Origin of the sequence: Celeribacter persicus (genome assembly GCF_003050785.1) — a bacterium.
Lineage (GTDB): Bacteria > Pseudomonadota > Alphaproteobacteria > Rhodobacterales > Rhodobacteraceae > Celeribacter > Celeribacter persicus.
Window position 1 is genome coordinate 57,672 of sequence record NZ_QAOH01000002.1, and the last position, 55,401, is coordinate 113,072.

The window sequence follows — 55,401 nt, forward strand, 5'->3', positions numbered from 1 at the left end:
AAACGCCAGCGTGAGGTGCTCGAATGGATCAGTGACGGCAAGACCGTCGCCGATACGGCCCAAATTCTGGGCCTCAACAAAGCCACAGTCGAAAAGCATCTTCGGCTCGCCCGCGAGGCTCTGGGCGTCGAAACCACAACCCAGGCAGTGCTAAAGGCTTCTTTGCATAATCAAATTTTCACCTTCTGAGCACTTTCCCAAAACTCTGCGGAAAATCAATCAAAAGGTATGGAATTGCGTACTTTCGTTCTGGTCCCAGACCAAACAAAATATGGGTGTTCCGGCTTTCAAGGCTTAGCCTTTGGGACGGGGGGTGCGGGATCGCCAGGGTCATTCGGCTTACCATGCTTCCGCGAAGGACCGCAGGTCTATACTCGACCACGCGGTCCTTTTTGTTTGGTTTGTATGAGTACGGGACGCCCCTCATCCAAAGTGTGTCCCATCGGGGGCGGTTCTGAAAGCGGACTGCCCCCGTTTCTTTTGTCGCCTTCAGCATATGAAAAGGGCCGCCCCCAAAGGAGACGGCCCAGACAAAAACTCCGAAGATCGGATCAGCCTTGCATCGCTTTCGCAACTTCGGCGGCGAAATCTTCTTCGGCTTTCTCGATGCCTTCACCGACTTCAAGACGCACGAAACCGGTGATCTCGGCACCTGCTTCTTTCGCGGCTTTCTCGACGGTAAGGTCCGGGTTCACCACGAAGGCCTGACCGAGCAAAGTGGATTCGGCGATGAATTTCGCCATCCGGCCTTTGATCATGTTCTCGATGATGTTTTCCGGCTTACCGGATTCGCGGGCGATCTCGATCTGGATCTGACGCTCTTTTTCCACCATCGCCGGGTCCAGATCGGCTTCGCCGAGGCCCTGCGGGTTGGCGGCAGCAATGTGCATTGCAACCTGTTTGCCGAAAGCTTCGTTGCCGCCTTTCAGACCGACGAGCACACCGATTTTGCCCATGCCGTCCGCCGCCGCGTTGTGCACGTAGGTCACAACGGTATCAGATTCGAGCTTGGCCATGCGGCGCAGACCCATGTTCTCGCCGATCTTGGCGATCTTGTCGGTGATCAGTTCGGAGACCGGCTTGCCAGCCACATCGGCGGAAGCCAGTTCTTCGACATTGGAAACACCCAGAGCGGCGGTGGCGATGTCTTTCACCATGGTCTGGAATTCAGCGTTTTTCGCAACGAAGTCGGTCTCGGAGTTCACCTCAACGGCAACGCCCACACCGCCGTTCACGGCGACGGCTACGAGGCCCTCGGCAGCGGTACGACCGGATTTTTTCGCGGCTTTCGCCAGACCTTTGGTGCGTAGCCAGTCGATTGCGGCTTCCATGTCGCCATCGGTTTCGACCAGCGCTTTTTTCGCGTCCATCATGCCCGCGCCAGTGGTTTCGCGCAGTTCTTTCACCTGAGCAGCAGTGATTGCCATATCGGCTCTCCTCGAATTCTGGGATGTGCTTGCGGGGGCGGGATTACCCTGCCCCCGTATCAATTTTGTAACGACCGGCCCCATATTCAGGCCCGGTTGCGAAGATTACTCTTCGGCGGCCTCGGCCACGACTTCTTCGACCGGCAGCTCTTCGAAAGCACCGACGTCAACGCCGGCGGCGTCCATCTGAGCGGTCATGCCGTCAAGCGCCGCGCGGGCCACGAGATCGGTGTAGAGCGAGATCGCACGAGCAGCGTCGTCGTTGCCCGGGATGATGTAATCCACACCTTCCGGCGAGCAGTTGGTGTCGACGACGGCCACGACCGGGATGCCCAGTTTCTTGGCTTCGAGGATCGCGAGGTCTTCTTTCTTCACGTCGATGACGAAGAGAAGATCCGGCAGGCCGCCCATTTCACGGATGCCGCCGAGGGAGGCCTGAAGTTTGGCCTGATCGCGTTCCATGTTCAGGCGCTCTTTCTTGGTGAGGCCTTCGGCGCCCGAGGAGAGCGTTTCGTCGATGGCTGCCAGACGCTGGATCGACTGGGACACGGTTTTCCAGTTGGTGAGCGTGCCGCCCAGCCAGCGGTGGTTCATGTAGTATTGCGCGCATTTCTCGGCGGCTTCGGCAACCGGGCCAGCGGCCTGACGTTTGGTGCCGACGAAGAGAATGCGACCACCTTTAGCGGCGGTGTCGCGCACGGCCTGCAGAGCCTGGTCCAGCATCGGGACGGTCTGGGTCAGGTCGAAGATGTGAATGCCGTTGCGCTCACCGTAGATGAACTCCGCCATACGCGGGTTCCAACGCTGAGTCTGGTGGCCAAAGTGAACGCCAGCTTCCAAGAGCTGACGCATGGAGAAATCGGGAAGCGCCATGTTCGTTCCTTTCCGGTTTAACGCCTTGGCGGAGGTTTCGAAGCATCTGCTCCAACCGGTGGACCGTTCAGGGATGTCTCCCCCGAGAGCCCGCCTCCGCCTGTGAAGTGCTCGCGCATATAGAGAGGAATTCGGGGATTGGCAACCCCTGCCCTGTTTTTGAGTATTTTCCGCACAAAGGAGACAGGGAGCGGTACCGGGGCTGCACGCCATCTCTTGCCATCCGGTCAAAATCCGGCGCAAGTGGGGTTATGGACAAGACACATGACATTCTGTGCATCGGTTCGGTGCTTTGGGACGTGATCGGGCGGACGGATCGTTCGATGCGCGTCGGATCGGATGTGCCGGGGCGCATCGTGCGCGTGCCGGGCGGTGTGGCAATGAATATCGCCATGGCGCTTGCCCGCCTCGGCATGAAGCCCGACCTTCTGACCGCCATTGGACGCGATCCGGCGGGGGCCGAGTTGATGGAGGCGGCGAAAGTGCGCGGCATCGGTACGGATCACGTCTATCTCTCCGAGGACCTGCCGACCGACAGCTATATGGCGGTCGAAGGCGCCAACGGTCTGATTGCCGCCATTGCGGACGCACATTCGCTGGAGCGCGCGGGCGACAAGGTCCTGCGCCCTTTGGCGGATGGGCGTCTGGGGACGGTGAATGCCCCCTATGCGGGGCCTGTCGCGCTCGACGGCAACCTGACCACAGCGCTGTTGCGCGAGATTGCTCATTCGCCGCTCTTTGCCAAGGCCGATCTGCGCATCGCCCCCGCGTCCCCCGGCAAGGCCGAGCGCCTTCTGCCGCTTCTGGATCACCCGCGCGCCACGTTCTACGTTAATCTCGAAGAGGCGGGACTATTGGCGCAAACCGTTTTCGACAGTTCTGCCGAGGCCGCAAGAGCGCTTGTCGACAAGGGCGCGCATCGGGTTCTGGTGACCAATGGCGGCAAGGGCGCGTCCCTTGCACAATCCGGTTCCCATGAGACCGATGTTCTCACCCAAACCCCGCCCGAAGTGCTGGTCGCCCGTGTGACCGGTGCGGGCGATACGTTCATGGCGGCGCATATTGCCGCTGAGATGCGCGGAGCCGATGCCGCCAGCGCCCTTACCGCCGCCCTCGAAGCCGCCGCCCTCTATGTTTCCGGAGATACCCCCCTATGACCGACCTGCCGATGATGTATGCCCCCGAAGTCGCCGATGCGCTGAAGGCGGGCCGTCCCGTTGTTGCGCTCGAATCGACGATCATCACCCATGGCATGCCCTGGCCGCAAAATGTCGAAACCGCACGGATGGTCGAGGGCGACGTGCGCGCAAGCGGCGCTACGCCCGCAACCATCGCCGTGCTCGATGGCGTCTTGCATATCGGGTTGACCGAGACCCAGCTCACCGCGCTCGGGCAGGCCACAGGCGTGATGAAAGTGTCGCGCGCCGATATGCCCGTCTGCATCGCCCGTGGTGCGACCGGGGCGACCACGGTGGCCGCCACGATGATCGGCGCGGCGCTTGCCGGCATCCGGGTCTTTGCCACCGGCGGCATCGGGGGCGTGCATCGCGGCGCCGAAGAGAGTTTCGATATTTCCGCCGATCTTCTGGAACTGGGCGAAACCGCCGTGACCGTGGTGGCTGCGGGGCCAAAAGCCATTCTCGACATTCCGAAAACGCTTGAGGTGCTGGAAACTCATGGTGTGCCGGTCATCGCCTATGGTCAGGACGAAATCCCGGCCTTCTGGTCGCGATCTTCCGGTCTCGATGCGCCCCTGCGCATGGACAGTGCCGCCGAGATCGCCCGCGCCATGGAGATGCGCGCCGCGATGGGGATCAAGGGCGGGCAGCTCATCGCCAACCCGATCCCCGAAGCGGATGAAATTCCCCGCGACGTGATCATGCCTTTCGTCGAGACCGCTCTGAAGGAGGCCGACGAGAAAAGCATCCACGCCAAGGACGTCACCCCCTTCCTGTTGCAGCGGATTTTCGAACTGACCGGGGGGGCGTCTCTTACCGCCAATATCGCACTGGTACGCAACAATGCGCGCCTGGCGGCGGAGATCGCCAAAGCCCTCACGACATAAGATAAGAGCCGAGCAAATAAGCGTCAGAGCCGTGGCGGATCGACCATTGTGAAAAATAAACGCGGAAGCGGCCCGAAACCTGCGGGCTGCTGACTTGTCTCTTAACCTGTGCACGCCTAAGTTCACCGCAAACAGGGCGCTTTTGCCCGCAAGCACACGGTCCGCACCTCCATGAACAACCCGTTCGAAGACGAAACCCACCCACCGAAACCACGCCGCCCCGGGCTTTTCGCGCATTTGCGTGCGGCGTTCCTGACGGGGCTGGTGGTGGTCGCGCCGATCGGGCTCACGGCCTATGTGATCTGGACCGTGATAGGCTGGGTCGATGGCTGGGTGCTGACCTTCGTGCCCATGAGTTACCACCCGGACGCGCTGATCAATCGTTTCCTCGGCTACACTGACCCGGCGGATCAGATTCACATCAACCTGCGCGGCGCGGGCGTGATCATTTTCCTGATCTTCACCGTGGTTGTGGGCTGGATTGCCAAGGGGCTGGTCGGGCGTTCTCTCATCCGTTGGGCCGAAAGTCTTGTCGACCGCACCCCCATCGTGCGTTCGATTTACAACGGCGTGAAACAGATCGCGGAGACGATTTTCTCACAAGCGGAAACCTCTTTCGATCGGGCCTGTCTGGTGGAATATCCGCGGCACGGTATCTGGGCGATCGGCTTCGTCTCCACCAACGCCAAGGGCGAGGTGGCCCGCCGCACGCCGCAGGACGTGAAATACCTCTCCGTTTTTGTGCCGACGACACCAAACCCGACCTCGGGCTTTCTGCTGTTCTTTCCGGAGCAGGACGTGATCCTGCTGGATATGACGGTCGAGGATGCCGCGAAACTGGTGATCTCCGCTGGCCTCGTCTATCCGAATGCCAAGGACCCGACGCAGCCGCCGAAGCCGGAGAAAACACTGTCCTGACGCCGTTTCGGCACGCGTCTCCCCATATCTGATGCTCAAGGGAAGGGATTGGTGACTTCCCCACGCAGTTTTTTAAAAGCCGCCTGTATCCGGGCGGCTTTTCCTCAGGCAAACATCGCCTTGAGATCGACGCTTGCGCGCTTTCCCAGATCGTCGAAATGCGCTTCAAGGAACCGGTCGCAAGCCGCCCTGCCCGCCTCTTTCATCCGCGACAGCAACAAGGGCGAGGGCACCAGTTTCGTGCGTGCAGACAAATCCTGCATCAGATCGTCATCGGCGATCATATGGATCAGTACATCCTTCATCGACCCGGCAGGCAGACGTTTTTCGGCAATCAGATTGCGCACGAACTGGATCGCCCGCAATTCCCGCAACATGGAGGAATTGAACGAAATCTCGTTGATCCGGTTCTGGATTTCTTCCGGTGTCTTCGGCGTGCCAGGGCGTTCCAGCGGGTTGATGTTGACGATCACCACATCCTGCGGAAATTCCGGCTCAAAAAGGGGGAACAGCGCCGGGTTGCCGGTATAGCCACCGTCCCAGTAGGGATCGGTCACACCGGTCACCGGGTCCTCGATCTCCACCGCCTGAAACAGTTCCGGCAGACAGGCGGAGGCCAGAATGACATCGGTCGTCACCTCAGCGCCGGAGAACACCCGGATCTTGCCCGTGCGCACATTCGTCGTCGAGATGAACAGCGCCGGACCCTTCTTGGAGGCAATATCGGGACAATTCAGCGCCTCCACCACGTCGCTCAGCGGGTTCTCATAGAACGCGCCATAGACATAGGGGCTGGTGAAGGTGGCAATCGAATCGAGGAAGGCGAAGGGAACACTCGCCTGAAGCATTCGGGTGACCATCTCGGTGGTCGGCCCGAATTGCGACAGCCAGGCATCGAGCCGGACGTCGGAGACCGCTCCCATCTCTTCCCACAGGCCGTCGAGCGCCTCCTTCGCCCCCGCGCGCCCATTGCGCACCAGCCCGGATTTGAGCGCCGCGCCGTTCAGAGCCCCCGCAGAGGTGCCCGAGATTGCGGCGATCTCCACTTCCTCATGCTCCAGCAGACGGTCCAGCACGCCCCAGGTGAAGGCGCCATGTGCGCCCCCGCCCTGAAGCGCCAGATTGATCCGCTTCGCTTTTTTACGGCCCATCAGAGCGCGGTCCAGCCACCATCGACGGAAATCGTCGTACCGGTGATCTGCGCAGCCGCCTCCGAACACAGGAACACCGCCGTGCCGCCGATCTGTTCGACCGTGGCGAATTGTTTCGACGGCTGGCGTTCAAGGATCACCTTCTCAATGGCTTCCTGTTCGCTCATGCCGTATTTCTTCGCCGTATCCGGGATTTGCGCATCGACCAGCGGCGTGTGCACGTAACCCGGACAGATCGCATTGGCGGTGATCGCCTCTTTCGCCGTTTCCAAAGCCACAACCTTGGTCATCCCCACGACGCCATGCTTGGCACTGACATAAGCGGATTTGAACGGCGAGGCGGTCAGGCCATGGGCGGAGGCGATATTGATCACCCGACCCCAACCCGCCTTGCGCATCATCGGCAATGCGGCGGCCGTGGTATGAAAGGCCGAATTCATGTTGATCGCGATGATAGCGTCCCATTTCTCGATGGGGAATTCATCGATCGGCGCAACGTGTTGAATGCCCGCATTGTTCACGAGAATGTCGCAGACGCCAGCCTGCTCAATCAGCGCACGGCATTCTGCGCCCTTTGACATATCCGCTTTGACATACCGCGCTTTGACACCGAATTCCTTACCAATCTCTTCGGCCAGAGCGTGATCCTCATCGCCGTCGGTGAAGGAATTGAGCACCACATCGGCCCCCGCCTTCGCCAGTTCGCGCGCCACCCCAAGCCCGATCCCTGAGTTCGATCCGGTGATCACGGCGGTTTTACCTTTGAGCGTCATGATGTCCTCCTGAATTGCATGTGTTGGCAATGACATTAGAGCGCGCGTCTGCAATTCAAAGGGGAGAATCGGCCGTGCTCTCAGAGAATCGCCCGAAGGTGTTCCGAATGTGAGCCGGAGGGGGCGTTTGCCCTGCCTTTCGGGACGGCGGTTTCGCTCAAGCCTGCTTGGAAAAAAGGCATTTTACGAACCAAAAAAAACGCCCGCACAAGGCGGGCGCTGAGTTATTGAGGCAGGTTTCATACAGGCAAGAAACCTATCGAGCAGTGAGTTCTTTATACGCGGTTCTACGCCGCTCTCCAAGCTAAAAGTTTGAAAACGCTTTCCGCAGCGCGTAAGTTTACGGCAATAACAAAGACAAATCGGTCCGGGCGGAGGCAGCGTTTACAGCATGGCACAAAACTATTTCTCGCGCGTCAAAAATACCGTGAAAATATCGGCTGCAACACTGGCGCTGCTGGCTTTCGCACCCACCATGGCGCTGGCGGAACCGACCTATGGTCTGGCGATGTATGGCGAACCCGAACTGCCTGCCGATTTCACCGCCCTGCCCTATGTCCGCGCCGACGCGCCCAAGGGCGGCAGGATCGTCTCCGGCGAAGGCGGCACTTTCGATAGTCTCAACCCCTATATCCAGAAAGGCAACGCACCCTGGCAGTTGCGCTATCTCATGGCCGAGAGCCTGATGGCGCAGGCCTTTTCCGAGCCTTTCACGCTCTACTGCCTGCTCTGCGAAACGGTCGAGACCGACGAGGACCGCACATGGGTCGAGTTCACCCTGCGTCCCGAGGCCCGGTTCTCCGACGGCAGTCCGGTGACGGTCGAGGATGTGATGTGGTCTTTCGAGACGCTTGGCACCGAGGGTCATGGCCGCTACGCCTCGCTCTGGGGTCAGATCGAAAGCATGGAGCAGACCGGCGAGAACAAGGTGAAATTCACCTTCAACGTGGAAAACCGCGAATTGCCGCTTCTGGTTGCCACGCGCCCGATCCTGAAGAAAGCCTATTGGGACGGCAAGGATTTCACCCAGTCCGGCATGGACAACATTCCCGTCACCTCTGCGCCCTACACCGTCACGAAAGCCGAGCCCGGCATGTATGTCGAACTGACCCGCAACCCGGACTATTGGGCAAAGGATCTCCCGGTCATGACCGGACAGGCGAATTTCGACACCATCCGCTTCGAGTTCTTCGCCGATCCCTCTCTGGTGATCGAGGCCTTCAAGGCGGGCGAGTTGAACGTGCATCGCGAATTCAACGTCCAGACCTGGGAAGAGCAATACGATTTCCCGGCGGTCACGCGTGGCGATGTGGTGAAATCCGTGATCGCGCATCAGCGTCCGACCGGCATGACCGGTTTCGCCATGAATACCCGGCTGCCGCAGTTTGCCGACTGGCGCGTGCGCCAGGCGATGATCGAGGCGTTCAATTTCGATTATATCAACGAGGCGCAGACCGAGAACAAGCAGAGCAGGATCACCTCCTATTTCTCCAACTCGCCTCTGGGCATGCGTCCCGGTCCTGCCGAGGGTCGCGTGAAAGAGCTTCTGGAGCCTTATCAGGAGACGCTTTTGCCCGGTGTGATGGAGGGCTACGAACTGCCCGCCACCTCCGGGCGTGAGCTGGACCGCGGCGCGATGCGCCGTGCGCTGGGGCTTATGGAAGAGGCTGGCTGGACCATTCAGGGCGGCCAGATGAAGAACTCCGACGGGGAGCCTTTCACGTTTGAAATTGTGCTCAGCGTCGGCGATGACGAGAACCAGTCGATCATCGACACCTACACCCAGATGCTCAACCATCTCGGCATCCAGCCGAAAATCTCTGTCGTCGACAAGGCGCAATACACGCAACGCATGGAGCGTTTCGATTTCGGCATGACGCCGGTGCGCTACGGCCTGTCTCTCAGCCCCGGCAATGAGCAATACGCCTATTTCGGCTCGGCTTCCGCCGATCAACCCGGTTCGCGCAATATCGCAGGCGTCAAGGACCCTGCGGTGGACGCGATGATCGCTAGAATGCTCGACGCCCGCGACCGCGAGGACAGCCTCGCCGCCACCCGTGCCCTCGACCGCCTGCTGACGGCAGGCCGCTACGCCATCCCGCTTTATGCGTGGAACGAAAGCTTTAACGCCCATGTGAAAGAGATCCACTACCCGGAACCCTTGCCTTTGTATGGCGATTGGATCATGTGGCGGGAAATGACCTGGTATTGGGAAGAATGACCATGAAAGGATTGGGAAGAAGACAAATGAAGAAAGCAGCCCTCGCCCTCCTCCTCACCCTCACGCTCGCTTCCTGCGGTACCATCGCCGGCGTCGGCGAAGACATCACCGGCGCGTCACGCACGGTTCAGGGATGGTTCTGAGCGGTGCTTCTCCGCTTGTTTCTGGTTTCGGTGGTCGCCGTCAGCCTGACCGGCTGCACGGTCGCCCGCGTTGGAACGAAAGCTACGAAAGCGACGGTGAAGACCACGGCAAAGGCGGTCTTCTGATCACCCCAAAGACGTCACCCAAAGGATCGTCGCATCCTCCGGGCTGACCGAGATCACGTTGTGCCCCATCGAGGCGTCATAATAGGCGCTGTCGCCGCGGCGCATTTCCACGGGTTCGTAGAACTCGGTGATCAGCTTGATGACGCCTGTGAGCACATAGAGGAATTCCTCGCCGTCATGGCGCACCCAGCCGTCGAACTCCTCGAAGTTGCGCGCCCGGATCGTGGCGCGATACGGTAGCATGGATTTCTTTGTCAGAGCGCCCGCAAGCAACTCATGCTCATAGGTCGCTGTCGGATGCGACGTGCCCTCGCCCGATTTTGTCACCGCCATACGGCCCGAGATCTGTGCCTTCTGCGGCGGGGTGAAAAGCTGCGGCACGGAAATCTCCAGCCCCACGGCGAGCTTCTTGAGCGCATCGTAGGTGGGCGACATCTGACCGTTTTCGATCTTGGAAAGCGTCGAGCGCGCCAGCCCCGCCTGCGTCGCCGCCTGCTCCAGCGTCCAGCCACGTGCTTTGCGCAGGTCACGCACGCGTTGCCCCAAATCCAAAGGCCGCGCCTCTTCGGGCGCGCCATCGACCCCTTCACGGGCGAGTTTGATCAGGCTTGGGGTGTGATCGTCTTCCATGCGTGTATTTTAGCGTGCAGGCAGGATCAAAGAAAAGAGCAAAAGAAAACCCCCGGATGCTGTTCTCGCATCTTCGGGGGCTCTTGGGGCAGGGTCAGTTGGGGGGACTGCTCGTGAGGTTTTGCCTGCCCTGGGTCTCTGAAACGGTCTTGTGACCGGCTGTCTTAGTCGAGCTCGGTCGAGGTGACCGGAAGCGTACCTGTGAGGTATTCGATGTCGGTCAGGCCACCGGTGACCTGATGGGCGATGACGCGGTCAAGCGCGCCGCCTGCGATAGCAAGTGCTGCGATCAGGCCTAGCACAAGTGTCGCGACCGGTACGCGCATACGGTGGCGAAAGCTGTCCAGCTCATGCTCGGATCGCGGAGCGCGACCTTGGAATGTGGAGAAGTGCGGAGTGCTCTGCATTGCCATGATGGTGACCCTGATGAACTTGAAAACGTTTTGATTGCAGTCAGTTAACCACGATTCTACCGCGTCGTCACGATTCCCGCCCTGTCACAATCCATGCGCCGCCCGCGACAGATTTCGAATGAACAAAGCAGGCACAAATCAGGAATATGCAGCATTTGCAAACTTGCAAACCCATCTTGGACACAAGATGTAGGGCAAGGAGAACATTCGATTTGCTGGAAATCGTGAGGAGGCGGAATATTTTCCTTTTTCACTCCCCTCCCCGTTCCGGGCGCGCTAAAAGCCCTCAACATCCAAACGAGGTCCCGATGATCCCGCTCGACATTTTTCACGATCCGATCTGCCCCTGGTGCTACATCGGCAAGGCGCGCCTCGAACGTGCGCTCGAAGCCCGACCGAACCACCGCTTCGCGATCCAGTGGCACGCGTTTCAGCTCAACCCAACCATGCCGAAGGAAGGCATGGAGCGACGTGATTACCTCAATGCGAAATTCGGTGGGGCCGAGGGCGCGCGTAAAGCCTATGCCCCGATCATCGAGACCTTGCTCAAGGAGCTCCCCAAAACGGACCTCCTCGGTATCCGCACCACGCCTAACACGCTCGATGCGCACCGGCTCATTCACTGGGCCGGGATCGAGGGGCGCCAGACACCGATGGTCGCCGCCCTTTATCGCGCCTATTTTCAGGAAGGTCGCGACATCGGTAATGCGGAGGTCCTCGCCGATCTCGCCGGACAAGTCGGCATGCAGCCCGAGGCCGTCACCCGCCTGCTCGCCAGCGATGCCGACATCGAAGAAATCCGCAGCCGCGATCAGCATGCGCGCGACCGGGGCGTCAACGCCGTGCCGCTCTTCATCGTCGGTAATCGGCACGCCGTCGAGGGCGCGCAACCGACCGAACTTTGGCTTCGTGTGATCGACGAATTGGCGGAGCAGAACATGGATTGACGGCTGTGCATTCACGCAGAGCCGTCTCTCCATCACGCAGACTGTTCAAAATATCGCACCCCGATTAGGGTCCCCCGGCGTTTCCTTATTGAAAGAGTCCCTCATGCCGCGCCGTTTGCCGCAATTCGAATTCACGGTTCTTCTGGCCCTGCTCTTCGCGACCGTGGCCTTTTCCATCGACGCGATGCTGCCGGGCCTGCCGCAGATCGCCGCCGATCTCTCGCCCGAAGACGTCAACCGCGCGCAGCTCGTGCTGACCGCCTTCGTCTTCGGCATGGGGTTCGGCACGCTGGTCTCCGGCCCGATCTCCGACCATTTCGGGCGTAAGCCGGTGATCCTCTTTGGACTCGGCCTTTATATCGTCGGTGCGGTGATCGCAGGTCTGTCGAATACGATGGAAATGATGCTGATCGGTCGCGCCATTCAGGGTGTTGGCGGCGCCTTCCCGCGCACCGTCGGGGTCGCCATGGTGCGTGACCTCTACGAGGGCCGCGAAATGGCGAAGATCACCTCTTTCGTCATGACCATCTTCATGATCGTTCCCGCCGCCGCGCCTTCCATTGGCGCGCTGATCATCTCCGATTTCGGCTGGCACGGCATTTTCGCAGCTTTCGTCTTCGTCGCCGTGGTCGGCGCCACCTGGCTTGGGCTGCGTCAGAGTGAAACTCTTTCGCCGGACAACCATCGCCGCCTGAACTGGGCCGATCTGTCATCAGGGGTGAAAGAGGTCTTCGGCAATTACAACGTGCGGCTTTACACCGTCATCCTGATGCTCGGTTTCGGCCAGATGTTCGCCATTCTCTCCTCCGTGCAGCAGATATACAGCGAGACCTACGGCCTCGAACAGGTCTTCCCCTATTTCTTCGGTTCTACCGCCATTCTCGCGGCGGGGGGCGCGATCCTCAACGGCAAGCTCGTGAGCGAGAAAGGCATGCATTTCCTGATCCGTCTGGGTTACACCATCGCCCTCACCGCCTCGGTAATCGCCCTCGCGTTCAATCTCATGGGCATCGGCACCGGCACACCCGGCTTTGTGGTGTTTTTCCTCTGGACCGTGGCGATGTTCTCGATCAACGCTTTCACTTTCGGCAACCTGAACGCTCTGGCTCTGGTGCCGCTGGGGCGTCTGGCGGGGCTTGCCAACTCGCTGATCGGCGCCGTGTTCACCATGGGGTCCGTGCTGATCGCCGCGCCCGTGGGTCTGGCGTTTAATGGCACGCCGATCCCGGTGATGGCAGCGGGCATCTTCTGCTCCGGTCTGGCGCTGATCCTGTTCCGCTTCGAGGACAGCGCTACGGCACCACACGGCGCGCCGCCGAAACCCTCGGAATAAACCTTACTTCTTAGCCGGTTGCGCAGCGACTTTTGCGAATTTCGCCAGGTCCTGCGCAATCGAATACGCGCCCTTGATCTTGTCGCTGTCTTTCTTCCAGTCACGCCGGATGACGATTTTGTTGTCCTTGACCTTCGCCTGACCGCGTTGCCCGTGGATAAATTCCACAAGCCCTGCCGGATTGGCGTATTTGTCATTGTGGAACTGGATTGTTGCGCCCTTCGGCCCACCGTCGAGCCGGGCAATCCCCGCCTCCCGACATTTTTCCTTGATCCGAACGACGAGCAGCAGAGTGTTGACCTCTTTCGGCAATTTTCCGAAGCGGTCAATCAGTTCGGCGGCAAATCCTTCAAGCTCCACCTTGGTCTTGAGCCCGGACAAGCGACGGTAAAGCCCCAGCCGCACGTCGAGATCGGGCACATAGGTTTCGGGGATCAGCACCGGCACGCCAAGGTTGATCTGCGGCGCCCATTGACCGTCGTCGTCGAGGCTCACCGCCTCTTCACCGGATTTGATCCGGGCAATCGCCTCTTCCAGCATGGATTGATACAGTTCGAAGCCGACTTCCTTGACGTGGCCCGATTGCTCTTCGCCGACAAGATTGCCTGCGCCCCGGATGTCAAGATCCTGAGATGCAAGGGTAAATCCGGCCCCGAGCGTGTCGAGCGATCCCAGCACGCGCAGCCGTTTCTCCGCTTGCGGCGTCAGCGGCGCACGCGGTTTCGTGGTCAGATAGGCATAGGCCCGTGTCTTGGCGCGGCCCACCCGGCCCCGGATCTGGTAGAGCTGCGCAAGGCCGAACATATCGGCGCGGTGCACCACCATGGTGTTCGCGGTCGGAATGTCGATGCCGCTTTCCACAATAGTCGTCGCCAGCAACACATCGTATTTCCCGTCATAAAACGCGTTCATCCGGTCATCGAGTTCCCCTGCCGCCATCTGACCGTGTGCGACCACATGAGTCAGTTCCGGCACCTGCTCTTTGAGGAAATCTTCGATCTCGGGAATGTCGCTCACACGGGGAACGACAAAGAACGACTGCCCGCCCCGGTAATGTTCGCGCAAAAGCGCCTCGCGGATCGTCACCGTGTCGAATTCGCTGACATAGGTGCGGATCGACAGACGGTCGATAGGTGGCGTGCCAATAATCGAGAGGTCGCGCACCCCGGTCAGCGACATTTGCAGCGTGCGCGGGATCGGCGTGGCGGACAGAGTCAATACATGAATGTTGGATTTCAGGGACTTGAGGCGTTCTTTGTGCGTGACACCGAAACGTTGTTCCTCATCCACGATCAAGAGCCCGAGATTGGCGAAACGCACGGATTTCGCCAGCAAAGCATGGGTGCCCACGACAATATCCACCGTCCCTTCGGCCAGTTCCTCGCGGGTTTTCGCCATATCCTTTGCCGACACAAAGCGCGACATCGGTCTGATATTGATCGGAAATCCCCGGAACCGCTCGGCAAAACTGCGGAAGTGTTGCCGTGCGAGCAAGGTCGTCGGTGCGATCACAGCCACCTGCGCGCCAGAGAGTGCCGCGACAAAGGCCGCGCGCATCGCCACCTCGGTCTTGCCGAACCCCACATCGCCGCATACGAGGCGATCCATCGGCATGCCGCGCTCCAGATCGTCGAGCACGTCTTCGATGGCCTTCAACTGATCCTCGGTTTCCGTGTAGGGAAAACGCGCACAAAACGCCTCCCACATATCCTCCGGCGGCTCCATGATCGGCGCTTTGCGGATATGACGCTCGGCGGCGATACGGATGAGCTTTTCCGCCACCTCGCGGATGCGTTCCTTCATCCGCGCCTTTTTGGCCTGCCACGCCCCGCCCCCGAGCTTGTCAAGAAGCCCTTCGTCATGGCCATAACGGCTCAGAAGCTCGATGTTTTCAACAGGAAGGTAAAGCCGGTCCCCGCCCGCATATTCGAGCAAAAGACATTCATGCGCAGCCCCTAGGGCGGTCACCACCTCAAGCCCGCGGAAAATCCCCACCCCGTGCTCGACATGGACGATCAGATCGCCGGGGCTCAGGGAACTGTGTTCGGTAAGGAAATTTTCCGCCCGTTTGCGCCGCGACGGGCGGCGAATGAGCCGGTCGCCCAAGACATCCTGTTCCGAGATCACCGTCACGGAATGCCCGTCGCCCACCGGCGCCTCAAAACCCTGATCCAGTGTCCAGACCGCGAGATACACACCGCCGATCCCATCCGGCACATCGCGCCAGTCCGAAATTTCCGTCAGACCGGTAAGGTCCTCGTCCTCCAGAAGCGACTTGAGCCGGTCGCGTGCGCCCTCGGACCATGACGCCAGAACCACCTGACCAAGCTCACGCCTCTTGCGAATATGGCCCGCCAACTCTTCGAAAAGATTGATACCTTCCATCTGGCGTTCGGGCGAGAAATTGCGCCCGACACGCCCGCCCGCGTCGATCACGCCGGGCCCGGAGGCCTGTGGCAGCGGATGGAAATGGATCACGCGGCGGCCCGCGATAGCCGCCTCCCAGGCCCCATCGTCGAGGTACAAAAGCCCCGGCGGACAGGGTTTGTAGACCGAGTCCAGCCGCCCCTTAGCGTTCAATGCCTCACGCCGTGTCTGATACTGATCCTCGATGCCTTCCCAACGTGAAAGACGCGCCGCAGTCGATTGATCGTCAAGAGAAACCGTCACGCCCGGAAGGTAGTCGAAAAGCGTGTCGAGCCGTTCGTGAAAATAGGGCAGCCAATGCTCCATTCCCGCGTGTTTGCGCCCGGCTGTGACCGCCTCGTACAAAGGATCGTCCGTGCCCGCCGCGCCGAACTCAATGCGGTAATTCTGGCGAAACCGCGTGATCGCCGCCTCGTCGAGGATCACCTCGGAAACCGGTGTAAAACTCACTTCATTGAGGCTGTCGACGGTCTTCTGGTTCGCCGGATCGAAACGCCGGATGCCGTCCAGCTCATCGCCGAAGAAATCGAGCCGCACCGGCAGGACCTGTCCCGGAGGAAAAACGTCGATGATACCGCCGCGAATGGCGTAATCGCCATGCTCGACCACGGTCGGAGCCTGGGTAAACCCCATGCGGACGAAAAACGCCCGCAGTTCGGCCTCGTTGACCCGCTGGCCCTTGTGGAGCGTAAACGCCGCCTCCGCAAGCGTGTCCCGCGCCGGGACACGCTGGGTTGCCGAGGACAATGTGGTCAACAGGACGAAGCGTTTCGGCACCGTGCCATGGGCAAGCGCGGCCAAAGTCGCCATACGCTGCGCCGCAAGATCGGGATTGGGCGAGCTACGGTCGAACGGCAGACAATCCCATGCGGGAAATTCCAGCACCGGCAGATCGGGCGCAAAGAAGCGCAGCCCGTCGCGCAGGGCCGCCAGACGTTTGTCGTCCCGCGCCACATGGATCACCGGCGCCTCCGCGCGGGCCACTTCGCGGGCAAGGTAAAAGGCGTCGAACCCCTCCGGCGCACCGCCGACGGTGAGATGGCTGGCTTTGCTCATGCACTCATCCTCCCAACGGGCCGATGGCGATGTTCTGATACATGCCCCACATGGCAGTGACGAAAATCGACAGCATGCCAATCAGTTGCACATAGAACCTCTGGCGGCGCAGCATGGCGACCAGTTGCGCCCCTTCGGGGGCCTCCGAGGCGATGCGACGGGCGAGACGGATGTTCAGAAGTCCGACAAAGACCATCGGAAAGATCATCAGGAACACCGCTTGAGAGAATTCGATACCATAGATAAAACCGGTGATCGCCAGAATGGTGATGATCGCGCCCGCCAGCGCCGTGAGCATCAGCCCCGAGACCTCGGCAATGTTCAGAATACGCCCGGTGTTGATCCGCACCAAATCTTCGAGATCCGCCATGTGCTGCCCACCTTGACGTCTGGCTCTGAGCGCCAGATCGAAGGGCACACCGAGCACGAAATGCGAGGCTGTGGACCAGAGCACGGCAAGCGCAATCCAGTACCACATATTCGAAAAGGACCGGGTGTCGATCACTTCGAAAATGGTTGAATAGAAGTCCACGGGCGTCTGCTCTTTCGCTCTGAAGGCCTGTTTTTGCGGCAAATACTGCGGGGACTTGCCCGACCTGTGCACAGATTAAGCCCCCCGGGTGCCGATTCCTACCCTTGAAGCATCAGAAAATCCATGCCACCTCAATGGAAATATCGCAAACCGAGGTTGCCGCCATGACACGCACCACCGCCCCCTTCCCGCTCACCCGTCTGCGCCGGACGCGAAAGATGGAGGCGCTGCGCGGTCTTGTGCGGGAAAACCACCTCTCTGTGGCCGATCTAATCTGGCCGGTGTTCGTGCGTGAAGGTGTGGATGAGGCGACCCCGATCCCGTCGATGCCCGGTGTCGAGCGGCTGACCATTGACCGGCTGGTGAAAGCGGCCGAGGCAGCCCATGAGGCGGGCATTCCGGCGATCTGCCTGTTTCCCTATATCGAGCAGGACCTGAAAACCGAGGATTGCGCCGGGGCCTGGGATCCGGACAACCTCGTCAACCGGGCCATTCGCGCAATCAAGGCGGAAGTGCCGGAACTTGCAATCATGACCGATGTGGCGCTCGATCCCTACAATATCAACGGCCATGACGGCTATGTGGTGAACGGCGAGATCGTCAATGACATGACGGTCGAGGCGCTGGTGAAAATGTCGGTCGCGCAGGCCGAGGCGGGCGCCGACATCATCGGCCCCTCGGACATGATGGACGGGCGTATCGGCATGATCCGTCAGGCGCTCGAAGCCGAGGGCTATGACAAGGTCTCGATTATGTCCTATGCCGCGAAATATGCCTCCGGTTTCTACGGGCCGTTCCGCGATGCGGTCGGGGCAAGTGGTGCACTCAAGGGCGACAAGAAGACCTATCAGATGGACCCCGCCAACACCGACGAAGCGCTGCGCCTTGTCGAGCGCGATCTGTTGGAGGGTGCGGATATGGTCATGGTGAAACCCGGCATGCCCTATCTCGACGTTTGCACCCGGGTACAGGAGCGTTTTCATGTCCCAACCTTCGCCTATCAGGTTTCCGGCGAATACGCGATGCTGGTCGCAGCTTTCCAGAATGGCTGGCTCGACCGCGAAAAGATCGTGCTGGAAAGCCTGATGTGTTTCAAACGCGCGGGCTGCAACGGTATTCTGACCTATTTCGCCCCCGAAGCGGCGAAACTGCTCGCCAAATAACGGCTATAGATCGGCAAAACCCCACTCAAACCCACCATAGGTGGTGTTTTGCCAATGACATGGGCGGAAACTTGCGGTTATAGTACCGGCAAACGGGCCGTCAGAGCCCTCCTAAGGCATAGCAGTAAAGGACATCCTTATGACGATTTCCAATCGCCGGACCTTCATGATCGGTCTGGGCAGCGCCGGTCTACTGGCCGCCTGCGACAATTCCATGCGTTCCAACGGCGCCGCAACAATTGACGCGCGGGTCGACAGCACTTTGAATTATCTCTATTCGACCTACCCCGGCACCACGGCGCTGCGTGACAAATCCGTCGGCATGCTGGTCATGCCGCTGATCACCAAAGCCGGCCTCGGTATCGGCGGCTCCTACGGGCGCGGTGCGCTGCGTGTGGGGGGCGTCACGGTGGATTATTATTCTTCTGCTCAGGCCACCTTCGGGCTTCAGATCGGCGCACAGCAATATGCCCATGTGCTGTTCTTCATGACCAACGAGGCGTTGGCGGGCTTTCGCAATTCGCCCGGCTGGTCGGCGGGGGCCGATCTCGAATATGCGATCTCGAACAAGGGCGAGAACCTGTCGGCGGAAACCATGACCTCGCTGTCGCCGGTGATTGCGGTGGTCTTCGGTCAGGCCGGTCTGATCGCGGGTGCGACCGTCGAGGGGACGAAATACACCCGGATCATTCCCTGACGTTCACCCCGATGCGATGCATTGAAAAAGCGGGTCAAGCCCCGCTTTTTGTTTGAGTATTTGAACCATCAGAAAACCGACATCGGTTCAGGGTTCAGTTCAGGGCACGGCCTCTTCCAGCACTCCGTCCGCCGACATTTGCGCATAGAGCAGACCTTCGCGCAGGCCCCTGTCCGCCACCGACAGGCGATCCGTCGGCCAGATCCGCAGAAGCGCCTGAAGGATCGCCGCGCCCGACATGATCAGTTCCTGACGATCCCGCCCGATACGCGGATCGCGTTTGCGCCCCTCCGGCCCGAGATCGAGATAGTCGCGGATCACCCGGTCGATCTGTTCGGACGTCATGCGCAGCCCGTCGACCTTGTTACGGTCGTAGCGTTTGAGCCCGAGATGCGAGGCCGCCACGGTCGTCACCGTCCCGGAGGTGCCGATGATCTGGAACCCTTCGCGACAGGCCTCATTGGCATAGGGGGTAAAATCGGCGAGTTTTTCCTCGAAATACCAGGACATGAGGGCAAAGCGTGCGGCGTCGTCTTCGACATCGGAGAATTGCTCCATCAGGGTCGCAACCCCCAAAGGCACGGAAATCCAGTCCACGACCTTCGCATGGGGAAACGGGCTGTCGGCGTTGGTGAACCCGGTGTGCAGCCGCATGATCGCACGCGGGCGTTCGGCACGCGGCACGTTGGTCAGGTCGATCCAGACCAATTCCGTTGAACCGCCGCCGATGTCCACCACCAGCAACTGTTCCGTCTTCGTCGACACCAGCGGCGCACAGGACACGACGGCGAGCCGTGCCTCCTCCTCCGGTTTGATGATTTCGAGCTTCAACCCGGTTTCCCGCTGGACCCGACGCAGGAAATCGCGCGAGTTGCGGGCGCGACGACAGGCTTCGGTCGCGACCAGTCGCATATGTTTGACTTCGTGTTTTTCGAGTTTCTTGCGACAAACCCGCAGCGCCTGAATGGTGCGCGAAATCGACGAACGACATAACCGCCCTGAGGCCTCTAACCCGTTGCCGAGCTGGACCGATTTCGAGAAACTGTCGACCACATGGAACTGGCTGCCCTTCGGTTGGGCGATCAGCATGCGGCACGAATTGGTGCCGAGATCCAGCGCGGCGTAAAGCTCGGCCGGGTCGGCGGGTTTGGGTGCGGGAGGCTCGACCGCTTTCGGGAACGCGCCCGCACCTTTGGGACGCTTGGGCGCCATGGTTCACGCCCTCCATATCAAGTTACCCCTACCATAAGCGAAAATCCGCGCGTCGGGCAAGTGCCGTGAGAGGAGGCGACCTTCACAATGCCACGAGGTGGAACTGACCGGCGCAGCCCCGTTCATGATCTTCTTGAGTATTTTTCCGATCCTGCGGCCTTTCGCGAAGCCCGCCTTTCTTTTATGCGTTCTGACAACGAACGATGACCGCGAGGGCAAGATGGCTGATCTGACCGTAATCTATTGGCGCGATATTCCGGCACAGGTCCGTGTAGGCCGGGGGCGTCGTGCCGCGCGTGCCGTATTGCCGGAACGGTTTGAGCAGGCCATCGACCGTGTGGCGATGAAGATCGGTGCGACCGATGGTGACGCCTATATGGCCGAATGGCGCGACGTGGTGGAGGAAACCGCCCTTGAAGGCCAGGAAGCTGCCGACACCCGCGCCGCCGAACTGGATGCGGCCTATGACAAAGCGCGCCTGATCGCGCTGGTGAACAACGAGGGCCGTGAGGCCGAATAGAGGACGAACCCCATGACCCGTACTGTGATCGAGAGCAAGACCAAGACCGTCGTCATCGGCTTTGACGAGCCGTTCTGTGTGATCGGTGAACGCATCAATCCGACCGGCCGCAAGAAACTCGCGGCCGAACTGGAGATGGGCGATTTCTCCACCGTCGAGCGCGACGCTCTGGAGCAGGTGGCCTGTGGCGCCAATGTGCTGGACATCAACTCCGGTGCGGTCTTCTCCAACAAGATGGCCGAAGACCCGCGCTATGCCGACAACAACTTTGTCGAACCGCCGCTGATGGCCGAACTGGTCGCGCGCGTGCAGGCCGTGGTGGATGTGCCGCTCTGCATCGACAGTTCTGTGCCGGATGCTCTTGAGAAGGGGTTGGAAATGGCCGAAGGTCGTCCGCTTCTGAACTCCGTGACCGGTGAAGAGGAACGCCTTGAACGTGTCTTACCGCTTGTGAAGAAATACAACGTGCCGGTGGTGGCGATCTCCAACGACGACAGCGGCATTTCTGAGGACCCGGATGTGCGCTTTGCCGTCGCGAAAAAGATCGTCGAGCGCGCGGCGGATTTCGGCATTCCAGCGCATGACATCGTGGTCGACCCGCTGGTGATGCCGATCGGTGCCATGGCGACCGCCGGACATCAGGTGTTCACGCTGGTGCGGCGTCTGCGCGACGAGCTGGGGGTGAACACCACCTGCGGCGCTTCGAACATTTCCTTCGGCCTGCCCCATCGTCACGGCATCAATGCCGCTTTCCTGCCGATGGCCATTGGCGCGGGCATGACCTCGGCGATCATGAACCCGGTCAGGGTGCAGGAGATGGAGGCGATCCGTGCCGCCAACCTTCTGATGAATCATGACCCGGATGGGACCAAATGGATCGGCTTTTCCCGCGTGGCTGAGGCCGTGTCGCAGGGTGCGAGCTTTGCCGAGGCGGCAGATTCGGCGGCAAGTGCCGGGGCTGGCGGGCGTCGCGGCGGCGGGCGTCGTCGTCGTGGGTAATCCGATCACTTTGAGTATTTGAACCAAGAAGAAAACGGGAAAGCACGTCATGGCGCGACTGATCGCCTTTAACAAGCCCTTTGACGTGCTGTCCCAGTTCACCGACAAGGGCACAGAGGGTACGACCCGCAAGACGCTCTCCGAGTTCATCGACGTGCCGCGCGTTTACCCGGCGGGTCGGCTGGATCGCGACAGCGAAGGCTTGCTGCTTTTGACCGATGACGGCAAATTGCAGGCGGCGATTTCCAATCCGAAGCATAAGATGGCCAAAACCTATCTGGCGCAGGTCGAGGGTGATCTGAGCGAAGACGCGCTGGCGCAATTGCGCAAGGGGGTCGAGTTGAAAGACGGCATGACCCGCCCTGCCCGCGCCGCCCGTGTCGGGGAACCGGACTGGCTTTGGCCGCGCAATCCGCCGGTGCGCTATCGTAAGAGCGTGCCGGAGAGCTGGCTGGAACTCACGATCACCGAGGGCCGCAACCGTCAGGTGCGCCGCATGACCGCCGCCGTGGGCTTTCCCACCTTGCGGCTCATTCGCCTGTCCATCGGGCCGTGGCGGCTCGATGGGTTGGAAAGCGGCGCATGGCGGGACGAAGATCCTCATAAGGCAAAGACGAGATGAGCGATAAAAATCCATTGGTGATTTTCACCCCCTCCGGCAAGCGTGGCCATGTGGCGCGCGGCACGACTGTGTTGCAGGCGGCCCGTGATCTGGGTGTCGATGTCGACAGTGTGTGCGGTGGGCACGGGATTTGCTCAAAATGCATGGTGCGCCCGTCCTTTGGCGATCACGCGAAACATGGCATTCATGCGGATGAGGGCGCGCTCAGTCCGGTCAACGCTGTGGAAACCGCCTATGACACCAAGCGCGGCATCAAACCGGGATATCGGATGAGCTGTCAGGCGCAGGTGCTGGGCGATGTCGTCATCGACGTCCCCTCCGAGAGCCAGGTCCACAAACAGGTGGTGCGCAAGGCTGCGACGACGCGGGTGATCGACATGGACCCGGCGACCCGCACCCTCTATGTCGAAGTGCCACCCGCCGATATGCACAGCCCCACCGGCGACTGGGAGCGCGTGCAGGCGCAACTCAGGGACGCGTGGCAGATCGAGAATGTCACGATTTCTCTGGCCATGCTGACCCGGTTGCAAGCGGCACTGATCGCGGGCAAGGATGCGGTCACTCTGGCGCTCAACACCGCGCGCGAAGGGCATCACACCGCGCGCGAAGGGCATCCCCGCATCGTCGGCGTCTGGCCCGGATTTTACGAACCCGGGCTTTACGGGCTGGCCGTCGACCTTGGCTCGACCACCGTCGCGGCGCATCTGACCGATCTGATCACTGGCGAGGTCAAGGCCTCCGGCGGGGTGATGAACCCGCAAATCCGCTATGGCGAAGACCTGATGTCGCGCGTGTCCTATGCGATGATGAATGCGGAGGGTGCCAATGAGCTGACCGCGGCCGTGCGCGAGGCGCTGAGCCAACTGGCCGTGGAACTGGCCGATGAGGCCAAGGTTTCCGTCAACGATATTTTCGAAATCGTCGTGGTGATGAACCCGGTGATGCATCACCTGTTGCTCGGCCTCGATCCGATTCCTCTGGGACAGGCACCTTTCGCGCTGGCGACCAATTCCGCGCTCGACCTGCCCGCTTCCGACATCGGGCTGAGCCTCGCGCCTGAGGCGCAGCTTTATATCCTGCCACTGATCGCGGGCCATGTGGGGGCGGATGCCGCCGCCGTGGCGCTCTCAGAGGCGCCGCAGAAGCAGGACCCGCTGACGCTGATCGTCGATGTCGGGACCAATGCGGAGATTTTGTTGGGGAACAAAACCCGGGTGCTCGCCTGTTCCTCCCCCACCGGCCCCGCCTTTGAAGGGGCGCAGATCAGTTCCGGTCAGCGCGCCGCCAACGGGGCCATCGAGCGGATCGAAATCGACCCCGTCACCAAGGAACCGCGCTTTCGCATCATCGGTGTCAAGCAATGGTCGGATGAGCCGGGTTTTGCCAAAAAGATCGGTCGCACCGGCGTAACCGGCATCTGTGGCTCGGGCATCATCGAAGCGGTGGCGGAAATGCGCATGGCCGGGGTGCTTGATGCCAACGGGCTGATCGGATCGCCCGAGGCGGTTGGCACCCCGCGCTGCCGGGCGTCGGGACGGACCTATGAATATGTGATTTATGACGGCTCCGCCGAGGGCGGTCCGGTGATCTCCGTCACCCAAGGCGACATTCGCGCCATTCAACTCGCCAAATCCGCACTTTATGCGGGTGCGCGTCTTCTGATGGACGAATTCGGCACCGACACTGTGGATCGCGTGGTGCTCGCCGGTGCCTTCGGGGCACATATCTCGCCGAAACACGCCATGGTGCTTGGCATGATCCCGGATTGCCCGCTGGAACATGTGACGAGCGCCGGGAATGCCGCAGGCACCGGGGCGCAGATCGCTTTGCTCAATCGGGCCGCGCGGCGCGAGATCGAGGAACTGGTGCATCACATCACCAAAGTGGAAACCGCCATCGAGCCACGCTTTCAGGAGCATTTCGTCAACGCCAACGCCATCCCGCATGCCACCGATCCGTTCACCGGCTTGCGCGCTCTGGTCCCCCTGCCCGAGGTGAATTTCAACTCCGGTGACAGCGAAGGCGGCGGGCGGCGCAGGCGGCGCCGTGGTTGAGTGCAACCGCGGACAAAAGGTTCCGACACATCTCCTGAAAAACATGTGAACGCGCTTGGGGAAACCTTTGCCCAAGTGCCCGTGTTGTGTCCGCAGAAGGCCAGCGGGACCGCCGCTGCGCCAGTGAGACGAACATGAAACGGAGGCTTCTGATGAAAACCCGTGGTAAAATCCTTGCCCTGTCCACCGCTGCCCTGATGGCGGCCGCCCCGATCGCATCCTTTGCCGAGGCTCCGGTGAACGGTGCCGAAATCATCAACGAGCAGGCGCTCGACCAGAACGCCACCATCGCCGACAACGCGATGAAGGTGCAGAACCTGACCACTCTGATCGACGCCGTGAAATCCGCCGGTCTGGCCGAGGAACTGATGGGAGAAGGCCCCTACACGCTGTTTGCGCCGACCAATGACGCCTTTGCCAAGCTTCCGGCTGAGGCAGTCAACGACCTGATGAAGCCCGAAAACCGCGAGATGCTTCGGGATGTGATCAACGCTCACCTTGTGGAAGGCGAGTTCACGCCGCAGATGATCGACGAACTGCTCGACAGCGATGAGTCGCCTGAAGAAGTCGTCATCCCTGCGAATGTCGAGGTGGATCGTGACAGCAACACCGTTGTCCTGACCACTGTGTCCGGCGAACAGATCCGCGTGGAAAAAGGGACGGGCGAAGAGCTCATCCTGCGCGATGGCATGGGCAATCTCGTGACCACTCTGGCGAAAGACATCGAGCAATCCAACGGCGTGATGTATTTCGTCGACGGCGTGCTGATGCCGGTGTCGTAAGCCTCTTGTGATTTCCGGCCGGAAATCCCGGCCACGCCCGATTGAGGCGTGGCCTTTTTCATATATGGCCCCGCAAATCCGCTTGACCGCCCCCGCGGCTTTGACTACCTAAAGCCTCACCTCAGGCGGGTATGATGTAATGGTAGCCTGTCAGCTTCCCAAGCTGAACGCGCGGGTTCGATTCCCGCTACCCGCTCCAGATTTCTTGACAGTTTCACACCACTCCGTAACGGCAATTTTGTCTGTGACGCAGGGTTCCGCTTTGTCCTCTCCTCCGGACCGGTTACGTCATCTCCCGGGAGGACCTCACATGACCAAAGATTTTCTGGACATCGCGAAAGCGGCGCTGGCCGAGCGGCTCAAGGGCGAAAATTTCGAAAAATCCGTTTCGCTGCGGATCAAGGAGATCGGCAATCTGATCATCAAGGGCAATACGGCGGAGATTTCCGACGACCGCGCCGATTGCGCGATCATCGCCGATCAGCCGACGTTTGAGAAAATCCTCGCGGGGCAACTGAATCCGATCAAGGCGGCCATGTTCGGCAAGCTCAAGATCGCGGGGGATGCCAAGACCGCGATGAAATTCGGCAATCTCTTCGGGTGAGAATGGCCTTGTAAAGGGCCACTTTCACACCAAATCAGACAGTTAATCGTTTATCCTCAGGTAATCGACGAGCTGCAATGTCGAGCCATCCTTGCCTGCACCATCCGCCTCGCCCGCGAGTACCGGTTGCAGTGCCAGTGCCAGTTCCTTGCCCAGCTCCACGCCCCATTGGTCGTAGGAATTAATGCCGAGGATCACCCCTTCGACAAAGACCCGGTGCTCGTAAAGCGCCACGATCTGGCCAAGTACGAAAGGCGTGAGCTGTTCATAGGCGAGCGTCGTCGAAGGCCGGTTTCCGGGGAAGACCCGGTGTCGCGCCTGACGCTCCAACTCCACACCTTCAAAGCCTTTTTTCTTCATGATCTCTGTGGCTTCCGCGAGGGACCTGCCGCGCAGAAGTGCTTCGGACTGCGCCAGACAGTTGGACACCAGCAATTCGTGCTGATGCGTCAGAGCCGGTTCATGACCGAACCGCCCGACCATGAATTCGCAGGGGATCACCCGTGTGCCCTGATGGATCAACTGATAAAACGCATGCTGGCCGTTGGTGCCGGGTTCACCCCAGACCACCGGCCCGCTGTCGAACGGCAGATCGCTGCCATTCATCGCCACCCGCTTGCCATTTGATTCCATTTCGAGCTGCTGGAGATAGGCCGGAAGCCGCAGGAGACGCTGTTCGTAAGGCAGCACCGCGCGGGTCGCGTAACCGCAGACCTGATTGTGCCAGATGCCCACTAGTGCCAGAAGCACCGGAAGGTTGTCCTCCCACTCCGCCGTGCGGAAATGGGTGTCCATCGCCTGTCCGCCGCGCAGGAAGTCGGCGAACCGCTGCGGCCCGATGGCGAGCATCAACGAGAGCCCGATCGGCCCCCAGACAGAATAACGCCCCCCGACCCAATCCTCGAAGCCGAACACAAGATCGGGGTCGATGCCGAACTCCGCCGTCTTGTCCTTCGCAGTCGAAAGTGCCGCGAAATGTTTCGAAATCCCCTCTTCGCCCACCGATTGCACCAGCCAGTCACGTGCGGTCTGCGCATTGGTCATGGTCTCGATGGTGGTGAAGGTCTTGGAGGCGACGATCACCAGCGTGGTCTGCGGGTTCAGCCCGGACAGCACGTCATGCACATGCGCGCCATCGACATTGGACACGAAATGACAATGCGGCCCGTCGACGTAGGGTTTGAGCGCCTCGTAGGCCATCACCGGACCGAGGTCCGAGCCCCCGATGCCGATGTTCACCACATCCTCGAATGGCACACCGGAGTAAGAGGTGATCGTGCCGCGCCGCACCCGGTCGGCGAAATCGTCCATCCGCGCCAATGTCTGGCGCACACCGGGGATCACATCCTTGCCATCGACATAGACAGGCCCGCCGTCGAGATTGCGCAGCGCGGTATGCAACACCGCACGCCCTTCGGTGTCGTTGATCTTTTCACCCGAGAACATCGCCTCGCGTTTCTCCGCAACTCCCGCCACGCTCAGAAGGTCGAAGAGAGCCACCCGCGTCGCCTCGTCGATATTGGTTTTCGAGTAATCGAACAAAAGCCCATCCGCCATGGCCGAAAAGCGCGAAGCACGCTGCGCATCTTCTGCGAAGAGATCGAGGATATGACGATCCCCGGCGGCGTCTCTGAGGGATTTGAGGGCGGCAAAATCAACGGTCATCTCAGGTCCTTTCGGCGGATCGGGCCGACATGGCTGTCAGCCCGGTTCTTTCTCCCCGCTTATATCCGAATTGTTTCGGAGACACTAAACCTTCCTGTGAAAAGAAGAAATTTCTGTGCTTTGACAGTTGCCCTGTCTCAGGGCGCCCAATGCACCGTCGCTTCGGGCAGAAAAGCGGCTACGGGAGCGTCCAAAGGCGACAAATCCTCCGCCGTTTCCAGCGCAATGCGTTTCTCCGCACCCGTGATCAGAATGTGAGTCGAAATCGCGGTTTTCAACGCTCTCGCAGACAAGGTGATCCGCGGTTCCGGTGCGCCGGACGCGCGCATCGCCAGAAGTGTCGGCGCGTCATCGGAAAGCCCTAACTCCAGTTGATCGGCGCCGGGAAAGAGGCTGGCCGTGTGCATATCCGTCCCCATGCCCAGAAGCAGAACATTGAGCGGCAAAACCGCCTCGACCGCTGGCATCAGACCCGGCAGCCCCTCTTCCGGCGTCGGCACATCGGCATGAAGCGGAACGAGCCGCGCCTTTGCCGCCTGCCCGACCAGAAGCCGCTTCTTCAAAAGCGCGGTGTTCGAGCGCTCAGAGCTTTCCGGTACCCAGCGTTCGTCATTCAGCAGAACGTCCACCCGGTCCCAGTCGAGCGACACACCCGACAGGATGTCGAACACCGGCCCCGGCGTCGTGCCGCCCGGCACACAGAAGCTCACCCGCTCCTCAACCTCAAGCGCAGTGCGCAACTCACCCGCAATCTTGTTCGCGAGATTTAGAAGCATCACCTCACGATCAGGATATTCGATCAGTCTCATCCCTTGATCTCCCGCCAGCGTCGACCCTCACGGTGTAGCATGATCGCCGCTTCTTCGGGACCCGAGGAATAGGCCTCGTAGGGTTTCGGCACATCTCCGCGCGCTTCCCAGCTTTCAATGAGCGGATCGGTCCAGGCCCAGGCCGCCTCCACCTCGTCGCCGCGCATGAACAGCGTCTGGTTGCCCCGGATCACATCCATGATGAGGCGCTCGTAGGCATCGGTGATCTCTTCGGCATCTTCGCCCAAGGCCTCGGCAAAGGACATATCGAGCGGTACGTCGATGAGGCGCATCCCCCCCGGTCCCGGTTCCTTGATCGTCACCTTGAGCGTCATGCCCTCGTTGGGTTGCAGGCGGATCGACAGAAGATTGGCGTGCCGCCCCGCCTCCTCGCCAAAGATCGAATGCGGCGCATCCTTGAACACCACGGCAATCTCGGAATTGCGCGCCTTGAGCTTCTTGCCGGTGCGCAGAAAGAACGGTGTGCCCGCCCACCGCCAGTTGGAAATCATGCAGCGCAGCGCAATGAAACTTTCGGTGCGCGAGCGCGGGTCGCCCGCATCCTCACGGTAGGAGGGTTCCGTGTCCGTCGCCTCATATTGGCCCCGCACGATATGGTGATGGTCGATGGGTTCGAGTGCGCGGATCACCTTGAGCTTTTCGTCGCGCACCGCGTCGGGATCAAAACGCGAGGGTGGTTCCATCGCGATCAGGCACAAAAGCTGCATCAGGTGGTTTTGCACCATGTCGCGCATGGCGCCCGAGCGGTCGTAATATTCGCCCCGCCCGCCGACACCGACGGTTTCGGCCACGGTGATCTGGATGTGATCGACGTATTGCGAATTCCACAAGGGCTCGAACAGGATGTTGCCGAACCGCACCGCCATGAGGTTCTGCACCGTCTCTTTGCCGAGGTAATGGTCGATGCGGTAAATCTGCGTCTCGTCGAAATGTTTCGCGAGATCGCGGTTCAGCGCCTTGGCACTGGCAAGATCGCGGCCAAAGGGTTTCTCGACCACGATCCGCGCCTTGTCATCAGCGATGCCATGGCTCATCAGCCGTTCCGCAATATCACCGAAAAGCGAGGGCGCGACAGAGAAATAATAAGCCTTGATCACGTCTTCGCGCATCATCTCCTTGAGCGCGTTCCACCCTTCCTCGCCACGGGCATCGACCTGCACGTAATCGAGTCGTTTGAGGAAGTCGCCGATCAGCGCCTCGTCGCAACTGTGTTTCGAGGAAAACTCAAGGATTGCCTCACGCACGATGCGGCGGAACTCTTCCGTGTCGTGTTCGGAACGGGCCGCGCCGATGATGCGGGCGGTTTCCGGCATCTGCCCGGCACAGAAACGGCGATAGAGCCCCGGCAGGATTTTCCGGCGCGCCAGATCCCCCGTGCCTCCGAAAATCACGAGGTCGAAATCGTCGACCGGAATGACGCGTGACACCATGACTGTGTTCCTTTCGCGTTGCAGCCTCTGAGCCGAAAGCGTCCCGCTTCCATGTCTCACAGCGCTTTGATCGTTAGCGCTAACGATCATCCTCGTAACGCCTTGTTGCGCAGAAGTCTAGCATCGCCGCGCCACCTCTCAAGTGCCGATCCGGACAATTTCTGTTTCACGACATAGCTGTGCATAAAAGTGAGACCTTTTCACCACGCAGGCGAGCGCCTATTCTGCGATTACCCACTCCGCCTGGAAGACATGAGCGATGAAAGATCACAGCCAATCTGTTGCCAACACAGGAAAATTCATCGACCCGAGGGTAACGGCCAAGGGCGAGCCGCGCGCCCGTGTGGCGCTGGAACGGTTGGAGACCCTGTGGTTCAACACCGGCACACTGTGCAACATCGCCTGCGTGAATTGTTATATCGACAGTTCGCCCACCAACGATGCACTGGCCTATCTCACCACGGCGGAAGTGGTGACCTATCTCGACGAACTGGACAGCATGGACATGCGCCCGCGCGAGATCGGCTTTACCGGTGGCGAACCCTTCATGAACCCGGACATGCCCGAAATGTTGCGCGCAGCCCTCGCACGCGGCTATGAGGTTCTGCTCCTCACCAACGCCATGCGTCCGATGCAGCGGCCTTCGGTGCAGTCCGCCCTTTCGACGCTGAACACGGAATTTCCCGACCAGCTCACCCTGCGCATTTCCCTCGATCATTTCACGGCAGGGCACCATGATGAGATGCGTGGCGCGGGGGCGTTTGCAATCACGCTGGCGGGCATGGACTGGCTGCGCGACAACGGCATCGCGATGACCGTGGCGGCCCGGTCGCTCTGGCATGAGACGGAGGCCGAAACCCGCGCCGGTTTTGCAGCGCTTTATACGGAACGGGGGTATGAGATCGACGCAAACCACCCGGCAAAAACCGTGATTTTCCCAGAGATGGATATGTCGGTCGAGGTGCCGGAGATCACCACGGCCTGTTGGGGCATCCTTGGCAAAAATCCGTCGGACATCATGTGTGCCGCGCAGCGTATGGTGGTGAAACACAAGGGACGCTCACCTTCGGTCGTCGCCTGCACACTGTTGCCTTATGAAGAGGCCTTCGACCTCGGGCCGACACTTGAGGGGGCCATGGGCGCGGTGTCGCTCAATCATCCGCATTGCGCGAAATTCTGCGTTCTGGGCGGGGCGTCCTGCTCCGCGTGATTGCGTTTCATCGCGCGGAATTTGAGTATTTGGGCCATCAGAAAAGCCCCGAAGGCTCACATGTCCAACTCAGCGTCCCAATAGAGAAAGTCGATCCAGCTTTCGTGCAGGTGGTGCGGCGGGAATTTGCGGCCCATGTTCTTGAGCTCCTCGGCTCCCGGCGCACGCGGCGGCTTTCTCAGGTTCATCCCAGCCTGTTTCAGCGATTTCGAGCCTTTGCGCAGATTGCAGGGCACGCAGGCCGCCACGATGTTTTCCCAACTGGTGATGCCGCCCCGCGCCCGCGGGATCACATGATCAAAGGTCAGATCGCCTTTTGAGCCGCAATACTGGCAACGGAATTCGTCCCGCAAAAACAAATTAAAGCGCGTGAAGGCCACGCGCTTTTGAGGTTTGACATAATCCTTGAGGACGACGACCGAGGGGATGCGGATCCTGCAACTCGGCGAATGGACAAAGTCGTCATATTCCGCCACGATGTCCACCCTGTCGAGGAAGACCGCCTTGATCGCCTCTTGCCAGGGCCAGAGCGACAGTGGGTAGTAGGAGAGCGGCCGATAATCCGCGTTCAACACAAGCGCCGGATGCGCCTTGCCCGCATTGGGTTCCCTGACGAAATGTGTCCTGAAGTCTCCATCCATGGGTGCACCGATCCTCGTCCTGCTCAACTTACGTGCTGGCGGGACGGGACGACCCGTCCCACATCTCTTGATTCACTATATATCGCGGCTTTGACCTGACAAGCCTCAGAATATGCGAAATCCTCGCCTCGGTCTTTACAGGGCTTTCATGACGGGCATGTGACGCGATTTCAGGCAGAACGTCTCCGAAATATCCAGTTTCCGCAGAAAATGCGCATCGTGGCTGACCACGATCAGCGCGCCTCGCCACCCGGTCAGCCCCACCTCCAGTGCCTCCAGAGCGTCGAGATCGAGATGGTTCGTCGGCTCATCCAGAAGCAGAAGCGGCGCGGGATCGCTCCCCGCGCCCAGAAGTGCGATGGCTGCGCGCAACCGCTCGCCACCAGACAGCACCTTCGCCGGTTTGAGCGCCGCATCGCCACGAAACCCGGCCTGTGCCAGTGCGCTGCGAATCTCGGAGGGGGCGAGGTTCGGATGCTCTGCCTGTGCGGCGTCCAGCAAGCTGCCCGGCCCTTCGAGCCCGCCCGTCTGGTCGAGCCGGGCGCTGGTCACCGGACGATGCACCTCTCCCGACAGTGGCGCAATCTCCCCGGCGATGCCGCGCAGGAGCGTCGATTTCCCCGCGCCGTTCGGCCCAAGCAGCGCCAGACGCTGTGGGCCGGTGATGGTCAGGGTGATCGGTCCGATCCGGTGACCGCCCACGGCAAACACCGCGTCATGCAGATCGAGAACCTGTTTGCTGGCGGGCAGAGAAATTTGCGGAAAGGCCATCGCCACCGGGGTCACACGCTCGATCCGTTTGAGTACCGCCGTTTGCGCCGCCAACAAACTCTCACCGCGCCGAGCCGAGGCGCGCAGCCGTCCTCCGGCCGCGCCTTCCGCCCCTTCCTTCGCCTTGTCCAGAAGCATTTTCGATTGCGAACCGTCCCGCAACGCCCTGCCCTGACGCGCGCGCCGGGCCTGGCGTGCGGCGGCCTCCTCGCTTTGCGCCTGATGCTGGCGCAGCGCCCGCCCGGCCTTCTCCGCCTCGGTCTCCAGCCGCGCCCGCTCCGTCTCCCGTGCGGCATGAAACACCGACCAGCCGCCCCCGAAAACCGCGACCGACCCGTCGGGTTCCAGCGAGACGATCCGATCCATCTCTTCCAGCAACGCCCGATCGTGGCTCGCGATCAGCGCCAGCCCGCGATGCGCCTTCAATGCTTCCGCAAGACCCTCTCGCGCCTCCGTGTCGAGCGCATTCGTCGGCTCATCCAAAAGCAAAATCTCCGGCGGATCGAAAAACAGTGCGGCCAGCGCAGCGCGCAATTGCTGACCGCCCGACAGCGTGCCAAGATGGCGCTCGGGCGTCATCTCCGACAGGCCGAACCGGTTGAGCTGCGCCACCATCCGGTCTTCCAGCGTCCAGTCGACCGCATCGAAAGTCCCAAGCGTGGCCTCCCCGGCAAGGGCACGTTTGAGATCGGCCCAAGCCTCTGTGCAACCGAACAGATCGCACAGACGCAAGGCGGGATCGGGAGACTGATCGAGCAGACGCGCGGGACCGGACACCGGGCCGGACAAAGACACCTCGCCTGTCACGGGCCCCGTCACAGACAAATCACCTGTGTCAATGGTCCCGATGGACCCTGCAATGAATTTGAGAAGCGAGGATTTTCCCGATCCGTTGCGCCCGACAAGCCCGGTCACACCGGGCCCGAGGGTCAGATCAAAACCGGTGCGAGGGGCGGCAAGCTCAGAGCTTGCGTTTGCGGTCCTCAGCACGGATGCGGACAGGGAGATATTCCTCAGTCGGACGCTGGGACAGGAGAGCATAGGCCACCACGACACCGGTTGCGATCAAGGCGAGTGCGGTTGTCATGAGAATGTCCATAGGTCAGCCCTCCTAAGCTATGTATGAATTAGGTAACACCCGAAGGTGCAGGGTCAAGAGGTCTCGCTCATCATCTGGCGAAAAAAGCGCATACAAGACTAACTTTTGCCATTTTTCCGCTCATGCCGCGCAAGCCCCTTACCTCATCCCGCCTCGTAACCCAGTTTTTCCCGCAAGAACGCCAGCGCGACGCCGAGCCCGTCGGGTGAAATCCCGTGGCCCATGCCGCGCATGATATGGGCGTAGGTCTCGAAACCTGCCTCCTGCAACGCCTGGCCCGCCTCCGGCATGGAGTGCGGCGGCACAACCTCGTCCTGATCGCCATGCAGCAACAGGACCGGCATCCTGACCTTCGTCTCATCGGCAAGCATCTCCGGAGCGAGCAGCCGGCCGGAAAAGCCGACGACACAGGCAAAGGCCTCTTCGCGGCGAGGCGCCACATGGAGCGACATCATCGTGCCCTGCGAAAACCCCACCAACGCGATCTGATCGGCCTCGAAGCCGTAATCCACCATGAGATTGTCGAGATAATCGTTCAGCTCATCGACCGCGCGCAGCATACCATTGCGCGATTCCTCTTCCGTGGAGCCGTCGATCCACGGGATCGGGAACCATTGAAACCCCATCGGATTTCCAGTGCAGACCTCGGGCGCATCGGGCGCAAAGAACATCGTGTCGGGCAGATGCTCGCCCAGCGGGTCCGCAAGCCCCAGAAGGTCGTTGCCATCTGCCCCGTAGCCATGCAGGAAAACCACGGCGGAACTGGTGCGCCCCGACAGACTGTCGCGTTTGTGGTTGGTCAGATCGCTCATGCGTGGCCCCTCGATTTGTCAGCGTTTCACATCGGTTCGCCAAGCTGTAAGCACAAAGCGTCAGCCCCGCAACCATGCTCACCGCACCCCTTCGCGTTGTTTCGCCACCCGGTAATAGGCCCAGAGCACCCGTGCCGCGACCGACCGCCAGGGCGACCAGTCTTCGGCCATCTGGCGAAGGGCACGCTCTTTCGGGCGTTCGGGAAGATCGAACAACAGACGCGCGGCTTCCTGCAAGGCCAGATCGCCCGGCGCAAAGACATCGGCGTGCCCCAGAGAAAACATGGCATAGATTTCAGCGGTCCAGACGCCGATCCCCGGCACTTCCGTGAGGATCGACACGACGTCCTCCGTCGGGGCGCTGCGCAGCGCTTTATAGTCGATCCGTGCCTCCGCCAGCGCCTTGGCATAACGCACCTTTTGCCGCGACAAACCACAGGCCCGCAAGTCCTCTTCCGTCGCCCAAAGCACCTTGCGCGGACCGGTCAGTTTCGCGTCCCGCAAGCGCCGCCAGATGCCATTGGCCGCGGCCACCGAGATCTGTTGGCTGACGATGGCGCCGAGAAGCTCCTCGAACCCGTCCTTGCGTCGCCTGAGCGGTAATGTCCCGGTGAGGCTCAAAGCATGGGCGAACCGCGGTTCGCAAGCTGCAAGATGTGCGGCGCCTTCCGCTACATCCGCATCACAGACGATGATCCGCATCCTGTCCCTCCCCGCTCAGAAGGTGTCGCCGTGGGTTTCGGCCCATTCCAGCGCATCAAGCAACTGCTCGCGCCGGTCCACACCTTCGGGTGCAGGCGGGCGGGCGATCATCGCAGTGGGGATACCGAGGCTTCGCGCCGCATCCAGTTTGCCGCGCCCCGTTCCGCCCGCATTTTTCACAACGAGAAAATCGGGTTCGAGCCTCTGGAACAAGGCAGTTTCCTCGGTCTCGGAAAACGGTGGCCGTCCTACGACCCATTCCCCCTCATAGGGGAATGGCTCCGTCGGCGTGTCGATCACCCGGCAGATCAGATGCCGTCCCGGCAAAAGTGGCCCGATCCGGTCGAGGCTTTGCCGCCCGGTGGCCAGAAACACCCGCGCACCCGTCGGGATCATGTCGGGCAGCGCCTCGTAGCTGTCGATATGATGCCAGGCATCGCCGGGTTGAGAGCGCCAGATTTTGCGCTCATAGCGAAGGTACGGCAGGCCCAGCTCAAGACAAATCCGGGCGGTGCGCGTGGTGATCGCCTCTGCGAACGGATGCGTCGCGTCGATCACCGCCGTAATGCCCGCCGCCCGCAAATAACTGCGAAAGCCCTCTTCGCCGCCGAACCCACCCGTGCGGGTCTCGACCGGATAGGCCAACGGCTCCTCGGTCACTCCGGCCAGAGAGGCCACGGCCTTCAACCCCGAAGAGGCAAGATGCCCTGCGAGATTGCGCGCTTCAGTGGTGCCTGCGAGTAAGAGGATCATTCTGCCCGTCCTATTATCAAACCCTTGCGGTCGATCACCACGATATCAAAGGCGCAACCCCGCCCGCCGAACCGTGCCCCGACCTGTTCCAGGGCCTTTTGCGCCACACGCGCGGCAAAGTCAGCCCCCAGACGGTCGTAAATCTCCAGCGCCGTGTTGCAATGCACAAGATCCGGGTCGCCCATCTCCTGTGCCCAATAGGCCTTGTCGACCTGCGAGCGTTTCGAATGCAGGTCCATCTCCCCCTGCGCCAGTTTCGCGATCTTGCCGATACCGCCCCCGAGTGTGACGCGCGGCACCGGGTGTTTCATGAGGTATTTCAGCATGCCGCCCGCGAAATCCCCCATATCGAGCATCGCCCCCTCCGGCAGACCATACAGCCCACGCACCACGCGCTCCGAAGTCGCCCCGGTGCAGCCCGCCACATGGCAAAGCCCCTCGGCGCGGGCCACATCCACCCCGCGCTGGATCGAGGCGATCCAGGCCGCGCAGGAAAACGGTCGCACAATGCCCGTGGTGCCCAAAACCGAAAGCCCGCCGCGAATGCCCAGACGCGGGTTCCATGTCTTCAACGCAATATCTTCACCGCCGGGGATCGACACGGTAATCTCCACATCCGCGCGTTGCCCGAGACGTTTCGCCATTTCGGCCACCTGCCCGGCCATCATCTCGCGCGGCACCGGGTTGATCGCAGGTTCCCCCGGCGGGATCGGCAGGCCTGGTTTCGTCACCGTGCCGACCCCCTCGCCCGCGCGAAACACCACACCGCCCTCGGAGACACAGACCCGTGCCCGAATCTCCGCACCGTGCGTCACGTCCGGATCGTCACCCGCATCCTTGATCACACCCGCTTCGGCCCAACCCTGCCCCTCGGCGCGATGGGACAGCACAAATTCGGGCCGCTCGCCCTTCGGCAAGGTGATCCGCACCTTGTCCGGGAACCCCTCGCCCCACAGCGCCATCAGCGCCGCGCGCGTCGCCGCCGTCGCACAGGCCCCCGTGGTCCAACCACGGCGCAGAGGTTTGGAAGTGGTCCCGGTCATCGCCCGGCACGATAAGCGAGCCGCCGGTCCTGTGCCAGTCGGAAAGTCCGGTCTCAATGAGGCTTCCCCCAAGCCCCGCCCTTCGTCATAAAACGGATATGACAGAATCGACGCTCTCCCTCCCTTCGGGCGATTGGCCCGCTCTCGAACCCGGTTGGGTCTGGCTCTGTGGTGCGGGTCCGGGCGATCCGGGGCTTTTGACACTCCATGCGATCAACGCGCTGCGGCAGGCCGATGTCATCGTCTATGATGCCCTTGTCGGTCAGGACATCCTGAGCTGGGCGCCCGAGGGCACCGAACTGATCTATGCCGGAAAACGTGGCGGCAAGCCCTCCGCGAAACAGGCGGATATTTCCCTGCAACTGGTCGATCTGGCGCGGGCGGGCAAGCGCGTGTTGCGGCTCAAGGGGGGCGATCCTTTCGTCTTCGGGCGTGGCGGCGAAGAGGCGCAAACGCTCATTCAGCATGGCGTGCCGGTGCGCATCGTGCCGGGAATATCGGCAGGGATCGGCGGGCTGGCCTATGCGGGCATTCCGGTCACCCATCGCGACGTCAACCAGTCCGTGAGCTTCGTCACCGGCCATGACCAGACGGGCGAGGCAACGAAAAGCCTCGATTGGGAGGCCCTGTCGCGCGCTTCGGGCGTTCTGGTGATCTACATGGGCATGAAACACGCCCCGACCATCCGCGACGGGTTGCTACAAGCCGGACGGCCCGCAGACGAACCCGTCGCCGTCGTTTCACAGGCCACATTGCCCGAGCAACAGGTGCTTGAGACCACGCTGGGGCAAATGGTCGGGGACATTGCCGCGGCCGGGCTTGAGCCGCCCGCGATCATCTGTGTCGGGCGCTCCGTGCTGATGCGACAGGTGCTCGACTGGCAGGCGTTGATGCGCGGCGAGGCCCCGCGTAATCTCGATCCGCTGGGACGTGGCAAACCCGCCGAGCAGACGTGATGGGGTGCGGTTTCCTGATTGCCGCCCCGTCGTCTGGATCGGGAAAAACCACCGTCACCCTCGGCATTCTGCGCGCGCTCACCCGGCGCGGGGTGGATGTGCGCGGTGCGAAATCCGGCCCCGATTACATCGACCCGCGCTTTCACGAGGCGGCCTGTGGCGCGCCTTGCGTCAATCTCGATCCTTGGGCGATGGACCCTGCGCGGCTTACAAGCCTTGCGTCCGGCGACGGGCTTTTGGTGATCGAGGGCGCGATGGGGCTGTTCGACGGCGCACCGCCCGAGGGCAAGGGCGCCTGTGCCGATCTCGCACGGCTTTTTGAACTCCCCGTCATTCTGGTCGTGGACGCCTCCCGCATGGCGGGTTCCGTCGCGCCGCTCGTCGCGGGGTTTGCGGGACAGGATTCACACGTGAAAATCGCGGGCGTGATCCTCAACAAGGTCGGCTCCCCGCGCCACACGGAAATGCTCAGCCGCGCGCTGGCGCCCCTGAATATCCCGCTGATCGGCGCGCTGCCCCGCAGCACGGCGCTGACCCATCCCGACCGGCATCTCGGGCTTGTGCAGGCGGGGGAGCGGCCCGATCTCGACAGTTTTCTCGACGCTGCCGCCGAGGCGGTCGAGGCCGCGCTCGATCTCGATCTGTTGCAGAGCCTTGCCACAGCCTTGCCCACCGCGGCACAGACCCCGCGTTGCCCGCCACCTGCACAAAGCATTGCGGTCGCACAGGATGAGGCTTTCGCCTTTGCCTACCCGCATCTTCTGTCCGACTGGCGGGCGCAGGGGGCGGAAATCCGATTTTTCTCGCCATTGACCGATCAGGCCCCGCCGCCCGTCGATCTGGTTTATTTGCCCGGCGGTTATCCGGAACTGCACGCCGGACGGCTCGCCGCCAATCATACTTTCCTTCAAGGTCTGCGCGAAGCCGCAGCACGCCGCCGGGTCTACGGGGAATGCGGGGGCTACATGGTGCTGGGCGATGGGTTGATCGACAAGGACGGGGAGCGGCACAAGATGGCCGGGCTGTTGCGGCTCGAAACCTCTTTCGCCGCGCGCAAACTGCATCTCGGCTATCGCCATGCCGAGGCCTTGGGCGGTCCTTTCCCCGGAGCATGGGCGGCGCATGAATTTCACTATGCCACGACCATCAAAACCGAGGGCAACCCGCTCTTCACCGCGCGTGACGCCGAAGGCACCGATCTGGGTCCGCAGGGGCTGATCTCCGGCCCGGTCGCAGGCTCCTTTCTGCATCTGATCGACAGGGCCTGATCCCGGATGCACAGCGCCCCTTGAAGAACGCGGGTTCTCAGAGCGCGCATCTGCCGCTAAACGCTGAAAGAACATATTCAAAGACACGCAGATCGCACGGACACGACCGCATGACCGACACGGCCCTCAGCCCCGACACCCAACGCGCCCGGCGCAATGTGATGATCCTCGTCATGGCGCAGGCCTTTCTCGGCGCGCAGATGTCGATGATCTTCACCATCGCGGGACTTGCCGGGCAATCGCTGGCAACCAATCTCTGCTTTGCCACCCTGCCGATTTCGGCCACCGTTCTGGGCTCGATGCTCGCGGCGACACCCCTGTCGGGCGCGATGCAGCGCTGGGGGCGTCGTGTCGGCTTCTGGATCGGCACCGGCGCGGGTACGATCGGCGCGGGCATCGGGGCTTATGCTCTGTTGCAACAGAATTTCTGGCTCTTCGTCATCGGCGGGCTGTTCACCGGCGTTTACCAGTCGTCACAGGGCTTTTTCCGCTTCGCCGCCACCGACACCGCCGACGACGCGTTCAAACCCAAGGCGATTTCTTATGTTCTGGCGGGCGGGCTGGCATCGGCCATCATCGGGCCACAGCTTGTGAAAGTCACATCGCAGGCCATGGTCGTGCCCTTTCTTGGCACCTATCTGGCAGTGATCGCGATCAACCTGATCGGCTCTGTGCTGTTTCTTTTCCTCGACATCCCGAAACCGCCGGTCTCGACCCATCATCATCTGATCGGGCGTTCCCGGATGGAGCTTTTGAAAACCCCGCGCGTGGCGGTGGCGATCATCGTCGCCATGGTGTCTTACGCGCTGATGAACCTTGTGATGACCTCGACACCGCTCGCGGTTGTCGGGTGCGGTTTCGAACAGAACACGGCAGCCGATGTTGTCTCCGCCCACGTTCTCGCCATGTTCGTTCCGTCGTTTTTCACCGGATTTCTGATTTCGAAATTCGGGGTCGAACGGATCATGGCGACAGGGCTTGTGATCCTCGCCTGCGCCGGGATCACCGGCATGATCGGCGTCGATCTTGAGAATTTCTTCGTCGCTCTGATCCTGTTGGGCATCGGCTGGAACTTCGGGTTCATCGGGGCGACGGCGATGCTGTCTTCGGCGCATGAACCTTCGGAACGGGGCCGGGTGCAGGGCATGAACGACCTGATCGTGTTCGGCGGCGTGACGCTCGCCTCCCTTGCCTCCGGCGGGCTGATGAACTGTTCCGGCGGTTCGGCACAGGACGGCTGGCAAGCGGTGAACCTTGCCATGGTGCCGTTCCTGACACTGGCGGGCGGGGCGCTGATCTGGCTCTGGATGCAGCCGAAGAGCAACGGCTGAGCGCTAAAGCCTTTGGCGAAAGGCTTTAAATCTTCGCCTCCGCCCTCAACCGTTCCCGATGCCGGGCGAGCCAAAGAGCCGACATGTAAAGCGGGCCGACGTCGAGTTGACCCGCGTCGCACATCTCCATCAGCCGCTCGAAGGAGATCACATAGGAGGCAATGTCCTCATGTTCGAGATCGAGGCCGCCGCCGGATTTGGCGAGGCTCTCCGGCAGGTCGGCAATACCGATGTAAGAGGTCACATATTCGGTGACCGCCCCCGACGACGGATAATATTCTGCCACCTTGTGCAGCGCGCCGATGACGACTCCCGCCTCTTCCTCGGCCTCGCGCCGGGCGGTGATCTCGGGTCCTTCGCCGGTGTCGATCCGCCCCGCGATGGGTTCCAGCATCCAAGGGCGGAGATCGCCGCGCGCATAGGGACCGAAACGGAACTGTTCGATCACCAGCACATGATCGCGCACCGGGTCATAGGGCAGAACCGTCGCCGCATCCGCCATGAGAAAGCCCGCGCGGGTCATCACATCCGAACTGCCGCCCTCGAACAGGCGATGGGTCAGCACGCTGTCGTCCACCGCAAAGAAATGAGTATAGGGAATGGCGCGCGACATCAGCGTCACATCCTCCCGTGACAGATCGGCCCGGCCCTCGGCCCGCGGACGTTCGCCCGCTTCTGCCGTCAGGCGCGCCCAGGCCCGGATGAAGATCGCGGACCTCAGCGATCGCAACTCCTCCACCTCGCGTTCGCCCTCGTAGAGCACGACCTCCTCGGCCGCCGCCGCAACCAGCGCCGGAGACAGGAAAGGCTCATCCCCGTCGAGTACGGCCCGCAGAAAGCTCACCTGATCCGCGCTGTAGCGCGCTTTCAGCGGGGCGAAAAGATCGCTCACGACCATGTCCGCGCCGCCTTCTCAGTCAGCCAACCGCCAAAGAAACCGCCCGCAATCAGCACGATCAGCACATCCCATTTCAGTATCAGCAGGCCGTTGTCGCGCATCAGATCGACCATCGCCATCAATGCCTCCGTCGGCCCGCCGTAGCGCTTGTCGAGCGCGCGGTGAATCATGGTCTCGAAAGAAAAATAAAAGATCGCCCAGAAGGTCAGGATCACCGAAGCGGAGACGCCGTAACTCAGCGCCGCCGCCATGGTGTCGCCCGCACGCTTGCCGAGGAAAATCCAGCCGGTCAGAAGGCCGATGACCCCGGTGATATAGGAAAACAGCCCGAACTGCGTGCCCTCCGGCAGGTAGGGCTTGACCAGTTCGGCGGAAAACCACGCCAAAAGGGCAAACCAGAGGGCTGCGACAAGTTTGGCGGCTGTGGGCATTTGTTACCTGCTCGGGCGTGTCATTGTGATCTGCGTTACGTCGCAGTTTCCACCCTGAAAGGCGCCCGCGCAAGAGGTCAGGTAAAAATTCCACATCCTGCGGAAACGCTCATCGAAACCCAGGGCTTCGATCCGATGCCATTGTGCGTTGAACGTCTCATGCCAGCGCCGCAAGGTCTGGCTGTAGCTTTCGCCGAATTCCTTTGAGCGCCGGAAGCTCAGCCCCGCCTTGTCGATCTGATCGCACAGCGCCGAGGGGCTGGGCAACATGCCGCCTGGAAAAATGTATTTCTGGATGAAATCCACGGATTTGCGATAGGTCTCGAAGCGCTTGTCCTGAAGTGTGATGATCTGGAGCGTGGCATTTGCCCCGGGTTTCAGGCATTCGCGCAGCTTGTCGAAATAGACCGGCCAGTATTTCTCCCCCACCGCCTCGAACATCTCGATGGAGGCGATGCCGTCATACTGGCCGCGCTCATCGCGATAGTCCTGCAATTTGAGTTGGACACGATCCGACAGGCCCGCTGTCCTGATCCGCTCTGCGGCGAATTTGAACTGCTCTTCGGAAATCGTGAGCCCGGTGACCCTGAGCCCGCGCTCGCCTGCGGCATATTCCGCGAAGCCCCCCCAGCCGCAGCCAATCTCCAACACATGATCGCCCTCTTTCACCCCCATTTCATCAATCAGGGAGGCGTATTTCGCCCGTTGCGCCTCTTCGAGGCTTTCCTGACCGCTGGTAAACAGGGCCGACGAATAGGTCATCGTGTCATCGAGCCAGAGCCGGTAGAATTCATTGCCCAGATCGTAGTGATAGGAGATGTTCTTTTTTGCCTGTCGGCGCGTGTTGGCGTTCATCCAGTGCCGGAGCCGCTCGAAGGCACGCAAAAGCCCCATGCCGGGAAAGCCGTCGTAAAGATCGTCATTACCCGCGTGCAACAGATCCATGAAAGCCTGCAAGTCCGGCGTCGACCAGCCGCCGTCGAGATAATCCTCGCAAAACCCCAGATCGCCCTCACGGATCAGCCGTGCGAAAACATCGTCCGTATGAATGCGCAGTTCCGCCACCGGCCCCGGTGCGCGCCCCTCGGCGCGAAATACCCGTCCGTCGGGGAGAACGAAATCCAGCCGCCCTGCGGCCATATCCCGTGCCATGGCGAAAACCTGCGGGAAATAGCGGGGCAGATCGTTCTGCCCCTCGGTGCTTGTGAAGAGGACCGGTGCTCCGGCCTGTTGCATATCCGTGGGCATATGCGCCTCCTGACCTTGTGCCGTACAAGGCTCAGATTAACGCAAATATCCGATCCGTCACCCCTTTAGGGTTTCATAGGCACCAAGCGCCCGCTCCCGCCCCGCCCTGAGCGAAATTAAAGGTATTGCTGGCGCATCATTGTGCGAAAGTGCCCAGGATTTCGGCACGGCGTCAAAATAGGACAGCGATGTCCTCGTCGGGTGCGCCTCCCCTTCGGCGATCCAGCGCCTCTGGTACGTTCCGTCGGGGTCGAATTTCTCCGCCTGACCCTCCGGGTTGAAAATCCGGAAATACGGCGCCGCGTCCGGCCCGCATCCCGCCACCCATTGCCAGCCCATCGCGTTCGACGCCGGGTCCCAGTCGATCAGACACTCCTCGAACCATTTGAGCCCCACACGCCAGTCAGTGAGGAGGTGTTTCGTCAGGTAAGAGGCCGCGATCATCCGGGCGCGGTTGTGCATGACCCCGGTCACGAACATCTCGCGCATGGCGGCGTCGACAAAGCCCACGCCCGTGCGCCCGCGCCGCCAGCTTTCGGCGTCGTCGTTGTCACCCCGCCAGGGGAAGGCCTCCCAGCCGTCACGGTGATTGCGCTCTGGCAGGTCGGGTTCATGATAGAGAAGATGATAGGCAAACTCGCGCCAGACCAGTTCCTTGAGGAAATGCTCCGCGCCGCCCGCGCCCTCTTCCATGGCGCGCAGCCCTGCATGCCAGATCGTACGCGGGGAGATTTCGCCATAGGTTAGGTTTTCGGACAGGCCTGAACATACGGGATCGGCGGGAAAATCGCGCCGGGCTTTGTAATCGGCCACATGATGCTGAAGAAACGTCCCGAGCCGCCCCTGCGCCGCCGCTTCGCCGATATGGCAGTACGGCAGAACCACCGTCGCGCCGCGTTTCATCGCTGTGCCGAGTTGCCAATCGTCCAGCGCCTCGCTCTCTGGGGCATCGGCCCAGGTCACCTTGGGTGTTTTCACCGGCTGCTCCGCGCCGATCTCCCACACGGCTTTCCAATAGGGCGTGTAGACCTTGTAATAGCCACCGGTCTTCGTCGTCACGGTCCAGGGCTCGAACAGAAGATGGGAGTTAGACGACTGCGCCTCGACGCCTGCCTCTTTCAGGGCCGCTTTGACCTCCGTGTCTCGGGCAATCGCCGCCTTGTCGTAAAGCCGGTTCCAATAGACCGCCCCGGCCCCGGTTTCCGCGACCAACTGCGTCAGCACCTCCTGCGCCGGGCCAGAGCGCAACACAACCTGCCCGCCCTCAGCCACAATCCGCGCCATCAGATGCTCAAGCCCAAGCCCAAGCCGCCATTTCGGCGCGGCACCGAGCGAATCGACACTATCGTCGCGAATGAACACCGGCAACACAGCACCACGCGCGGCAGCCGCCACAAGAGCAGGGTTGTCGTCAAAGCGAAAGTCCCGCCGAACCCACCAGATTGAAACCATGATGCCTCCTTATTCGAGACAGGATACGACAAAACCGGCAGATCGGATCACCGATCACGCTGCCGCCGCGTCGCGATCCTCTGCCTGGGCCGCCCACATCGCCGCATATTTTCCCCCCGCTTTCAAAAGCTGATCGTGGGTGCCGCGCTCGACCACGTGACCCGCATCCAGAACGACGATCTCGTCGCTGTCGGCAATCGTCGAGAGCCGGTGTGCGATGGTGATCACCGTACGCCCCTCCCCCGCGAGTTTGAGCGCACCGAGAATGCCGCGTTCCGTCTGGGTGTCGAGCGCCGAAGTGGCCTCGTCCAACAGAAGGATCGGTGGGTCTTTCAGAAGCGTGCGTGCAATGCCGACGCGTTGTTTTTCGCCGCCCGACAGTTTCAGGCCGCGCTCGCCGACCTGTGTCTCATAGCCCTCCGGCAGGCCCATGATAAAGTCGTGGATCTTGGCCTTTTTCGCCGCTTCCACGATTTCCTCATAGCTGGCCCCGTCGCGCCCGTAGCCGATGTTGTAGCGGATCGTGTCGTTGAACAGCACCGTGTCCTGTGGGACCACACCGATCGCGGCGTGCAGGCTGTCCTGCGTCACCTCGCGGATGTCCTGCCCGTCGATCATCAGCCGCCCGCCAGTGACATCGTAAAACCGGAACAACAGCCGCCCGATGGTGGATTTGCCCGAGCCGGAATGACCGACGATGGCGAGCGTGCGTCCCGCCGGCACCTCAAGATCGACCCCGTGCAGGATCGACCGCGCCGGATCGTAGGCAAATTCCACATGATCGAGCGTCACCGTGCCGCCCGTGACCCTGAGCGGCTTCGCGTCCGGTGCATCGACGATCTCGGCGGGTTGTTCGAGGAGGAAGAACATATCCTCCATATCGACGATGGACTGGCGGATGTTACGATACATCGAGCCGAGGAAGTTCAGGGGCATGGTGATCTGGATCATGTAAGCGTTGACCATGACAAAATCGCCCACGGTCAGCGTGCCCTCCTGCACCCCCAGCGCTGCCAGAACCATCACCGCGATCAGACCGGAGGTGATCAGGAATGTCTGGCCGAAATTGAGCACCGCCAAAGAGCGCTCTGTTTTGATCGCCGCCCGTTCGTAACCCGCCATAGCCTGATCGTAACGCCGCGCCTCGCCGCTTTCGGCGTTGAAATATTTGACGGTTTCGAAGTTCAGCAGGCTGTCGACCGCCTTCTGATTGGCCTCGGTGTCCTGCTTGTTCATCTCGTAACGGATTTTCACCCGCCATTCGGTGACCTGGAGCGTGAAGACGACATAGGCCACCACGGTCACCGCAACGACCCCCATGTAATCCCAGCCGAACGCGCCCCAGAGGATGATCAGCACCAGACCGAGTTGCAGGATCAGCGGTGCAATGCCGAAGATCAGCACGTTCATCAGGAAGGCGACGCCTTTCACACCGCGTTCGATGATCCGGCTGAGGCCCCCGGTGCGCCGTGTCAGGTGATAGCGCAGCGAGAGCTTGTGGATGTGCTGAAACGTCTGGAGCGCAATGACGCGCAACGCGCCCTGCTCCACCGGCGAGAACACCGCTGCACGGAGTTGCTGGAACCCCACCTCCATCATCCGTGCCACGCCGTAGGCGACGGTCAGGCCGATCGCCCCCACCGCCACGAACCACGCCGCATCCTGTGCCGTCTCGCCCGAGAGGCTGTCGACGGCGGCCTTGTAGAACCACGGCGTCGCTACAGCGGTGAGCTTGGCAAGCACCAGAAGCGCGATGGAAATCACCACCTTCACCCGCACGGGCGTGTTGCCTTCGGGCCAGAGATAGGGCGCGACCTTGCGCAGAACGAGCCAGCCGTTCTCGGGGTTTCGGTCGGTGGTGACGGAAGGACGCATACCTCTCATGGCTACCTTTCGGGCTAGATCGGATCAAAGGGGCGCCACAGTCGCGGAAAATGCACGCCGGGGCAAGGGCTCACGCCCGCATACCCCTTTGTCATTTTACGCGCACTCGTTTTCTGGCAGACTTGCGTCCGTTTATTCCTCGGGAAGCTGGAAAATCTGTCCCGGATAGATCAGGTCGGGATTGCGGATCTGATCGCGGTTCGCGTCGAACACCCGCACATAGAGGAATCCGTCGCCGTAGCGCTTCGTCGCGATCCCCCAAAGCGTGTTGCCCGGTTGCACCGTGACGGAGGCGATCCGGGAGGCAGGTACCGTAACCTCGGCTCCTGCCTCGTCCTCCCCGACACTTGCCTCCGCCTGCGGTGTATCGCCCGCGATCTGCGCCAGAAGCGCGACCTCCTCGCGGTGGAACGGGATTTCCGCTCTGCTCACCACCGCGCCCCAGGCGTCCACCTGATCTGCGCGCAGCTTGTAGCGCCCCGCGGCCACACCTTCGAGTTCCGCACGCCATTGTCCGTCCTCGCCCGCCACCGTGCGCGCGATGAAATCCTGATCGAGGTAAAGCCGCAAAGCCGCCCCCGGCTCAGCCCGGCCCGAGACGAAAACCCGGCCTTCGGGATCGTAACTCACCGCATCGACATGCAGCGCGCCGGGTGTGGTGCCGTCCTGCTGGAGGACTTTCACACCTTCGTCATTCGCCATGAGCACGGTCGGGGCAGCCGCCGCAGCGCCCTCCAGAATCTGTCCCGCGATGGCAGTGCCGGTCCCCGCCGCAGCCAAGGGCGCACCGCCGGACATGACGGTTTCTTGCGTGACGGAGGTCACTTCCTCGGACTCCGGTGCCGGAATGTCCGCGCCATCGGCCAGCGCCACCTCCGCTGTGCCGTCTCCGGCGGCGGTGTCCGTGGCGGGGCTCGCGGGCGCAATGAGAATGCTTTCCGCACTCGCCAGAGCGCGCTCGCCCGTGCCGCTCACCAGTTGCATTTCACGCGCTTCGCCGGAGGCCTCAAGCGCGAAAAGGGCCACGAATTCACCCCGGTCATTGATTTCTGCCTTGGCGACCTCTGTCCCGTCGACAAGGATATGCACTTCCGTACCCGGTTCGGCCTGCCCGGCCACGGTCGCCAGCCCGTGGGGCGGAATACGTACGAGATCGAAGCTCGGCAGGATCTGCGCCGGGGTCGGCACCGCTTCGGCGCTCTCAGCCGGGGCGCTTTGCGCATCCCCCCCCGGCGGCACCGCCGCCACCGTCTGAGGCAGCGCCTCCGGAGCGTCGCCTATCCCCGGTCGCCCGAGATAAAGCACCGCCCCGATCGCCACGACCAGCACCGCAGCTCCGACACCGGCCGCCGGCATCATCCATTTGTTCTGTGTCGCCATCTTTGGCACATCCCCCTGATGTTCCCGCCCCGTCACACGACCGTTACCGTCCCCATGAGATTAAGGCAGCGAGATCAAGGCTTGAGGCAGCCTAGCAAGGGGGCTAACAAGGGTCAAAGACTTCCTTTTTTCAAATCCGTTGCAAAGGGACCGCCATGTCTTCCCAGCCCGTTTCCGCATCGTTTTCAATCTGTGTCTTCTGCGGCTCGCGTCCGGGCGGCAAACCCGAATACGAACAGGCGGCAACCGAGTTGGGCGAGATGATCGCGGCGGAAGGCTGGCGTCTTGTCTATGGTGCGGGCGATGTCGGGTTGATGGGTGCCGTGGCGCGGGCCGCACAGGCCAAGGGCGCGGCGACCTTTGGCGTGATCCCCGTCCATCTTCTGCCGAAAGAACTGGGCAAACGCGATCTGACCACCTTCATCGTCACCGAGAACATGCATGAGCGCAAAAAGGTGATGTTCATGAATTGCGACGCCATCGTGGTGCTGCCGGGCGGCGCAGGATCTCTGGATGAGTTCTTCGAAGTGCTGACCTGGAAACAGATCGGGCTTCATGACAAGCCGATTTTCCTGCTCTCCACCGACGGCTACTGGAAACCTCTGGAAACGCTGATCGAGCATGTGGTCAACGAAGGCTTCGCCCCTTTGTCCACCGCACAGTTTTACGAGACCGTTCACACGGTCGAAGAGCTGGCCGAGGCGCTGAAAACCGCACAGGCCAATGCAGGGGCCAATGCAAGTCATTGATGACATCCGGTTTCTGGAGGGCTCGGACTTTATCTCCTGCCGGTTCACCGCGCTCAGTTTCGACGGCATGGACCTGTCGCGCTATCGGTTCGAGCATTGCGATTTTCAGGCTTGCAGTTTCACTGGCGCGACACTGGACGAAAGCGTCTTTCTCAAATGCAAGGCATTTCAGGGCGATTTCAGCTATGCCCGTCTGTCCGACGCCCGTTTCGAGGGGTGTAACCTGTCGCTGTCGCGCTGGCCGGGCAGCGATGTCTCCGGCGCAATTTTCCGGGATTGTAAACTGACCGGTGCGGATTTCAGGGACGCCCGGACGCTGGGGATCGACTTCAATGGCTCGATCCTCGCAGGCGCCTACCTGCGCCAGATGAATTTCCGGAAATGTCATCTGGAACAGGTCGACTTCACAGAGGCAGATCTCGCCGGGTGCGATTTTCGCGAGAGTGTTCTCGAACGCTGTCGATTGCAAGCCGCGCATCTTGCGACTGCCCGTTTCGAGGGGGCCGACCTGCGGCAGGCCGATCTGGGCGCGCTGACCTTTGCCAGCGCCACCTGCTTCAAAGGTGCGATCATCTCGAAAACACAGGCGACCGAATTGCTGCACGGTCTGGGCGTGACGGTACTCTAAACCGTTTCGCATTAAATCTGAATCACAGATTTAATGTGAAGCGCTCACAACGTTTATATATTGCACTGCGTTTTGCTTTTTCCCTGTCTCAGATAAAAAGCAAAACGCTTTAGGTTCCCGCCCTGCGCGCCTTGCGGGCCCGGGCCTCGCGCCGGAAGGCCTCGACGGTATAAAGCGCAAGCGCAATCCAGATCAGCGGCATGGCGATGGCGTGCCAATGGGTGAAGGGCTCGGCAAAGATCAGCACCGCAACAAGGAATTGCAGCGTCGAGTTCCAGTATTGCCCCATGCCCACCACCGTGAGCGGCAGACGGCGTGCGGCGGCGGTAAAAAAGATCAGCGGCACGCCGGTGACGATGCCCGCGAAAATCAGTAGCACCGTGTCCTTGAGAGAACGACCGAAGGCCCCGGCAGGCTGAATCTCCGTACCGCCCCAGCCCGAAAGATGCGCACCGATCAGCCAGACAAGCGCGACGGGCACGAGGATCACCACTTCTGCGGTCACCGACAGGATCGGTCCGGCATCGAGCGTCTTCTTGATCGCGCCATAGACGGAAAAGGAAAAAGCAAGTGTCAACGCGATCCACGGAAGCGCCCCAAGCCCCACTCCCAGCACCACGACCGCCAGAGCGGCCAGCGCCAGCGCCGGGTATTGCAGTCCGCAAAGCCGTTCTCGGAACATCGCTATGCCGATCACCGTGGCCACCAGCGGAAAGATATAATAGCCGAACGAGGCTTCGAGCGCCTGTCCGGACTGGATCGCATGGATGAACAACCCCCAGTTGACCGAAACGAAAAGCGCGGCGGCCAGCACCTTGCCCGCCTGCGGTCCGGTCATCAGACGGCGCAATTCGCCCAGTCGCCCCTGAAACCCGATCCAGAGACCGAAAAGCACACAGGTCCAAAGTGTGCGGTGCGCCAGAACCTCAAAGGCAGGCACATCGGCCACCGCCTTGTAATAAAGCGGTGAAAGTCCCCATATGGTCTGAGCGACCAGAAGGGCGATATAGCCTTTTTGCGTCTCGGTCATGGGTTAGAAAACCCTGTTTTCGAAAGATTTGGCAAGAAGCAGACAAGGCACAGCCGGTCTCAGGGCTTTTGCGAAAACAGATGAATAGCCCGCAGGAATATCTCTGCCCCGACCGGGATCAGCGCGTCGGGATAGTCGAAATCGGGATTGTGCAGCTCCGGCTGATCCTCGCCCGAGCCGAGAAACACCATGGCGGCGGGGATTTCTGTGCCGAACAGGCCGAAATCCTCCGACGGGCGCATCGGGATCGCGCCTTCCGCACGGGGCAGCCCCGCACAGGCTCCCTCCAGCAGCGCCGTCGCCTCCGCATCGTTTACTGAATGGCTGAAGGCGTCATGGATGGTGATCACGGGGGTGAAAGCGCCGGCGGCCGTCTCGATCAGGGCGCGGGCTTCGGCTTCGAGCCCGGCCATTTCGCTGTTGAGCAAGGTGCGCAGGGTGATCTGCAACTCCGCCTCACCCGGGCTGATGCCGAAAGACGGCACGCCGAGCCGGGCGTGGGTCACCGTGCAAAGCCGAAACCCCGGGTCCGAGGTCGGCAGATCCCGCGACAGGCCGCCGAGTGCGGGAATGAGTTCGGAAAGTGCGAGACCGGGCGAACGACCGTTCTCGGGCCGTGCGGCATGAGAGGTCTGGCCGGTAAGCCGGATGTGCAATCCCCGCGAGGCGCAAGCCACCGGCCCCACCTTGAGCGCCACCGCGCCGAGAGGCAGTTTCGGCAGGTTGTGCAGCGAAATCGCCAGATCGGGTCTGAGTGCCGCAAATTTCGGATCGGCCAGCACCAGACGCGCCCCCGCGCCGGTTTCTTCGGCGGGCTGGAACAGCAACACGACGCGACAGCCCGGCGCATGGCGCGACAGCGCCGTCGCCACGGCGAACACCGTCGCCATATGTCCATCATGGCCGCAGAGATGCCCGACACCCTCATGTTCGGAACGATACGCCGGGCCTTCGGCCTCAAGGATCGGCAAGGCGTCCAGTTCGGCCCGGATCATCAGGGTTTTCCCGCCCTCGCCGAACACGGCGGCCACACCGGTGCCGCCAAGCCCCTCGACCACCTGCGCGCCAAGCCAGCGCATCCGGGTGGCAATGCGTTTCGCGGTCTCATGCTCACGCCCGGACACTTCCGGGAAACGGTGCAACTCGTGACGCAAGCGCACCGCCTCGGAAAGCGTCTCCGGATCGAGGGTCCAGCTATTGGGAACAGGCTGTGGGATCATCGTGGGGCCTCCTGCCCCCATGTGTCATCCCAAAGCGCCCGCCCGCAAGCCCAAACCAAACCGCTTCGCAACGTCAGACCGTTTCAAGCTCTTTCATCAAAAGGTCTTCGATCTTGTCGAGCGGATGCTTTGTCAGGGTTTTCGCGAGTTCCGCCACGATTTTATCGCTCACGGTCTTATGCAGCCTTGTCCGCAAATCTCCCAACGTGGAGGGAGGCGCCACCAGCACAAGGCGGTCAAAGGCCCCGCGGTGGGCTTCCCGATAAAGGATATCGGCAATCTCGTCGGCGAAGCGCTCCTTGGCCAGTTGGTGCCAGTCGGTTTCTTCCAGAGCGGTTTTCTGCCCCGGCCCGGCGTCGGCTTTGCGACCGGGGCGTCCGGTGCCCTGATCGCGATCGGCCGGATTATCCTGTGTCTCGATATGCACCACATTGAGATCCGGGTTTTTCGCATCCAGATCGTTGCGCAAGAACAGGGCTTTTTCGCCATCGGCAATCAAGACCCATGTGCCATGTGTAAGAACAGACATGTCTTCCTCCTCTTTCCATACAGAACGATAAGGAAACGCAGACCGTTTTCTCCCGTTCCGCAGGCCTAAGATAAGCACAATCGGGCTTCATAAAAAGGGTCGTCAGAGCGGGTTGGCGTTTATTTCTTCCGCATGTCGCGGCGCAGCCAGAGCAGATGAATCACACCGTGCACTCCCAGACTGCCCAGAGAGGTCACAAGAAAAAGACCGGCCTTGATGGGCAGGGACAGCGCGATGAAACCGTTCGATTTTGCACTCGCGAGCCAGAGCACCGGCACAAGGTAGAACAGCGCCACCACAGCCGAGAGCATGATCGCACGTGGCCAATTCTGCCGATCCGGAAAGGCCAGACGTCCGGCGAAATCCCTGCGAAAGGCGATGCTCTCCCGATGTTTCACCATCCAGTTGGCGGTGATGAGCGAGGCCATCAAGGCGAAAAACGTCAGGGCCGGGAAAAACGTGAACGGCGCGCGGACAAGGAGCATGATCAGGCTGGCGCACCAGATCAGAACCGTTACCCCGGCCAGATTGCCCGCCTCTTCGCCCTTGATGAAAATCAGAAACATCGTCGCTCCCTGCCCTTTGGGCTGCAACCTGCCATGGCGGGGAGAAAAGGGAAAGGACCTCCAACGACACCTTTGGGGGAGTTCCGGGGCGCACCATGCCGCTTATGACAGGCATTGCGTCCCGATCTCTCGCACAAACCCCATCACATCGGAGAGCAAATGCGTGTTCTCTGAATTCCAATGGAAAAACTGGTGTTTCAATCAATCCCCACGTCACAGCAAAAAGGGCGCTGGATCAGCGCCCTTTCTGAAATCCGTTTTCCGCCCACGGATCACATCCGGGAGGCGACGTTTTCCCAGTTCACCAGCTTGTCGAGGAAGTTCGACAGGTAGACCGGGCGTTTGTTGCGGAAGTCGATGTAGTAGGAGTGTTCCCACACGTCGCAGCCCAGAAGCGCGGTCTGACCGAAGCAGAGCGGGTTCACGCCATTCTCGGTCTTGGTCACCTTGAGCGAACCGTCGGTGTCTTTCACCAGCCAGGCCCAACCGGAGCCGAACTGACCCGCGCCAGCGGCAGCGAACTGTTTCTTGAACTCGTCGACGGAACCGAAGGCTTCCACGAGGGCTTTCTCAAGCTCGCCCGGCATTTTCTTGTCTTCGCCCGGCCCCATCATTTCCCAGAACTGGGTGTGGTTCCAGTGTTGCGAGGCGTTGTTGAAGATGCCCGATTGCGCCACGGCGCCGGCCTGATAGGTGCCTTTGATGACCTCTTCGACCGATTTGCCTTCCCACTCGGTGCCCGCAACCAGCGTGTTGCCGGTGGTCACATAGGCGTTGTGGTGCAGGTCGTGGTGATATTCCAGCGTTTCCTTGGACATGCCGAGATCGGCCAGTGCGTCGTGTGCGTAGGGAAGATCGGGAAGTTCAAAAGCCATTTGGGCCTCCATCAATTCAGAAGTTGTGCGTTTCTGTCGGGCATATACCTGATCCGATGACCGCTTCGGGTCAAGGGTGAAACTTTGGAATCGTTCCAAAAAACGCGAACACCGGGTGTTCACCTCTCAACCATTCCCCGCCTCCCCCAACCCGATCACGCGATCCGGTCAAATGTCCGGCTCAGTTATCCGGCAGGTCGATCTGAATCTCCGGCTCATCCCCGATCGGCGGCACATCGCCCCCGGTGAAGAGGTAATAGGCGATCCCTGCCACCACGACGACCAACACACCGATCAGGATGCCGAGCCCGGTATTGCCGCCAGCGTTATTGCCACTCATGTCTGTCTCCTTGTTTCATGGCCCGCGAGGGGCCGCATGGAAAGACAACGCTCCAGCCTGACGATGAGTTCCGGCAGACCTCTCTCGGGAAGATCTCGGGAAGGCGACCACCGATCCGGCCATTCGGTCACACCTGTGTCATTTGGGGTTTCCCGAATGCGGCAGCCCGGATACACCCTTGCCACGGAATTCTCTTTGACGGACCCTGACATGACCTTCTGGATCATCGCTTTCGCCATCGCCCTGCTCTCCGCGATCCCTCTGGCCCTCGCGTTGTGGCGCGCCCATGGCATCGGCGATGTCGACAGTTCGACCGCCGAGGTGGAAATGAAGGTCTATCGAGATCAGCTCAAGGAGGTGGATCGCGACGAAGCGCGCGGTGTGCTCTCCGCCGAGGACGCCAAACGCGCCCGGATCGAGGTCTCGCGCCGTCTGCTCGATGCCGACAAGGCGCGCGCAGGTGAAAAACACGGCGTGCGTGGCGCGCCGCTCTGGGCCGCCGCCGTGCTGTTTGCCGTAGTGAGCGGAGGGGCGATCTGGCTTTACACCGACCTTGGAGCGCCGCAGTACGAGGACCTGCCGCTCAAGCGCCGCATCGCGCTGGCCGAGGACGCGCGCGCCAACCGTCCGACGCAGGACGCCATTGAGCAGATGCGCCCGCCCTCGCCGCCCATTCAGGAACCCGACGAACGCCTGACCGGCCTGCTCATCCAGTTGCGCGAAGCGCTCTCCACCCGCCCCGACGATCTTCAGGGGCACATCCTTCTCGCGCGCAATGAGGCCGTGGCCGGCAATTACCGCGCGGCCTATGAGGCCCAGAAAGAGGTGATCCGCATCAAGGGCCCCGCCGCAACGGCCGAGGATTACGCCGATCTCGCCGACATGATGATCCTCGCCGCTGGGGGCTTCGTCTCGCCCGAGGCCGAAGACGCACTGACCAAGGCGCTGCAACGCGACCCGAACAACGGCACGGCGATCTATTATTCCGGATTGATGTTTGCCCAGACCGGACGGCCCGACATGACCTTCCGCCTCTGGCAGCCGCTGCTGTCGTCCTCCACCGCAGAAGACCCTTGGGTCGTGCCGATCCGGCAACAGATCGAAAGCGTGGCGCAGGCTGCGGGCATCCGCTACACCCTGCCGCCCGCGCCGGTGGCAAGTGGGCTGCGCGGCCCGACGCAGGAAGACGTCGAGGCCACCGCCGACATGACCCCGGAAGAGCGTCAGGAGATGATCCGCGGCATGGTCGACGGTCTGGCGGCGCGTCTTGCCAATGAGGGTGGCACGCCGGAGGAATGGTCGCGCCTGATCTCGTCGCTCGCCATGCTGGGCGATACGGAGCGTGCCAAGGCGATCTGGGGCGAGGCGCAGGTGATCTTCGGTGCGACCCCCGAAGCGCTGGCGGTGGTACGTCAGGGCGCGGAACGCGCAGGGTTTGTTGAATGAGCACTCTGATCACCGACGACATCGCGGCCTTCAAAGCCGCCCTGCCGCCGATGAGCCCGCTTGCGGGGCTGGACTTCGGCGACAAGACCATCGGTGTCGCGATCTCCGACCGGCTGCACTCGGTCGCGACCCCCACGGACACGATCCGGCGCAAGAAATTCACGCTGGATGCCGAGGCTTTGTTGAAACTTCTGACCACCCGCGAGGTCGGCGGCATCGTTCTCGGCCTGCCCCGCAACATGGATGGCTCCGAGGGACCGCGTTGCCAGAAAACCCGCGCCTTCGCCCGCAATCTCGGCCAGTTGACCGATCTGCCGATTACCTTCTGGGACGAGCGCCTGTCGTCTGTCGCCGCCGACCGTGCGATGCTGGAGGCCGATATGTCCCGCGCCAAACGTGCCGAGAAAATCGACCAGGTGGCGGCGGGTGTGATCCTTCAGGGGGCCTTGAACAGGCTCAGAAACCTATGAGTGACGAGATCTGGAAACGCGACGAGATCGAGAGCCCCTGCACCAAGGTCTGTCAG

57 protein-coding genes and 1 tRNA gene (2 of these 58 running past the window's edge) are annotated in these 55,401 nt (G+C 61.4%); 27 read left to right on the forward strand and 31 right to left on the reverse strand.

The window, feature by feature from the left end; genetic code table 11:
- Window positions 1–189, forward strand: the end of a protein-coding gene (locus C8N42_RS03270) for a helix-turn-helix transcriptional regulator (protein WP_107815122.1). The gene continues 561 nt to the left of window position 1, outside the view; the window shows 189 of its 750 coding nt (coding positions 562–750); the start codon falls outside the window, past its left edge; its stop codon occupies window positions 187–189.
- Between the two features lie 362 nt (window positions 190–551).
- Here the strand turns inward: C8N42_RS03270 and tsf are convergent, their stop codons facing one another.
- Together tsf and rpsB are read right to left on the reverse strand one after the other, a co-directional pair.
- Window positions 552–1,427 carry a translation elongation factor Ts gene (tsf, locus tag C8N42_RS03275; protein ID WP_107815123.1) on the reverse strand — a complete coding sequence of 292 codons (876 nt, stop codon included), beginning with the start codon at window positions 1,425–1,427 and terminating at the stop codon, window positions 552–554.
- Window positions 1,428–1,532: 105 nt separating this feature from the next.
- Window positions 1,533–2,300: a 30S ribosomal protein S2 gene (gene rpsB / locus C8N42_RS03280; RefSeq protein ID WP_107815124.1), complete on the reverse strand. Its 768-nt coding sequence runs from the start codon at window positions 2,298–2,300 to the stop codon at window positions 1,533–1,535.
- A 251-nt stretch (window positions 2,301–2,551) separates the two neighbouring features.
- Between rpsB and C8N42_RS03285 the strand changes: the two genes are divergently transcribed.
- The 3 genes from C8N42_RS03285 (at window position 2,552) to C8N42_RS03295 (ending at window position 5,283) form a co-directional block, all read left to right on the forward strand.
- On the forward strand, window positions 2,552–3,457 hold the full coding sequence (locus C8N42_RS03285; RefSeq protein WP_107815125.1) for a PfkB family carbohydrate kinase: 906 nt from the start codon (window positions 2,552–2,554) through the stop codon (window positions 3,455–3,457).
- The gene (locus C8N42_RS03290; protein ID WP_107815126.1) at window positions 3,454–4,365 is read left to right on the forward strand and encodes a pseudouridine-5'-phosphate glycosidase; all 912 of its coding nucleotides are present in this window, start codon (window positions 3,454–3,456) and stop codon (window positions 4,363–4,365) included. Before C8N42_RS03285 ends, C8N42_RS03290 begins: the two co-directional genes overlap by 4 nt.
- 171 nt (window positions 4,366–4,536) lie before the next feature.
- Window positions 4,537–5,283, forward strand: coding sequence for a DUF502 domain-containing protein (locus C8N42_RS03295; protein ID WP_107815127.1), 747 nt, complete (start codon window positions 4,537–4,539; stop codon window positions 5,281–5,283).
- 104 nt (window positions 5,284–5,387) lie between these two features.
- Here the strand turns inward: C8N42_RS03295 and C8N42_RS03300 are convergent, their stop codons facing one another.
- Window positions 5,388–6,434, reverse strand: coding sequence for a patatin-like phospholipase family protein (locus tag C8N42_RS03300; RefSeq protein WP_107815128.1), 1,047 nt, complete (start codon window positions 6,432–6,434; stop codon window positions 5,388–5,390).
- Window positions 6,434–7,207, reverse strand: a complete 774-nt coding sequence (locus C8N42_RS03305) for a 3-hydroxybutyrate dehydrogenase (protein ID WP_107815129.1) — start codon at window positions 7,205–7,207, stop codon at window positions 6,434–6,436. Before C8N42_RS03305 ends, C8N42_RS03300 begins: the two co-directional genes overlap by 1 nt.
- 391 nt (window positions 7,208–7,598) lie before the next feature.
- On the opposite strand from C8N42_RS03305, the gene C8N42_RS03310 reads away from it, so the two are divergent.
- Genes C8N42_RS03310 through C8N42_RS22060 form a run of 3 tightly spaced genes read left to right on the forward strand, consistent with a single transcriptional unit; the run spans window position 7,599 to window position 9,697 of the window.
- On the forward strand, window positions 7,599–9,428 hold the full coding sequence (locus C8N42_RS03310) for an extracellular solute-binding protein (protein WP_107815130.1): 1,830 nt from the start codon (window positions 7,599–7,601) through the stop codon (window positions 9,426–9,428).
- A 26-nt stretch (window positions 9,429–9,454) separates the two neighbouring features.
- A complete protein-coding gene (locus C8N42_RS03315; protein WP_107815131.1) occupies window positions 9,455–9,571 on the forward strand; it encodes an entericidin EcnA/B family protein in 117 nt (38 codons plus the stop codon).
- Window positions 9,572–9,574: 3 nt separating this feature from the next.
- On the forward strand, window positions 9,575–9,697 hold the full coding sequence (locus tag C8N42_RS22060) for a hypothetical protein (protein WP_281261410.1): 123 nt from the start codon (window positions 9,575–9,577) through the stop codon (window positions 9,695–9,697).
- On the opposite strand, the gene C8N42_RS03320 is transcribed toward C8N42_RS22060, so the two are convergent.
- A complete protein-coding gene (locus C8N42_RS03320) occupies window positions 9,698–10,327 on the reverse strand; it encodes a helix-turn-helix domain-containing protein (RefSeq protein WP_107815132.1) in 630 nt (209 codons plus the stop codon).
- A gap of 164 nt (window positions 10,328–10,491) precedes the next feature.
- Window positions 10,492–10,740 (reverse strand): hypothetical protein, encoded by a 249-nt coding sequence (locus C8N42_RS21365; RefSeq protein WP_146168236.1) that lies wholly within the window; start codon window positions 10,738–10,740, stop codon window positions 10,492–10,494.
- Window positions 10,741–11,048: 308 nt separating this feature from the next.
- On the opposite strand from C8N42_RS21365, the gene C8N42_RS03325 reads away from it, so the two are divergent.
- Complete coding sequence (locus C8N42_RS03325; RefSeq protein ID WP_107815133.1) at window positions 11,049–11,687, forward strand: DsbA family oxidoreductase; 639 nt, start codon at window positions 11,049–11,051, stop codon at window positions 11,685–11,687.
- Between the two features lie 103 nt (window positions 11,688–11,790).
- Window positions 11,791–13,020, forward strand: a complete 1,230-nt coding sequence (locus C8N42_RS03330) for a multidrug effflux MFS transporter (protein ID WP_107815134.1) — start codon at window positions 11,791–11,793, stop codon at window positions 13,018–13,020.
- Window positions 13,021–13,023: 3 nt separating this feature from the next.
- Here C8N42_RS03330 and mfd read toward each other — a convergent pair whose 3' ends face one another.
- Window positions 13,024–16,503 carry a transcription-repair coupling factor gene (mfd, locus tag C8N42_RS03335; protein ID WP_107815135.1) on the reverse strand — a complete coding sequence of 1,160 codons (3,480 nt, stop codon included), beginning with the start codon at window positions 16,501–16,503 and terminating at the stop codon, window positions 13,024–13,026.
- 4 nt (window positions 16,504–16,507) lie between these two features.
- Window positions 16,508–17,035: a component of SufBCD complex gene (locus tag C8N42_RS03340; protein ID WP_107815136.1), complete on the reverse strand. Its 528-nt coding sequence runs from the start codon at window positions 17,033–17,035 to the stop codon at window positions 16,508–16,510.
- Window positions 17,036–17,199: 164 nt separating this feature from the next.
- On the opposite strand from C8N42_RS03340, the gene hemB reads away from it, so the two are divergent.
- Both hemB and C8N42_RS03350 read left to right on the forward strand, forming a co-directional pair.
- Window positions 17,200–18,198, forward strand: coding sequence for a porphobilinogen synthase (gene hemB / locus C8N42_RS03345; protein WP_107815372.1), 999 nt, complete (start codon window positions 17,200–17,202; stop codon window positions 18,196–18,198).
- A 139-nt stretch (window positions 18,199–18,337) separates the two neighbouring features.
- Complete coding sequence (locus C8N42_RS03350; RefSeq protein ID WP_107815137.1) at window positions 18,338–18,895, forward strand: lipid-binding SYLF domain-containing protein; 558 nt, start codon at window positions 18,338–18,340, stop codon at window positions 18,893–18,895.
- Window positions 18,896–18,994: 99 nt separating this feature from the next.
- Here C8N42_RS03350 and C8N42_RS03355 read toward each other — a convergent pair whose 3' ends face one another.
- Window positions 18,995–20,107, reverse strand: coding sequence for a Ppx/GppA phosphatase family protein (locus tag C8N42_RS03355; protein WP_107815138.1), 1,113 nt, complete (start codon window positions 20,105–20,107; stop codon window positions 18,995–18,997).
- Between the two features lie 220 nt (window positions 20,108–20,327).
- Here C8N42_RS03355 and C8N42_RS03360 point away from each other — a divergent pair, with 220 nt between their 5' ends.
- The 7 genes from C8N42_RS03360 (at window position 20,328) to C8N42_RS03390 (ending at window position 25,688) form a co-directional block, all read left to right on the forward strand.
- On the forward strand, window positions 20,328–20,627 hold the full coding sequence (locus C8N42_RS03360; protein ID WP_107815373.1) for a virulence factor: 300 nt from the start codon (window positions 20,328–20,330) through the stop codon (window positions 20,625–20,627).
- A gap of 12 nt (window positions 20,628–20,639) precedes the next feature.
- On the forward strand, window positions 20,640–21,626 hold the full coding sequence (locus C8N42_RS03365; RefSeq protein WP_107815139.1) for a methyltetrahydrofolate cobalamin methyltransferase: 987 nt from the start codon (window positions 20,640–20,642) through the stop codon (window positions 21,624–21,626).
- A 49-nt stretch (window positions 21,627–21,675) separates the two neighbouring features.
- Window positions 21,676–22,248 (forward strand): rRNA large subunit pseudouridine synthase E, encoded by a 573-nt coding sequence (locus tag C8N42_RS03370; RefSeq protein ID WP_107815140.1) that lies wholly within the window; start codon window positions 21,676–21,678, stop codon window positions 22,246–22,248.
- Window positions 22,245–24,302 (forward strand): ASKHA domain-containing protein, encoded by a 2,058-nt coding sequence (locus tag C8N42_RS03375; protein WP_107815141.1) that lies wholly within the window; start codon window positions 22,245–22,247, stop codon window positions 24,300–24,302. The genes C8N42_RS03370 and C8N42_RS03375 overlap by 4 nt, the downstream gene beginning before the upstream one ends.
- A 134-nt stretch (window positions 24,303–24,436) precedes the next feature.
- Complete coding sequence (locus C8N42_RS03380; protein WP_107815142.1) at window positions 24,437–25,084, forward strand: fasciclin domain-containing protein; 648 nt, start codon at window positions 24,437–24,439, stop codon at window positions 25,082–25,084.
- 125 nt (window positions 25,085–25,209) lie between these two features.
- Window positions 25,210–25,283 (forward strand) — tRNA-Gly (locus tag C8N42_RS03385).
- Window positions 25,284–25,394: 111 nt separating this feature from the next.
- Complete coding sequence (locus tag C8N42_RS03390) at window positions 25,395–25,688, forward strand: SCP2 sterol-binding domain-containing protein (RefSeq protein WP_107815143.1); 294 nt, start codon at window positions 25,395–25,397, stop codon at window positions 25,686–25,688.
- A 42-nt stretch (window positions 25,689–25,730) separates the two neighbouring features.
- On the opposite strand, the gene pgi is transcribed toward C8N42_RS03390, so the two are convergent.
- The 3 genes from pgi to zwf form a co-directional block, all read right to left on the reverse strand.
- Complete coding sequence (pgi, locus tag C8N42_RS03395) at window positions 25,731–27,353, reverse strand: glucose-6-phosphate isomerase (protein ID WP_107815144.1); 1,623 nt, start codon at window positions 27,351–27,353, stop codon at window positions 25,731–25,733.
- A gap of 137 nt (window positions 27,354–27,490) precedes the next feature.
- Window positions 27,491–28,162 (reverse strand): 6-phosphogluconolactonase, encoded by a 672-nt coding sequence (gene pgl / locus C8N42_RS03400; RefSeq protein WP_107815145.1) that lies wholly within the window; start codon window positions 28,160–28,162, stop codon window positions 27,491–27,493.
- A complete protein-coding gene (zwf, locus tag C8N42_RS03405) occupies window positions 28,159–29,613 on the reverse strand; it encodes a glucose-6-phosphate dehydrogenase (RefSeq protein WP_107815146.1) in 1,455 nt (484 codons plus the stop codon). The genes pgl and zwf overlap by 4 nt, the downstream gene beginning before the upstream one ends.
- A 259-nt stretch (window positions 29,614–29,872) precedes the next feature.
- Here zwf and C8N42_RS03410 point away from each other — a divergent pair, with 259 nt between their 5' ends.
- Window positions 29,873–30,823: a radical SAM protein gene (locus tag C8N42_RS03410; protein ID WP_107815147.1), complete on the forward strand. Its 951-nt coding sequence runs from the start codon at window positions 29,873–29,875 to the stop codon at window positions 30,821–30,823.
- Between the two features lie 56 nt (window positions 30,824–30,879).
- On the opposite strand, the gene C8N42_RS03415 is transcribed toward C8N42_RS03410, so the two are convergent.
- From C8N42_RS03415 to C8N42_RS03440, 7 genes are all read right to left on the reverse strand, one after another.
- Window positions 30,880–31,464, reverse strand: a complete 585-nt coding sequence (locus C8N42_RS03415; RefSeq protein WP_107815148.1) for an HNH endonuclease — start codon at window positions 31,462–31,464, stop codon at window positions 30,880–30,882.
- A 135-nt stretch (window positions 31,465–31,599) separates the two neighbouring features.
- Window positions 31,600–33,225, reverse strand: a complete 1,626-nt coding sequence (locus C8N42_RS03420) for an ABC-F family ATP-binding cassette domain-containing protein (protein WP_170109179.1) — start codon at window positions 33,223–33,225, stop codon at window positions 31,600–31,602.
- The gene (locus C8N42_RS22065; RefSeq protein WP_281261411.1) at window positions 33,197–33,322 is read right to left on the reverse strand and encodes a hypothetical protein; all 126 of its coding nucleotides are present in this window, start codon (window positions 33,320–33,322) and stop codon (window positions 33,197–33,199) included. The genes C8N42_RS03420 and C8N42_RS22065 overlap by 29 nt, the downstream gene beginning before the upstream one ends.
- A gap of 155 nt (window positions 33,323–33,477) precedes the next feature.
- Entirely contained in the window at window positions 33,478–34,146 is a 669-nt protein-coding gene (locus C8N42_RS03425) for an alpha/beta hydrolase (RefSeq protein ID WP_107815150.1), read from the reverse strand.
- Window positions 34,147–34,224: 78 nt separating this feature from the next.
- Window positions 34,225–34,848 (reverse strand): DNA-3-methyladenine glycosylase family protein, encoded by a 624-nt coding sequence (locus C8N42_RS03430; RefSeq protein WP_107815151.1) that lies wholly within the window; start codon window positions 34,846–34,848, stop codon window positions 34,225–34,227.
- A 15-nt stretch (window positions 34,849–34,863) separates the two neighbouring features.
- Window positions 34,864–35,601 (reverse strand): precorrin-6A reductase, encoded by a 738-nt coding sequence (gene cobK, locus C8N42_RS03435; RefSeq protein WP_107815152.1) that lies wholly within the window; start codon window positions 35,599–35,601, stop codon window positions 34,864–34,866.
- Entirely contained in the window at window positions 35,598–36,644 is a 1,047-nt protein-coding gene (locus C8N42_RS03440; RefSeq protein ID WP_107815153.1) for a cobalt-precorrin-5B (C(1))-methyltransferase, read from the reverse strand. The genes cobK and C8N42_RS03440 overlap by 4 nt, the downstream gene beginning before the upstream one ends.
- 98 nt (window positions 36,645–36,742) lie before the next feature.
- Between C8N42_RS03440 and cobA the strand changes: the two genes are divergently transcribed.
- The 3 genes from cobA to C8N42_RS03455 all read left to right on the forward strand — a co-directional run bounded on the left by cobA (window position 36,743) and on the right by C8N42_RS03455 (window position 40,199).
- Window positions 36,743–37,600 (forward strand): uroporphyrinogen-III C-methyltransferase, encoded by an 858-nt coding sequence (gene cobA, locus C8N42_RS03445; protein ID WP_107815154.1) that lies wholly within the window; start codon window positions 36,743–36,745, stop codon window positions 37,598–37,600.
- Window positions 37,600–38,868 carry a cobyrinic acid a,c-diamide synthase CobB gene (locus C8N42_RS03450; RefSeq protein ID WP_107815155.1) on the forward strand — a complete coding sequence of 423 codons (1,269 nt, stop codon included), beginning with the start codon at window positions 37,600–37,602 and terminating at the stop codon, window positions 38,866–38,868. The genes cobA and C8N42_RS03450 overlap by 1 nt, the downstream gene beginning before the upstream one ends.
- A gap of 110 nt (window positions 38,869–38,978) precedes the next feature.
- Window positions 38,979–40,199: an MFS transporter gene (locus C8N42_RS03455; RefSeq protein WP_107815156.1), complete on the forward strand. Its 1,221-nt coding sequence runs from the start codon at window positions 38,979–38,981 to the stop codon at window positions 40,197–40,199.
- A gap of 25 nt (window positions 40,200–40,224) precedes the next feature.
- Here C8N42_RS03455 and C8N42_RS03460 read toward each other — a convergent pair whose 3' ends face one another.
- From C8N42_RS03460 to C8N42_RS03485, 6 genes are all read right to left on the reverse strand, one after another.
- The gene (locus tag C8N42_RS03460) at window positions 40,225–41,091 is read right to left on the reverse strand and encodes an NUDIX domain-containing protein (protein WP_170109180.1); all 867 of its coding nucleotides are present in this window, start codon (window positions 41,089–41,091) and stop codon (window positions 40,225–40,227) included.
- On the reverse strand, window positions 41,088–41,528 hold the full coding sequence (locus tag C8N42_RS03465; RefSeq protein ID WP_107815158.1) for a TrgA family protein: 441 nt from the start codon (window positions 41,526–41,528) through the stop codon (window positions 41,088–41,090). The genes C8N42_RS03460 and C8N42_RS03465 overlap by 4 nt, the downstream gene beginning before the upstream one ends.
- A 3-nt stretch (window positions 41,529–41,531) precedes the next feature.
- Window positions 41,532–42,776 (reverse strand): SAM-dependent methyltransferase, encoded by a 1,245-nt coding sequence (locus tag C8N42_RS03470; protein WP_245889953.1) that lies wholly within the window; start codon window positions 42,774–42,776, stop codon window positions 41,532–41,534.
- Window positions 42,777–42,833: 57 nt separating this feature from the next.
- Window positions 42,834–44,228 carry a cryptochrome/photolyase family protein gene (locus C8N42_RS03475; protein ID WP_107815159.1) on the reverse strand — a complete coding sequence of 465 codons (1,395 nt, stop codon included), beginning with the start codon at window positions 44,226–44,228 and terminating at the stop codon, window positions 42,834–42,836.
- Window positions 44,229–44,282: 54 nt separating this feature from the next.
- Entirely contained in the window at window positions 44,283–46,103 is a 1,821-nt protein-coding gene (locus tag C8N42_RS03480; protein WP_245889961.1) for an ABCB family ABC transporter ATP-binding protein/permease, read from the reverse strand.
- 141 nt (window positions 46,104–46,244) lie between these two features.
- Window positions 46,245–47,492 (reverse strand): LysM peptidoglycan-binding domain-containing protein, encoded by a 1,248-nt coding sequence (locus C8N42_RS03485; protein ID WP_107815161.1) that lies wholly within the window; start codon window positions 47,490–47,492, stop codon window positions 46,245–46,247.
- Between the two features lie 155 nt (window positions 47,493–47,647).
- Here C8N42_RS03485 and C8N42_RS03490 point away from each other — a divergent pair, with 155 nt between their 5' ends.
- Window positions 47,648–48,241, forward strand: a complete 594-nt coding sequence (locus tag C8N42_RS03490; RefSeq protein ID WP_107815162.1) for an LOG family protein — start codon at window positions 47,648–47,650, stop codon at window positions 48,239–48,241.
- Window positions 48,228–48,869, forward strand: a complete 642-nt coding sequence (locus tag C8N42_RS03495) for a pentapeptide repeat-containing protein (protein ID WP_170109181.1) — start codon at window positions 48,228–48,230, stop codon at window positions 48,867–48,869. Before C8N42_RS03490 ends, C8N42_RS03495 begins: the two co-directional genes overlap by 14 nt.
- A 109-nt stretch (window positions 48,870–48,978) precedes the next feature.
- Here C8N42_RS03495 and rarD read toward each other — a convergent pair whose 3' ends face one another.
- The 6 genes from rarD to C8N42_RS21520 all read right to left on the reverse strand — a co-directional run bounded on the left by rarD (window position 48,979) and on the right by C8N42_RS21520 (window position 53,429).
- Entirely contained in the window at window positions 48,979–49,899 is a 921-nt protein-coding gene (rarD, locus tag C8N42_RS03500; protein WP_107815164.1) for an EamA family transporter RarD, read from the reverse strand.
- 59 nt (window positions 49,900–49,958) lie between these two features.
- Complete coding sequence (locus C8N42_RS03505; protein ID WP_107815165.1) at window positions 49,959–51,119, reverse strand: amidohydrolase; 1,161 nt, start codon at window positions 51,117–51,119, stop codon at window positions 49,959–49,961.
- A gap of 73 nt (window positions 51,120–51,192) precedes the next feature.
- Window positions 51,193–51,648 carry a host attachment family protein gene (locus tag C8N42_RS03510; RefSeq protein WP_107815166.1) on the reverse strand — a complete coding sequence of 152 codons (456 nt, stop codon included), beginning with the start codon at window positions 51,646–51,648 and terminating at the stop codon, window positions 51,193–51,195.
- A gap of 119 nt (window positions 51,649–51,767) precedes the next feature.
- Window positions 51,768–52,214 carry a hypothetical protein gene (locus tag C8N42_RS03515; RefSeq protein ID WP_107815167.1) on the reverse strand — a complete coding sequence of 149 codons (447 nt, stop codon included), beginning with the start codon at window positions 52,212–52,214 and terminating at the stop codon, window positions 51,768–51,770.
- Between the two features lie 272 nt (window positions 52,215–52,486).
- A complete protein-coding gene (locus C8N42_RS03520; RefSeq protein WP_107815375.1) occupies window positions 52,487–53,089 on the reverse strand; it encodes a superoxide dismutase in 603 nt (200 codons plus the stop codon).
- Between the two features lie 181 nt (window positions 53,090–53,270).
- Window positions 53,271–53,429 (reverse strand): hypothetical protein, encoded by a 159-nt coding sequence (locus tag C8N42_RS21520; RefSeq protein WP_170109182.1) that lies wholly within the window; start codon window positions 53,427–53,429, stop codon window positions 53,271–53,273.
- 210 nt (window positions 53,430–53,639) lie between these two features.
- Between C8N42_RS21520 and ccmI the strand changes: the two genes are divergently transcribed.
- The 3 genes in view from ccmI to C8N42_RS03535 are tightly spaced (each overlapping or abutting the next) and all read left to right on the forward strand, a layout consistent with a single transcriptional unit that may run on beyond the window.
- On the forward strand, window positions 53,640–54,875 hold the full coding sequence (gene ccmI, locus C8N42_RS03525; protein WP_107815168.1) for a c-type cytochrome biogenesis protein CcmI: 1,236 nt from the start codon (window positions 53,640–53,642) through the stop codon (window positions 54,873–54,875).
- Window positions 54,872–55,345 carry a Holliday junction resolvase RuvX gene (gene ruvX / locus C8N42_RS03530; RefSeq protein WP_425430510.1) on the forward strand — a complete coding sequence of 158 codons (474 nt, stop codon included), beginning with the start codon at window positions 54,872–54,874 and terminating at the stop codon, window positions 55,343–55,345. The genes ccmI and ruvX overlap by 4 nt, the downstream gene beginning before the upstream one ends.
- Window positions 55,342–55,401, forward strand: the start of a protein-coding gene (locus C8N42_RS03535) for a DUF1289 domain-containing protein (protein WP_107815169.1). It continues 189 nt past the right edge of the window; only the first 60 of its 249 coding nucleotides appear in the window; the start codon lies at window positions 55,342–55,344; its stop codon lies beyond the right edge, outside the window. Before ruvX ends, C8N42_RS03535 begins: the two co-directional genes overlap by 4 nt.

Coding starts and splice junctions, on each gene's coding strand:
- C8N42_RS21365 (WP_146168236.1), bottom strand. CDS start 10,740: ATGGCAATGCAGAGCACTCCGCACTTCTCCACATTCCAAGGTCGCGCT.
- C8N42_RS03315 (WP_107815131.1), top strand. CDS start 9,455: ATGAAGAAAGCAGCCCTCGCCCTCCTCCTCACCCTCACGCTCGCTTCC.
- rarD (WP_107815164.1), bottom strand. CDS start 49,899: ATGACCGAGACGCAAAAAGGCTATATCGCCCTTCTGGTCGCTCAGACC.
- C8N42_RS21520 (WP_170109182.1), bottom strand. CDS start 53,429: ATGAGTGGCAATAACGCTGGCGGCAATACCGGGCTCGGCATCCTGATC.
- C8N42_RS03520 (WP_107815375.1), bottom strand. CDS start 53,089: ATGGCTTTTGAACTTCCCGATCTTCCCTACGCACACGACGCACTGGCC.
- C8N42_RS03295 (WP_107815127.1), top strand. CDS start 4,537: ATGAACAACCCGTTCGAAGACGAAACCCACCCACCGAAACCACGCCGC.
- mfd (WP_107815135.1), bottom strand. CDS start 16,503: ATGAGCAAAGCCAGCCATCTCACCGTCGGCGGTGCGCCGGAGGGGTTC.
- C8N42_RS03490 (WP_107815162.1), top strand. CDS start 47,648: ATGTCTTCCCAGCCCGTTTCCGCATCGTTTTCAATCTGTGTCTTCTGC.
- C8N42_RS03450 (WP_107815155.1), top strand. CDS start 37,600: ATGGGGTGCGGTTTCCTGATTGCCGCCCCGTCGTCTGGATCGGGAAAA.
- C8N42_RS03300 (WP_107815128.1), bottom strand. CDS start 6,434: ATGGGCCGTAAAAAAGCGAAGCGGATCAATCTGGCGCTTCAGGGCGGG.
- pgl (WP_107815145.1), bottom strand. CDS start 28,162: ATGAGACTGATCGAATATCCTGATCGTGAGGTGATGCTTCTAAATCTC.
- C8N42_RS03375 (WP_107815141.1), top strand. CDS start 22,245: ATGAGCGATAAAAATCCATTGGTGATTTTCACCCCCTCCGGCAAGCGT.
- C8N42_RS03350 (WP_107815137.1), top strand. CDS start 18,338: ATGACGATTTCCAATCGCCGGACCTTCATGATCGGTCTGGGCAGCGCC.
- cobA (WP_107815154.1), top strand. CDS start 36,743: ATGACAGAATCGACGCTCTCCCTCCCTTCGGGCGATTGGCCCGCTCTC.
- zwf (WP_107815146.1), bottom strand. CDS start 29,613: ATGGTGTCACGCGTCATTCCGGTCGACGATTTCGACCTCGTGATTTTC.
- C8N42_RS03310 (WP_107815130.1), top strand. CDS start 7,599: ATGGCACAAAACTATTTCTCGCGCGTCAAAAATACCGTGAAAATATCG.
- C8N42_RS03505 (WP_107815165.1), bottom strand. CDS start 51,119: ATGATCCCACAGCCTGTTCCCAATAGCTGGACCCTCGATCCGGAGACG.
- C8N42_RS03465 (WP_107815158.1), bottom strand. CDS start 41,528: ATGCCCACAGCCGCCAAACTTGTCGCAGCCCTCTGGTTTGCCCTTTTG.
- C8N42_RS03325 (WP_107815133.1), top strand. CDS start 11,049: ATGATCCCGCTCGACATTTTTCACGATCCGATCTGCCCCTGGTGCTAC.
- C8N42_RS03285 (WP_107815125.1), top strand. CDS start 2,552: ATGGACAAGACACATGACATTCTGTGCATCGGTTCGGTGCTTTGGGAC.
- hemB (WP_107815372.1), top strand. CDS start 17,200: ATGACACGCACCACCGCCCCCTTCCCGCTCACCCGTCTGCGCCGGACG.
- C8N42_RS03495 (WP_170109181.1), top strand. CDS start 48,228: ATGCAAGTCATTGATGACATCCGGTTTCTGGAGGGCTCGGACTTTATC.
- C8N42_RS22065 (WP_281261411.1), bottom strand. CDS start 33,322: ATGACAACCGCACTCGCCTTGATCGCAACCGGTGTCGTGGTGGCCTAT.
- C8N42_RS03470 (WP_245889953.1), bottom strand. CDS start 42,776: ATGCCCACGGATATGCAACAGGCCGGAGCACCGGTCCTCTTCACAAGC.
- C8N42_RS03440 (WP_107815153.1), bottom strand. CDS start 36,644: ATGACCGGGACCACTTCCAAACCTCTGCGCCGTGGTTGGACCACGGGG.
- C8N42_RS03290 (WP_107815126.1), top strand. CDS start 3,454: ATGACCGACCTGCCGATGATGTATGCCCCCGAAGTCGCCGATGCGCTG.
- ccmI (WP_107815168.1), top strand. CDS start 53,640: ATGACCTTCTGGATCATCGCTTTCGCCATCGCCCTGCTCTCCGCGATC.
- C8N42_RS03425 (WP_107815150.1), bottom strand. CDS start 34,146: ATGAGCGATCTGACCAACCACAAACGCGACAGTCTGTCGGGGCGCACC.
- C8N42_RS03305 (WP_107815129.1), bottom strand. CDS start 7,207: ATGACGCTCAAAGGTAAAACCGCCGTGATCACCGGATCGAACTCAGGG.
- C8N42_RS03430 (WP_107815151.1), bottom strand. CDS start 34,848: ATGCGGATCATCGTCTGTGATGCGGATGTAGCGGAAGGCGCCGCACAT.
- C8N42_RS03480 (WP_245889961.1), bottom strand. CDS start 46,103: ATGCGTCCTTCCGTCACCACCGACCGAAACCCCGAGAACGGCTGGCTC.
- ruvX (WP_425430510.1), top strand. CDS start 54,872: ATGAGCACTCTGATCACCGACGACATCGCGGCCTTCAAAGCCGCCCTG.
- C8N42_RS03510 (WP_107815166.1), bottom strand. CDS start 51,648: ATGTCTGTTCTTACACATGGCACATGGGTCTTGATTGCCGATGGCGAA.
- C8N42_RS03390 (WP_107815143.1), top strand. CDS start 25,395: ATGACCAAAGATTTTCTGGACATCGCGAAAGCGGCGCTGGCCGAGCGG.
- C8N42_RS03410 (WP_107815147.1), top strand. CDS start 29,873: ATGAAAGATCACAGCCAATCTGTTGCCAACACAGGAAAATTCATCGAC.
- rpsB (WP_107815124.1), bottom strand. CDS start 2,300: ATGGCGCTTCCCGATTTCTCCATGCGTCAGCTCTTGGAAGCTGGCGTT.
- C8N42_RS03365 (WP_107815139.1), top strand. CDS start 20,640: ATGACCCGTACTGTGATCGAGAGCAAGACCAAGACCGTCGTCATCGGC.
- C8N42_RS03330 (WP_107815134.1), top strand. CDS start 11,791: ATGCCGCGCCGTTTGCCGCAATTCGAATTCACGGTTCTTCTGGCCCTG.
- C8N42_RS03360 (WP_107815373.1), top strand. CDS start 20,328: ATGGCTGATCTGACCGTAATCTATTGGCGCGATATTCCGGCACAGGTC.
- C8N42_RS03515 (WP_107815167.1), bottom strand. CDS start 52,214: ATGTTTCTGATTTTCATCAAGGGCGAAGAGGCGGGCAATCTGGCCGGG.
- C8N42_RS03485 (WP_107815161.1), bottom strand. CDS start 47,492: ATGGCGACACAGAACAAATGGATGATGCCGGCGGCCGGTGTCGGAGCT.
- pgi (WP_107815144.1), bottom strand. CDS start 27,353: ATGACCGTTGATTTTGCCGCCCTCAAATCCCTCAGAGACGCCGCCGGG.
- C8N42_RS03455 (WP_107815156.1), top strand. CDS start 38,979: ATGACCGACACGGCCCTCAGCCCCGACACCCAACGCGCCCGGCGCAAT.
- C8N42_RS03415 (WP_107815148.1), bottom strand. CDS start 31,464: ATGGATGGAGACTTCAGGACACATTTCGTCAGGGAACCCAATGCGGGC.
- tsf (WP_107815123.1), bottom strand. CDS start 1,427: ATGGCAATCACTGCTGCTCAGGTGAAAGAACTGCGCGAAACCACTGGC.
- cobK (WP_107815152.1), bottom strand. CDS start 35,601: ATGATCCTCTTACTCGCAGGCACCACTGAAGCGCGCAATCTCGCAGGG.
- C8N42_RS03475 (WP_107815159.1), bottom strand. CDS start 44,228: ATGGTTTCAATCTGGTGGGTTCGGCGGGACTTTCGCTTTGACGACAAC.
- C8N42_RS03320 (WP_107815132.1), bottom strand. CDS start 10,327: ATGGAAGACGATCACACCCCAAGCCTGATCAAACTCGCCCGTGAAGGG.
- C8N42_RS03355 (WP_107815138.1), bottom strand. CDS start 20,107: ATGGCGCCCAAGCGTCCCAAAGGTGCGGGCGCGTTCCCGAAAGCGGTC.
- C8N42_RS03370 (WP_107815140.1), top strand. CDS start 21,676: ATGGCGCGACTGATCGCCTTTAACAAGCCCTTTGACGTGCTGTCCCAG.
- C8N42_RS03380 (WP_107815142.1), top strand. CDS start 24,437: ATGAAACGGAGGCTTCTGATGAAAACCCGTGGTAAAATCCTTGCCCTG.